Below are 56,552 nucleotides of genomic sequence, written 5' to 3'. Positions count from 1 at the left end.
GATATCAGCCGCAACGATCCGAATTCGGGTTTCCATAAAGGAAGGGACATACTGATGAACAAGGTCTATCCAGGCGCCGCCGAGGCGCTGAAAGACATCGTCAAGGACGGGCAGACGTTTGCCGTCGGCGGCTTCGGGCTGTGCGGCATTCCGGAGGCGCTGATCGGCGCACTGCGCGATTCGAAGGTGCAGGGCATCACCTGCATCAGCAACAATGCGGGCGTCGACGGTTTCGGCCTCGGTCTGCTGCTCGAAACGCGCCAGGTCAAGAAGATGATCTCGTCGTATGTCGGCGAGAACAAGGAGTTCGAACGCCAGTATCTGGCCGGCGAACTCGAACTCGAATTCACGCCGCAAGGCACGCTCGCCGAGAAGCTGCGCGCGGGCGGTTCGGGCATTCCGGCGTTCTTCACCAATACCGGCTACGGAACGCTGATCGCCGAAGGCAAGGAAACCCGCCAGTTCGGCGAAAACCACTACGTGCTGGAACACTCGCTGACGGCCGACGTCGCTTTGGTGAAGGCGTGGAAGGCCGACAAGTCGGGCAACCTGATCTACCGCCGCACCGCGCGCAATTTCAACCCGATGTGCGCGATGGCCGGCAAGATCACCGTCGCGGAAGTCGAAGAGATCGTCGAAGTGGGCGAACTCGATCCGGACGCGATCCATACGCCTGGCATTTTCGTGCAGCGCATTGTGCTCAATGCGAATCCGGAAAAACGCATTGAACAACGCATTGTCCGCGCGAAAGGAGACTGATCATGGCATGGACTCGTGACGAAATGGCCGCACGCGCGGCGAAGGAATTGCAGGACGGTTTCTACGTGAACCTCGGCATCGGCCTGCCGACGCTGGTCGCCAATCACGTGCCGGCGGGCGTCGAAGTGTGGCTGCAGTCGGAAAACGGCCTGCTCGGCATCGGCCCGTCGCCGACCGAAGAAGAAGTGGACGCCGACCTGATCAACGCCGGCAAGCAGACGGTGACCACGCTTCCGGGTTCGTCGATTTTTTCGTCGGCGGATTCGTTCGCGATGATTCGCGGCGGCCACATCAATCTGGCGATTCTCGGCGCGATGCAGATCAGCAAGAAGGGCGATCTGGCCAACTGGATGATCCCGGGCAAGATGATCAAGGGCATGGGCGGCGCGATGGATCTGGTCGCGGGCGTCAAGCGCGTGGTCGTGCTGATGGAGCACGTCGCGAAGGGCGATCAGCACAAGATCCTCGACGAATGCACGCTGCCGCTCACGGGCGTGGGCGTGGTCGACCAGATCATCACCGACCTTGGCGTGATCGAAGTCACGGACAACGGGCTGAAGGTGACCGAACTGGCGCCGGGCGTGAGCGTCGAGGAAATCAAGGCCAAGACGGGCGCGCCGCTCGATGTGAGCGCGGTTAGCTGAATGGCGTGCGGCGAGGCCGTCTGAAGCGGTTTGAGGCTGGTTGAGGCGGGTTGAGGCTTGCGGAGGCCGCTGTGCGGCCGGATGCGGCTGGTATGAGCGGCAGGCGGCCGCGAGGCGGTTCCCAGGCGGGCGAGGCGTGAGTCTCGCCCGTTTTGTTTTGTGCGCCGGACATTCGTTCCGGGCCGTCCTATGCCATCCGGCCGACTCTTGCCGCTCGGCAAAGCGGTTTACAATCATTTGAAGATTGAACGCCTATCTGTCCCTGCCGTGCCCAGGCCGAACCCGCAGCGCTTTTGCAAGGAACCCAGATGACCGCAACCACGTTCGCTTCCACCACCGGACGGCTTGCGCCGCGCCAACGTTATGTGCAGTGCGCGAGCGCCGGTGGCTTGCACCGCATCGCTTATACCGAGTGGGGCGACCCGGCCAATCCGCGCGTGCTGTTGTGCGTGCACGGTTTGACCCGTTCAGGGCGCGATTTCGACCGCCTCGCGCAAGAGTTCGCCAACACTTACCGCGTGGTGTGCCCGGATGTCGCGGGGCGGGGCTTGTCATCGTGGCTTGCCAACCCCAACTTCTATACGGTGCCGCAATACGTCGCCGACATGGTCACGCTGATCGCGCGCCTGAATGTGGAGACGGTCGACTGGTTCGGCACGTCCATGGGCGGCCTGATTGGGCTTGGACTTGCCGGGTTGCCCGAAACGCCGATCCGCAAGATGTTGTTGAACGATGTCGGTCCGCATCTGGAGCCGGCTGCGGTACAACGCATCGGAGAGTATCTCGGCAAGCCCGTGCAGTTTGAAACGCTGCAGCAAGGTATCGACTACGCGGCCTTGCTCGCGCAGACCTTTGGTCCGCTCACACCTGACGACTGGCGCGAAATCAACACCCCGCTTCTGCACGAACAGGACGGCAAGTGGCTGTTCCGTTACGACCCGCGGATCGCGCAGCCCTTTACGGCAACCACCGAGGAAGCGGCCAAACTCGGCGAGGCCGCGCTGTGGCATTCGCTGGCCTCGTTTCAAGGGCCGGTGCTGGTGGTGCGCGGCGAGTTGTCCGATCTGCTCTCGCGTGAAACCGTCGCGAAGATGGTCGAGACCGGGCGTGCGGTGTCGAGCGCGGAAATCGCCGGTGTCGGACACGCGCCGGCGTTTCTGTCAGCCGATCAGATCGACATCGCGAGGCGGTTCTTTATCGGACCGGCCGCCGACGCGTCATAATATGCAGTTGCGCGCGGCGTCCTCGACGGGGCGCGATGCGCAACGCATCTCCGATCAATTTTCAAACCAACTCAGGATTCGCCATGGCAGTCATTCGTCACCACGTCGGCAAGCGCCTCTCGGAAATCGCCGTGCATAACGGCACCGTGTACCTCGCGGGCCAGATCGCCGAAGACGCGGATCAGGACATCACGGGTCAGACGCGCGAAGTGCTCGGCCACATCGACCGTCTGCTGGGCGAAGTGAATAGCGACAAGTCGCACTTGCTGTCGGTGCAGATCTACATCTCGGACATGGTCCACTTCGCCGGCATGAACGCGGTGTGGGACGAGTGGGTTGCGCAAGGCGCCACGCCGCCGCGCGCAACCGTAGAAGCAAAGCTTGCCAATCCGAAGTGCCTGGTCGAAATCTGCGTAGTCGCTGCGCAGCGCGCGTAAGCTGGGCACGTGCAGTTGAAATTCCGTTGAATCGTCTGGCCCGGTGGGCCGTCGCACCATGAATACCGAAACCGTTACGAACGCGCCGAACCCTCTTCCTTCTTTCGATGAAGCGATGGCGTTCGTGCGCGAGCATGCGGGCGAGGTGCGATTGTCGTCGGGCGAAATGCTGGCGGACCATGCGGCGGGCACGGCGTCGATCATGCGCAAGCTCAATGTCGATCCGCCGGCGGTGCTGGCGGCGGCGTTGTTTGCATTGACGCCGCATCTGCAGGACCCGGAGCGCCTGATCGCCGACAACTTCGGCGAAGAAGTCGCGCAACTGGTCGGCGACGTGCGCAAGTTGCTGCGCCTAGGAACGGTGAGCATGCGGGCTGCGCAGAACGCCATGCCTGAAGCCGGGCGCGATGCGCAGGCCGCACGCCGCGCGCAGGTCGAGGCGCTGCGCAAGATGCTGCTCGCGTTCGCGCAGGATATTCGGGTGGTGCTGATCCGGCTCGCATCGCGCCTGCAATCGCTGCGTTACTACGCGGCGGCGAAAATCACGCCTTCACCGGACGTGGCGCGCGAGACGCTCGATATCTATGCGCCGCTCGCCAATCGTCTCGGGATCTGGCAACTGAAGTGGGAGCTCGAGGATCTCGCGCTGCGCTTCGAAGAGCCGGTCACGTATAAGCGCATCGCCAAACTGCTCGACGAAAAACGCGTCGAGCGCGAGAGCTATGTCGCGCAGGCTATCGAACGCCTGCAAAAGGAATTGGCCGCGGCGCATATTCGCGCGGAAGTGAGCGGTAGGCCAAAACACATTTACAGCATCTGGCGCAAGATGCGCGGCAAGGAACTGGATTTCGCCGAGCTGTACGACGTGCGCGCATTTCGTGTGATCGTGCCGGACATCAAGGATTGCTACACGGTGCTCGGCATCGTGCACAACCTGTGGCAACCGGTGCCGAAAGAGTTCGACGACTACATTTCGCGGCCGAAGCCGAACGGCTACAAGTCGCTGCACACGGTGGTGATCGGCGACGACGGCCGCGCGTTCGAAGTGCAGATCCGTACGCACGAAATGCATCAGTTCGCCGAATACGGCGTCGCCGCGCATTGGCGTTACAAGGAAGCCGGCACGCGCGGCTACGGCGGCCAGTTCGCCGCCAACGAGAAGTACGACGAGAAGATCGCGTGGCTGCGTCAGTTGCTCGCATGGAAAGATGAAGTCTCCGAAGGCGAGCACGGTGAGAAGCGCGCGTCGCAGCCGTGGGAACAACTGCGCCAGGCCACGCTCGACGACGACCACATCTATGTGCTGACGCCGCAGGCGCGGGTGATTCCGTTGCCCCACGGCGCCACGCCTGTCGATTTCGCGTACCACTTGCATAGCGAGTTGGGGCACCGTTGCCGCGGCGCGCGCGTCGACGGCGCGATGGTGCCGTTGAACACGCCTTTGCAAAACGGTCAGACGGTGGAGATCGTCGCGGTGAAGGAGGGCGGGCCGTCGCGCGACTGGCTTAACCCGCAACTCGGCTATCTGCAAAGTCCGCGCGCGCGGCAGAAGGTGCGCGCGTGGTTCAATGCGGTCGAAGTGCAGGAACATATCGCGAGCGGCCGCGCGATGGTCGAGAAGACCTTGCAGCGCGAGGGCAAGACGTCGGTCAATCTGGATCAGCTCGCGGCCAAGCTTGGCTTCAAGACTACCGACGACTTGTTCTCCGTGGTGGGCAAGGAAGAATTCAGTTTGCGGCTCGTCGAGCAGGCGCTGCACGATGCGCCGCCGCCGGAACCGGTGGTCGAAGCGCCGGAGCAATTCGAGAAGCGCAGTAGTGGTGCGAGCGTGGCGCGCGGCGCGTCCACGGGCGTGCTGGTGGTTGGTGTGGATGCGTTGCTCACGCAACTCGCGCGCTGCTGCCGGCCCGCGCCGCCTGACGATATCTGCGGCTTCGTTACGCGCGGCAAAGGCATGTCGATTCATCGCAGCGATTGCCCGACGTTCCTGCGCATGGCCGATCGCGCGCCCGAGCGCGTGTTGCAAACGGCGTGGTCGGCGGAGGTGATGAGCGGCCGTGGTCAGTCGGTCTATCCGGTCGATCTCTCGATCGATGCAACGGATCGGCAGGGCTTGCTGCGCGATATTTCCGAAGTGTTCGCGCGCGAGAAGATGAACGTGATCGGCGTGAAAACGCAGACGCGCCGTAACGCTGCGTTCATGCAATTTACCGTCGAGGTCTCGAGCGCGGCGCAGATTCAGCGCGCGTGCACGTTGCTCGGCGAAGTCACGGGCGTGGTGCGCGCTTCACGCAAGAGTTGACGAGTGTGCGGCGCACGCATGGCCGGTCGAGGTTTCTGCTGGACATGCATGAGCGCGTGAGTAGAAATTTAAAGTCGGTGCATAAAAGTACTTGCCAAGCAGTGTGGCGCTCCATATAATCTCGTTTCTTCAGGCTCGTAGCTCAGCTGGTTAGAGCACCACCTTGACATGGTGGGGGTCGTTGGTTCGAGTCCAATCGAGCCTACCAACGAAAGAGAAATTCCGGCTTTGCCGGGGTTTCGCAAGCTGCAGTAAGCGCCTTTGGCGCAAAAGGCGAATACGGTTATGACACCGCGAACGTTGACCGAGACTACTTCGGAGCGACGCTAGTCGAGGACCACTTTCGCCACTGTAGTTAGCAGGAAATGTGAATGCGGCCCCTCGAAAGCGGGGCCGCATTTTTTTTGTTTTTTTGACCTGGTTGTATGTGCCACCGCCGGTCGGCACCTCGGAGAACGCAATGGTTTCGATACGTCTGCCTGACGGTTCTGTTCGACAGTACGAGCATCCGGTGACCGTCGCCGAAGTGGCCGCCTCGATCGGCCCCGGCCTCGCGAAAGCCGCGCTTGGCGGCAAGATCGACGGTGAACTGGTCGATACGTCTGCGCTGATCGATCACGACGTGGCGTTGGCCATCGTCACCGAGAAAGACGCGGACGGTCTCGATATCATCCGTCACTCCACCGCGCACTTGCTCGCATACGCGGTGAAGGATCTGTACCCGGAAGCGCAGGTCACGATCGGCCCGGTCATCGACAACGGTTTCTACTACGACTTCGCGTACAACCGTCCCTTCACGCCGGAAGATCTCGAGAAGATCGAAAAGCGCATGCAGGAACTCGCGAAGAAAGACGAACCCGTTTCGCGCCGCGTGGTATCGCGCGACGAAGCGGTGGACTACTTCAAGAGCATCGGCGAAAAGTACAAGGCCGAGATCATCGAATCGATTCCCGCTACCGACGACATCAAGCTGTACTCGCATGGCGGCTTCACCGATCTGTGCCGCGGTCCGCACGTGCCGTCCACCGGCAAGCTGAAAGTATTCAAGCTGATGAAGGTCGCGGGTGCCTACTGGCGCGGCGATTCGAAGAACGAACAATTGCAGCGCATCTACGGTACGGCCTGGACGAAGAAGGAAGACCAGGAAGCGTATCTGCACATGCTCGAAGAAGCGGAGAAGCGCGATCACCGCAAGCTCGGCAAGCAACTCGATCTGTTCCACATGCAGGACGAGTCGCCGGGCATGGTGTTCTGGCATCCGCGCGGCTGGACGCTGTGGCAGCAGGTCGAGCAGTACATGCGCCGTCGCGTGAACGACGCGGGTTACCTCGAAATCAAGACGCCCATGATCATGGACCGTTCGCTTTGGGAAGCATCGGGCCATTGGCAGAACTATCGTGAAAACATGTTCACGACGGAATCGGAAAAGCGCGACTACGCGATCAAGCCGATGAACTGCCCGGGTCATGTGCAGGTGTTCAATCACGGTTTGCGCTCGTACCGCGATCTGCCGTTGCGTTACGCCGAGTTTGGTTCGTGCCACCGCAATGAATCGTCGGGTGCGTTGCACGGCTTGATGCGCGTGCGCGGTTTCGTGCAAGACGACGCGCACATTTTCTGTACCGAAGACCAGTTCATCAGCGAATCGATCGCGTTCAATACGCTGGCGATGAGCGTCTACAAGGATTTTGGCTTCGACAATGTCGAGATCAAGCTGTCGCTGCGCCCGGACGCGCGTGCCGGCACGGATGAGACGTGGGATCGCGCGGAGCAGGGTCTGCGCGAGGCGCTGACGGCCTGCGGCGTGACGTGGGAAGAGTTGCCGGGCGAGGGCGCGTTCTACGGCCCGAAGGTCGAATACCACATCAAGGACGCGCTTGGCCGCTCGTGGCAATGCGGTACGCTGCAGCTCGATATGGTGCTGCCGGAGCGTCTGGGCGCGGAATACGTTGCCGAAGACAACAGCCGCCGTCGCCCGATCATGCTGCACCGGGCAATCGTCGGATCAATGGAGCGGTTCCTCGGCATTCTGATCGAGCACCATGCTGGTGCAATGCCCGCATGGCTTGCGCCGATGCAGGTCGTAGTGATGAATATCGCGGAAAGTCAGGCGGAATATGCGCGTTCTTTAGCCCAATCGTTGCAAAAACAAGGGGTTAGAGTAGAGGCGGATTTGCGCAACGAGAAGATTAGCTATAAAATACGCGAGCACACGCTGGAAAAGGTGCCGTACCTGCTTGTGGTCGGCGACAAAGAGCGTGAAGCCCAAACGGTAGCCGTGCGTGCCCGTGGTGGTGTCGATCTGGGTGTGATGCCCCCCGACACCTTCATTGAGCGTCTGCGCCAGGATGTGCAGTCGTTCAATTGAGCCACTTGGCAGCCCGGCTCGTTTTTTTAAATTTTAGAGGAAACGTAACATCGCTACTGATAAGTCTGCGCACCGCATCAACGGTGAAATTACGGCACCCGAGGTGCGTCTGGTCGGCGTCGAGAACGAACCGCTCGGCATCGTGAAACTCGCTGATGCGTTCCGCATGTCGGAACAGCAAGACGTGGATCTGGTCGAAATCGCTCCGCAAGCGGTTCCGCCGGTTTGCCGCTTGATGGACTACGGCAAGTTCAAGTACTCGGAAGCGAAGAAGCAACACGAGGCCAAGCTGAAGCAGAAGATCGTCCAGGTCAAGGAAGTCAAATTCCGCCCGGGCACTGATGACGGCGACTACAACGTCAAACTGCGCAACCTCATCCGCTTCCTCGACGACGGCGACAAGACGAAAATCACGTTGCGTTTCCGTGGCCGCGAAATGGCTCACCAGGAAATCGGTATGCGCATGCTCGAGCGCCTGCGCACGGACCTCGACGAAGTCGGTCAGGTCGAGCAGATGCCGAAAATGGAAGGGCGCCAGATGATCATGGTGCTCGCTCCGAAGAAAAAGAAGTAAGCGATCAGCGCTGCGGCGCGCCGTGTGGCGCGCGCTCTGGTTGTGAGTAAAGTTTGAAACGATGCGGCGCCGGGTGTCCGGTGCCGCCTCAGCAGGTTTCGGAACGACGCGTGTACAATGCGCGTCGCTTCCCGAAAAGCGGCTGCCGGCAGTTCAGGCGGTCTGCATACCAAGTGGAGTGGGTTTCGAAGGGCGGGTAATGGCCAATGGCTGACCGCACACCCATATCCATCTAATAATGGAGTTGTCATGCCGAAGATGAAGACCAAGAAGAGTGCTGCAAAGCGCTTCGTGGTGCGTCCGGGCGGTACCGTCAAGCGCGGTCAAGCCTTCAAGCGCCACATTCTTACCAAGAAGACCACCAAGAACAAACGCCATTTGCGCGGTTCGACGGCAGTTCATGATGCAGATATGAACTCCGTGCGCGCAATGCTGCCGTTCGCTTAACCCTTAACCGAAACTCATAGGAGCAAGACATGCCTCGAGTAAAACGTGGGGTTACCGCACGGGCCCGTCACAAGAAGATCATCAAGCTGGCCAAGGGTTACCGCGGCCGTCGCAATAACGTCTATCGCATCGCCAAGCAGGCGGTCATGCGCGCAGGCCAATACGCCTACCGCGATCGCCGCAACAAGAAGCGTGTGTTCCGTGCATTGTGGATCACGCGTATCAACGCGGCGGTGCGTCAGCACGACATGACGTACAGCGTGTTCATCAACGGCCTGAAGAAGGCTTCGATCGAACTCGACCGCAAGGTGCTGGCCGACATGGCTGTGTTCGACAAGGCTGCTTTTGCTGCGATCGTTCAGCAGGTGAAAGCCGCCGTTGCAGCCTGATTGCGCTTCTGGCAATTAATACTGCGTGGTTCGTTGCAGCGAAGATCCGGTAGTCTCGGTGACGCTGCAGCAAAAACGGGGCTCCTCACCGAGCCCCGTTTTTGTTGGTAGAACCAGTTTTGCTTCGATTGAACACTGACGTTGAAATGATGGGATCAATGGATCTGGACCAGATTGTCGCTGACGCGCAAAAAGCCTTCGCAGAAGCCTCCGACGTCACCACCCTCGAGAACGAGAAAGCGCGCTTTCTCGGCAAATCGGGTGCGCTGACCGAGCTGTTGAAGGGCCTTGGCAAACTCGACCCCGAAACGCGCAAGACCGAAGGCGCACGGATCAACCTCGTCAAGCAACAAGTGGAAGCCGCGTTGACAGCCCGCCGTCAGGCGCTGGCCGACGTGCTGCTGAACCAGCGCCTCGCCGCTGAAGCCATCGACGTCACGCTGCCGGGCCGCGGCACCGGCGCAGGCAGTCTGCACCCGGTGATGCGCACGTGGGAGCGCGTCGAACAGATTTTCCGTACGATCGGATTCGACGTGGCCGACGGCCCCGAAATCGAAACCGACTGGTACAACTTCACCTCGCTGAACAGCCCGGAAAATCACCCGGCGCGTTCCATGCAGGACACTTTCTACGTCGACGGCAAAGATGCCGACGGCCGTCAACTGCTGCTGCGCACGCACACCAGCCCGATGCAGGTTCGCTATGCGCGCACCAACACGCCACCCATCAAGGTGATCGTGCCGGGCCGCACGTACCGTGTGGACAGCGACGCGACGCATTCGCCGATGTTCAACCAGGTTGAAGGCCTGTGGATCGACGAGAACATCAGCTTCGCGGATCTGAAGGGCGTCTACACAGACTTTCTCAAGAAATTCTTCGAGCGCGACGACATTCTCGTGCGCTTCCGTCCGTCGTATTTTCCGTTCACCGAACCGTCGGCCGAGATCGACATGTTGTTCGAAACGGGCAAGAACGCCGGCAAATGGCTCGAAATTTCGGGCTCGGGCCAGGTTCACCCCACGGTGATCCGCAACATGGGCCTCGACCCGGAGCGTTACATCGGCTTTGCTTTCGGAAGCGGCCTCGAGCGGCTCACCATGTTGCGTTATGGCGTACAAGACCTGCGTCTGTTCTTCGAAAACGACCTGCGTTTCCTGCGTCAATTCGCCTGAACCGGCGCGTACGAACGCGACAAGCATAGAGCGCGGCAAGGCACACAGTGCTTGCCGCGTGCAGCGTCCCCGGCAGTGTCCGATGAGTGGCATCGCATGAACATCGCGCCGAGTCAAAACATTGCCGGACGTGGACCTAACCTGATCAGAACGTACACAGAACCATGCAATTCCCGGAATCCTGGCTGAGAACCTTTGTCGATCCGCAACTGACGACCGACGAACTGTCGCACGCGTTGACGATGGCCGGTCTCGAAGTCGAAGACCTGCGGCCGGCCGCGCCGCCGACCTCGAAGATCGTCGTCGGCCAGGTGCTGGAAGTCGTCAAGCACCCGGACGCGGACAAGCTCAACGTCTGTCAGGTCGACGCCGGCACGGGCGCGACGCTGAACATCGTGTGCGGTGCGCCGAACGTGGCGCCCGGCATCAAGGTGCCGGTCGCGCTGGTGGGCGGGCAACTGCCGCCCGCTGAAGAAGGCGGCGCGCCGTTCGCGATCAAGCTCTCGAAGCTACGCGGCGTGGAAAGCCAGGGCATGCTGTGCTCGGCACGCGAACTGAAGCTCTCTGAAGATCATAGCGGCCTGCTGATCCTGCCGGAAGATACGCCGATCGGCCAGGACATCCGCGAAACGCTCAATCTCGACGACACCGTGTTCGAGATCAAGCTGACACCGAACAAGGCGGATTGCCTGTCGGTGTTCGGCGTGGCGCGCGAGACCTCGGCCATCACCGGCGCGCCGCTGCGCCCGCTCGAGATCAAGCCGGTCGAAGTGAAGCTCGACGAGACGCTGCCCGTCAAAATCTCGGCGCCGGATCTGTGCGGCCGTTTCTCGGGCCGCGTAATTCGCGGCGTGAACGCGCGCGCCAAGTCGCCGCAGTGGATGGTCGAGCGTCTGGAGCGTTCGGGCCAGCGCAGCATCTCCGCGCTGGTCGATATCTCGAACTATGTGATGCTCGAACTGGGCCGTCCGTCGCACGTGTTCGATCTGGACAAGATCCACGGCGGCATGGACGTGCGCTGGGGCCGCAAGGGCGAAACGCTCAAGCTGCTGAACGGCAATACCGTCGAACTCGATGAAACCGTTGGCGTGATCGCCGACGAGCAACACATCGAAAGTCTCGCGGGCATCATGGGCGGCGACAGCACGGCCGTCACGCTCGACACCACCAACATCTATCTCGAAGCCGCCTTCTGGTGGCCCGACAGCATTCGTGGCCGCTCGCGCAAGTACAACTTCTCGACCGATGCAGGCCATCGCTTCGAACGCGGCGTCGACTATGCGACCACCGTCGATCATATCGAGCGCATCACGCAACTGATCCTCGACATTTGCGGCGGCGCAGCCGGCCCGGTCGACGATCAGATCGTCAACGTGCCGAAGCGCGAGCCCGTGAAGATGCGTGTTTCGCGTGCGAACCGCATCATCGGCATCAAGATCGACGCGGACGAAATCGCGCAGATTTTCACGCGCCTCGGCCTGTCGTTCGAGCGCAGTGAAGACACGTTCTCGGTGATGCCGCCGTCGTATCGCTTCGATATCGAAATCGAAGAAGACCTGATCGAAGAAGTCGCGCGCATCTACGGCTTCGAAAGAATCCCGGCGCGTCCGCCGGTCGCGACCAGCGAGATGCGCGCGACCAATGAGACGCAGCGTTCGATCCACGAGCTCCGTCACGCGTTCGCGGCGCGCGACTACGCGGAGACGGTGAACTTCAGTTTCGTCGACGCCGAGTGGGAACAGGACTTCGCCGGCAACGACAAGCCGGTACGTCTGCTGAATCCGATTGCGAGCCACTTGTCGGTGATGCGCACGACTCTGTTCGGCAGCCTGATTCACGTGCTGCGTACGAATCTGAACCGTCGCACGGCGGATCGCGTACGCGTGTTCGAAGCCGGCCGCGTGTTCCTGCACGATCCGTCGATCAAGGCCGGTGAGCTCACGGTCGAAGGCTTCGCGCAGCCGAAGATGATCGGCGGCCTCGCGTACGGTCCCGCGCTCGAAGAGCAGTGGGGCGCGGCGACGCGCACGGTCGACTACTTCGACGTGAAGGGCGACCTGGAAGCTGTGCTGGCGCCGGCCGTTGCGCGCTTCGTCAAAGCGGAGCATCCGGCGTTGCATCCGGGACGTAGCGCGCGTATCGAACTGAATGGGCGCGCAGTCGGCTGGATTGGCGAATTGCATCCGCGCTGGATGCAAAAATATGATTTACCGCATGCGCCGATTCTGTTTGAAATCGAAGCGGAAGCATTAATGCAGCGCGTATTGCCGATTCCGTCTGAAGTGTCTAAATTTCAGCCGGTGCGTCGTGATATTGCGGTGGTCGTCGATCAGAAAATCGAGGTCCAGGCACTGCTGGACGAGCTCCAGAAGGCCCAGTCCGAACCCGCCTGCAAGACGGTTCAGAAGGTTGTGCTTTTCGACGAATTCCGTCCAAAATCAAACACTTCCGGTGGTCTCGGCGCTCACGAGAAAAGCCTTGCGTTCCGTGTGACCTTGCAAGATACTGGCGGAACCCTTCAGGATGAAACGGTCGATCTGGCTATTCATACTCTGGTGGAACGTCTGGCTCGAGTATATGGCGCACGGTTGCGCGGATAACCCGCATTTAACAATTGCACGGCTGTATCCGCATCCATTGTTTTCCGCTTGGCGCGCCATTTGATAGATATGAATGAAATGAACTCGAGTGATTTCGAAGCCCTTCTTACGGCGCAGCGTAGCGCCATGATTCGCGAAATTCCGACATCACCCGCCGTCGTTTCCACTGAAACGCCGACGCTCACCAAGGCGGAACTTGCTGAGTTGCTGTTCGACAATGTCGGGCTCAACAAGCGGGAAGCGAAAGACATGGTCGAAGCGTTTTTCGAGGTGATCCGCGACGCGCTGGAGAGTGGCGACAGCGTGAAGCTGTCGGGGTTCGGCAACTTCCAGTTGCGCGACAAACCCCAGCGTCCCGGCAGAAACCCGAAGACCGGCGAGGCGATTCCGATCGCCGCGCGTCGCGTTGTGACGTTCCATGCAAGTCAAAAGCTGAAAGCACTGGTTGAGAACGGCGCTGACGCGAGCTTCACGCGCTAATCGACTGGCGCGTTCCTGCGCAACCCACCACGACGGCTAACTGACGATGACAGCGACGATCGAAAAAGTCGTCTTGCCTCCGATTCCGGCGAAGCGTTACTTCACGATTGGTGAGGTCAGCGAACTATGCGGCGTGAAACCGCATGTCTTGCGCTACTGGGAACAGGAGTTCACGCAGTTGAGGCCGGTCAAGCGGCGTGGCAACCGTCGCTACTACCAGCATCACGAGGTGCTGTTGATCCGGCGGATTCGCGAGTTGTTGTACGAACAGGGCTTTACGATCAACGGCGCGCGCAACCGGCTCGATTCACATGGCGGTGGAGCGCACGGTGCGCCGGGCGGTGCGATCGAGGAAGGCGAGGGTGCTGCGGTGCCGGCGGCAACCACAGCCGCCACCACGGTAGACGTCGAGCAGTTGCGTAAGGAATTGCTGCACGTAATCGATTTGTTGGGGCACTAGCCGCCTTTGTTAACAGAAGGCGGTTCTAATCGAATGAAGTGTCTGTTATAATTTTTAGCTGTTCGGGGCGTAGCGCAGCCTGGTAGCGTACCTGCATGGGGTGCAGGTGGTCGGAGGTTCAAATCCTCTCGCCCCGACCAAGATTAAAAAGCCGCACGCCTAAAGGCGTCGCGGCTTTTTCGTTTTTGGCCGCCACCGCGGCAAGGCTGCGATCGTTCGTCGCGCTATCACGATCACATCATTTGAGCCGCGTACCACTCCGGCCCAAGCCTCTCGCACGCGACAACGTGACACTGCTTCACGCCAGGTAGGCTGGACATCAGGGCCTGCACTGAAGCGCGACCGACCCTCTTCTCGCACAGCCGCTCGGCGACGACTATCCTCTTGCCGGCCGCAGACCTAAACGCCGTTATGATGACGCGTGGATCATCCGGCATCTCGCGACCATCTTGATGATCCAGATTGCTTTCGGCGCATTGTTGCCGATGAACGACGGTACGCTGCCGCGATTTCTAACGGAAATTTTTCCGACGCACGTGCGTTACCGTGGCTTTGCGTTCTGCTGCAACGCGGCCAATGAACCATTCGGCGGAAGGGCGCTGAGAGGTCTGGGCTCGGCTCGTTCGATCTCGAGCAAGCCGGTGCGCGAGTCTACGACCAGCGGCTCGATCGCAGCCGCTCGTTTTCGAATAAGCGCTCTACAGATTTGCCCATCACCTGCATGCCGTTCTTGATCCGCGCGTCTACCATGCACGCTTGCCCGCCGCGTGCGGCGCGTCTTGATCAACGGGTTTTCGCATGAGTCTGCTACTTCGTTTGTTGCTTCTGATATTCACCAGCCGGCGCCGCAGCCGGCTGCATGTGCTCGATACGTGCGTCACGCCGTTTCGCGTCTGGTTGAATGACCTAGATGTGTTGCTTCACATGAACAACGGCCGTTATTTCACGATTCTCGATCTGGCACGCGTCGATCTGATGATGCGCAGCGGCTTGTGGCGTCAATTGAAGGCACAGCGCTGGTATCCGGTTGTCACGCTGGAAACGATGCGTTTTCACCGCTCGCTCGAACTCGGCAATCGCTATGACGTCCGGACCCGCGTGATCGGCTGGGACGACAAGTACATCTTCATCGAACAAGGGTTCGTGCGTGACAATGCGCAAGTGGCGCTGGCCATCGTGCGGGCACGCTTTCTGAAGCGAAGCGGCGGTGTCGTGACTACTGCCGAGTTGATGCAACTGTCCGGCGTGACGCAGTCATCGCCGGCGTTGCCCGAATGGGTCGCGCGTTGGAGTGAGGCCGAAGGAGGGATGGTGTTTCCGTCGGGTTCTTCTGTTCCAGGCCAACAGGATGCGAGCGCCGTCACGCGTCGGTAAGCACTCTGTCGTGTGGGTCCAGGCGCGCCCGCATCAAACGGCATCCTGAACGAACTACTGATACCACGCGCCCAATCGATCATTAGGAGCGCCAGCCGCGCTTGCACTTCCGTATGCGCTTGCGGCGAAGTGATGTTCTATTCATAGTTACGAAGCTGCGACGGCATGAGATACGCCGACCGGTCGCCAGCCAGCACTGAAGCCAGAACATGCATATCGATGCCGCCTCCAGTTAGCACAGCGGCAATGCGCTTACCGGCAAAATAAGGGTGGAGGGCCGCGGCAAGCGCAACCGCGCCCGCGCCTTCGACGACAAGATGATTGTGCTTCGCCAGACAGCGGATAGCTTCGGCCGTGTCCTCAAGCGTTGACACAATGACGCCGTCCACCAACGCATTGAGGTATGGCCAATTCGCGTCGAGCACGGTCGAGACGCCGATGCCCGCGATCATGGGCGTCGAGTCGACAGGTACCTCAACGATAGCGCCGGCCGCAAGAGAAGAATAGAACGGTGCCGCCGCTTCGCTTTCGCACGCATACAATTTCGCGCGCGAGTCCCAATGCGCGCACGCCAGCGCAGTACCCATGATCAACCCGCCGCCGCCGAAGGGCACGAGGATCACGTCGACATCCGGCAGGTCTTCCAGTATCTCCTGTCCGATCGACGCGTCGCCGACGATCACATCGCGACACGCACAAGGATGCAGAAATGTGCCGGTTTCGCCGGGCGGTATTTCACCGCACAGTATTGCCCACCATCTTTCGTAGGGCACTTTGATCACCTCAGCGCCCAGCGAGCGAAGCGCCTCGATTTTGCTCCTTGCTGCGGTATCGGTGACATACACTCTGACGTCCGCGCCGCGAACCCTCGTCGCTTCCGTCACGCCAAGCGCGAAGTTGCCGGTGCTCGCCGTATAGACACCGTTCGTCAGTTGAGCGGCCGTAAGGCTCGATACCGCATTCAGCGCGCAGCGTATCTTGAACGATCCTCGTGGCTGAAGGTTCTCCGGTTTGAGAAACACGCTTCGATCCGTGGCAGCGGCGTAGGGCAACAGCGGTGTGCGGACGACGGTTCCCCGGATCGTCTCCGATGCGCGCTCGATATCGGCTCGGGATACCTCGCCGAGATAGCCCGATCCGACACCATTCCCGAAAGACGCGCGCGCATGATGCAGAATGCCAGGAAAGCGCATGATGTCCTCGCTTTCGTATTCACCGGAAGGTTCGACTAGCCACGCCGACGCAATTCGATGCGCAGGTTTCGCGGCACCATCGAAAACGCGAACACTTCCTCCACCTCGGCGGCGTCGTTCACCAGCATCAGATCGAAGTTGCGGCACAGCATGGCGACGGCCGATCTCACTTCCATCAAGGCGAGGCTGCGTCCCGGACACAAACGCGGTCCCGAGCCGAACGGCATGAACCCCGCCCGATGATGGCTGGCGGCACTCTCGCCGGTCAGCCAGCGCTCCGGATCAAAGAGGTCGGCCCTCGAATGGCCACCTTGCTGCAAACCCGCCTCGCGCGTCAATAGCGACAGCACCGCGCCCTTCGGGATGGCAATGTCGCCCACTTGCACGTCGTAATTCGGCTCGACTGCGAGAACGGGCGTAACGGATTTGAGCCGCATGGACTCGCTGATGACCGCGTTCAGATAGAGGAGCGCATCGCCCGCGTCAAAATCTTCGAGCATGGCCGCGGATCCGATAACGGCATCGACTTCTTCCTGCATTTTTCGCTGGACGTCTGGTAAAGACGCCATGAAGTACGCCACCCAGGCGATGGTGTTCGCCGTCGTGTCCTGTCCGGCCAGCAGGATGGTGAACACATTGGCCAGCACTTCGTCGTCTGTCAGCGGCGCTTCTCCTTCCTGTTGCGCCATGAGCAACGCCTCGAGCAGATTCGTGGGCATCGCGTCCGTCTCCGAGCGCTGCGCGAGCCGCGCGCGGTTGGCGGCGATCAGGTCCTTCGTGAGCGCCTGAACCGCAATCAACGCGCGATCGAGCGTCTTGTCGGCGGGCAGCTTGACGTAGTGCCAATAGGGGAAGGGCGCGTTGATGCGCCGGTTGATCATCGGGAACACGACTTCGAGGTGGCGCTGGATCACGTCGCCCTCGCTCTCGATGGTGTCCATGTCGTATCCGAACGCGAGATTGGTGGTGACGTCCACCGTGTATCGCATCAGATCCTTCTGGATATCAATGGATTGCTGATCGCGATTCGCTTTCTCCCAGCGTTGCAGCAACCGACGTGTCATCTCGCAGAGCAGCGGAAAGAAGGCACGCAGATGCAGAGGATCCAGTGCCTTGGCGACGAGTTGCCGTTGCCGTCGCCAGGCCTCGCCTTCCATGGAGAAAACGCCGTTGATACCCAGTTCGCGCGCAACGGTTTCGATCACGTTCCAGCGGCGATAGGCGCCGGGGCGATCGCGCAAGACTTGACTGATGAGAATCGGATCGGCGATCGCAACGAACGGGCGGCCGATCAATCTGAACGTGTACACAGGGCCGAATTCTCTGGACCACTGTTCGAGGACGAGGTGCAGCTTCTCGGGACGTAGTTGCAGCGTATTGCCGAGAAACGGAACGCGCTTTGGGCCGGGAAGCTGGGCAAGCGATCTCACCGGAGATTCGCGGCACGGCATTGTCCCAGCCGGGACAGCGCGCTGCGCATTCCACGCGCGCAGCTCGTTGCGATCGACTTTAACTTCGCCGTCCTCGACGATTGCGTCGAAGCGCTTCAGATTCGAACTGACCGGTCCCTGGTTGCAGCCTGACGAGCAGTCGAACTGCCAACTGTGTGCCCGGCAGGTGAGCACACCGTCTTTGACTGTGCCTTCGGACAGGAGAGTGCCTTGATGCGGGCAGCGTCCCTGAAAAATCGAAATGGCGTGACTGTGGCGAAGAACGATCAGATCGATTCCGTCGACGTTCGCCGCCTTGATGCCGTCGTCTTCAAGTTCTTTCGTGCGCGCTATCACTACCGTGTCCGGGGAACCCGAACGCACTGCCTGAAGACTCGCGTTCATTTTGTCGCTCCTTCGCGCCGGGCAGGCATCGTTTTTCGTCGATCGAGTGAACACAAGAGAGGCTCCGGCGTCTTGTCGACGGCGAACGCTTTTGCGTTGCAACGTGCAACCAGGTTCTTGCGCGGCGTGAGGAAGCGGGCGCATTCATGTCACTGCGCACCGCATTTAATTGGCGTCGTGAGCGGGCATCGGGGCGGATTCTGTGCCGGGTCCGTGCGACAGACAAGTCGCGATCCATGCTGTACTCCCCGAGGTCCGAGGAGGGCGCTCACCCAACCATACTAGTCGTTTATCGATTGGAGCCAAGCACGCTATCTAGTGTCGTGCCGCCTTTTCGGCGCCTCGGCGACCTCGCTTTCGATTGCCAGGTTGCGGGCGTTTGCCAGAGTCGGGAGTCTTTCTGCGCACTACGAACTCTGCAGCGCATTGCGCGGATCGCATCGGCGGCCGCCCTGGTGGCAAGAAACCTGCGCTGCCGGTGGCATGGCGCTTGCCATGCGTCGTCTGTACCGGCGCCAGCCTGCCGTCAGGCGTTGGTAACGATTCTCATTTTTTGTCCCGCCAGTTCGATGCGCTATGCTGGGGTAACGGCCAAAAATACAAGACGCGAGGCAGGTTCGGTGTTGGTGCAATGCCACTGAAGATCCTGCCCGATCCATCGTCCTTCGCCGGCGCCGGGGGCTTCGCACACGAAACACGGAGGTAATATGCAAGGCGACCCGAAGGTCCTGGAATATCTGAACTCGCAACTGAAGAACGAACTCTCCGCGATCAATCAGTATTTCCTGCATGCGCGCATGTACAAGCATTGGGGGTTCGTCAAGCTCGGCAAGCATGAATATGACGAATCCATCGGCGAGATGAAGCATGCCGATCTGCTGATCGAACGCATCTTCCTGTTGAACGGCCTGCCGAATCTGCAAGACCTCCACAAGCTGCTAATCGGCGAAGAAACCAAAGAGATCATGGAGTGCGATCTCAAGCTGGAACAGATTTCGCAGGCCACCTGCAAGGAGGCCATCGTCTATTGCGAATCGGTTCGCGACTTCATCTCGCGGGAGATCCTGACCCATATTCTCGACGACACCGAGGAACATATCGACTGGCTCGAGACGAATCTTGAATTGATCAACAAGGTCGGAATTCAGAACTATCTGCAATCGGGCATGGACTCGCCGGAGTGAGTTCGCTTTGGCAAATGTCCGACAGACAACGAACTGAACGCCGGCGGACCGGGTTGAGCGTCAACCGCCTCATCGAGAGGCGACCGGCTGGAAATGGCCGCTCGGTGGGCGTCTCATTCGCGGCCTAGCGCGACGAATCGTTCGAGATGATGGTCCTCGTCGCCGAGTTGATGATCGATCATCACGAGGCGCTTCGCGTAGTGAGCGAGCGGCAGCTCCCACGTCATGCCGATACCGCCATGCAACTGAATGCATTCTTCCGCGACTAGCGCGCCGATTCGCCCAATGCTGTACTTGGCCGCCGATACCGCGCGCTCCCGCACCTTGCGCTCGGCGCCGAGGGCCGCCGCGGCGTTGATCACAGCCGAGCGGCCCTGCTCGATCTCCAGCAGCAGATCGGCCATGCGATGCTGCAACGCCTGAAAGCTGCCGATCGGCACGCCGAACTGTTTGCGCGTGCGCAGATACTCGAGCGTGTAGTCTTTGGCGACATCCATTGCGCCGACGGCTTCGGAACACAGCGCGAGCACGCCGCAGCTAATCGCGTATTCGAGTGTCGCGAAGCCCGCGTCCATCGTGCCGAGCAATGCGCCGTCGTTCAGCGTGACGTTGTCGAAGGTCACTTCGGCAGCGCGGCCGCCGTCGATCTTGCGATAGCCACGCACGCCGACACCGGGCGTATCGCGCGGCACGAGAAAGAGCGTCACGCCTGCTTCGCTATCGTCATCACCGCTGGTGCGTGCCGAGACCAGAAAAAGCGAAGCGTGCTCGCCGTGCTGAACCACGGCCTTGGCTCCGTTCAGTCGCCACGTAGCGCCGCTTCGCTCCGCGCGCGTCGTCACGCGGGATAGCTCATAGTGGCTGTCCGGTTCGCCGTGCGCGAGCGCGACGATCCGCGAGCCGTGGATCAATTCTGCGAGCGCGACCTTCTGCGCTTCGTTGGCGCTGCGTGCAATGGCGCGGCCGACGATCAACGTATCGAGAAACGGCTCGACCACGAGACCACGGCCCAAGCTCTCGAACACCACCGCGATATCGAAACCGCCGCCGCCGAAACCGCCGTCCGCTTCATCGAACAGTGCGCCGATAATGCCGAGCTCGGCAAAGCGGCTCCACAAGTCGCTGCTATAGCCCTGGTCAGACTGAGCGATCCGGTCGCGCGTCGCGAAACCGTACTGCTCGCTGACAAAACGGTTCAGCGTATCCGCCAGCATGCGGCGGTCTTCGGTGTGCTGGAAATTCATGACGTGCGCCCTTACAGTCCCAGGATCATTTTGGAAATGATGTTCTTCTGGATTTCGTTCGAGCCGCCGAAGATCGACAGCTTGCGATTGTTGAAATACAGCGACGCGGCGCTCGCGGCTTCGTCCGGGCCGACGGGCGTACCGTCGAAGCCGTCATGCAAGGCTTCCTCGATGAACGGCTGCGCGTAGGCACCCATCGCGCGCCGCGTAAGCGACGAGATTTCCTGACGGATCTCCGTGCCGCGAATCTTCAGCATCGAACTTTCAGCGCCGGGCACGCCGCCGCCCGCCACTGCCGCGATCACGCGCAGGTTGGTGGTCTTCATGTTCTCCAGATCGATCTCGACGCGCGCCATGCGCGCGGCGAACGCGGGGTCTTCCGCGAGCGGCCGGCCGTTGCGCCGCTGTTTCGCGGCGATCTTGCGCAGGCGATTGAACGCGGCCACCGAGAAGCCGACGCCCGCGATATTGGTGCGCTCATACGTGAGCAGATACTTGGCGTAGGTCCAACCCTTGTTCTCTTCGCCGACGAGGTTCTCGACCGGCACGCGCACGTCGGTGAAAAACACTTCGTTGACTTCGTGCTCGCCGTCGAGCGTGATGATCGGGCGCACTTCGACGCCCGGCGTCTTCATGTCGATCAGCAGGAAGCTGATGCCTTCCTGTTTGCGCACGTCGGTGGCGCTGCGCACGAGGCAAAAGATCATGTTCGCGTAGTGGCCGAGCGTGGTCCATGTCTTCTGTCCATTGACGATGTAGTGCTCGCCCTGCGCGTCGATGCCGCGCACGGCGGTGGTTTTGACCGACGCGAGATCGGAGCCGGCGCCCGGTTCCGAATAGCCTTGGCACCACCAGTCCGAGCCGTCCAGAATACGCGGCAGCCAATGGCGCTTTTGCGCTTCGCTGCCGTATTTGATCAGCACCGGGCCGAGCATGTTGACGCCGAACGGCACCACGCGCGGCGCGCCGGCCAGCGCGCATTCGTTTTCGAAGATGAATTTTTGCACCGCGTTCCAACCCGGGCCGCCGTACTCTTTAGGCCAGTGATTGGCGAGCCAGCCTTGCGCGTTGAGAATGGCGTGCCACTCGGCCATGTCGTCGCGCGTGAGACGGCGGCCGCCTTGCACCTTGTCGGCGAGACGTTGCGGGAGCTTGTCGCGCAGAAAGGCCTGCACGTCGGCGCGGAAGGCTTCTTCCTCGGGAGTGAAGTTCAGATCCATGGCGGGTGTTCCGAATTGGGTTGAGCGACCGGCGCGCACGCGCGCGTCCGGTCAGCGTGATGCACGTCGATGATGATGCGCCGTTTCAGACGCTCTGGTTCAGGCTCGCGAAATCTGCGCCGCGTTCCACCAGTTCGACCAGTAGCGGCGAGGGCTTCCAAAAGAGGGGGTCTTCTTGGGCGAACTCGCGGATGTCGGCGAGGATTTTCGGCAAGCCAACCATGTCCGCATATTTCATCGGACCGCCGCGATAGCGCGGGAAGCCGTAGCCGTACAGGAACGTCACGTCGACGTCCAACGGCCGCAGCGCGATGCGTTCATGCACGACGTTGGCGCCTTCGTTGATCATCGCGGCCATGTAGCGGCGGATGATCTCATCGTCAGTGAAACTACGCGGCGTGATGCCGGCGCGCACGCGTTCGGCGTCGATGATCGCTTCGACTTCCGGGTCGGGTGTGCCGCTGCGCGATCCTTCGGGGTACAGATAGAAGCCGCGTCCGGTCTTCTGACCGAACCAGCCGCGCTCGCACAGACGGTCGGCGATCTGCACATAACGCGCTGCGGGATTACGCGTGGCCGCGCGCCGTTTGCGTGCCGCCCAGCCGATGTCGCCGCCCGCCAGATCGACCACCTGAAACGGTCCCATCGGAAAGCCGAACGCGCGCACGGCCGCGTCGATCTGATAGGGCGAGGCGCCGTCTTCCATCATGGCGTCCGCGGCGCTGCGATACACAGCGAGCACGCGGTTGCCGATAAAGCCGTCGCACACGCCCGCGCGCACCGGCGTCTTGCGCAACTTTTTCGCCAGCTCGAACGCGGTGGCGACCACGTCGGCGCTGACCTGCTTCGGCACCACCACTTCCAGCAGCTTCATGATGTTGGCGGGCGAGAAGAAGTGCAGGCCGATCACGTCGGCGGGACGCGAAATGCTCGACGCGATCGCGTCGATGTCGAGATACGAGGTATTGGTCGCGAGCACCGCGCCCGCTTTGCAGACGCGATCGAGTTCGGCGAATACGGCCTGTTTGACGGCGAGGTCTTCGAATACGGCTTCGATCACGAGGTCGGCGCCGGCGAGCGCATCGTACGACGTGCTGCCGCTCCAGCGCGCCATGAGCGCCGCTTTCTTTTCCACGCTCAGGCGGCCTTTGGCGATCAGGCCGTCGTAGACTTTTTCGATGTGCGCGCGGCCGCGTGCGAGCGACGCGTCGTCGCGTTCGATCATCGTCACCGGCAAGCCCGCGTCGAGCACCGCGACGGCGATGCCCGCGCCCATCGTGCCGCCGCCCACCACGCCGATCGTGTTCAGCCCGCGTGGTTTGGCGTCGCGCGTTTCCGGCGCCTTGAGCACTTCGCGCTCGGCAAAGAACGCGTGAATCAGACCGGCGCGCTGCGGGCTGTCGATACATTCGAGGAACAGCTTACGTTCGAGCCGCAGACCGTCGTCGAAGGGCTGTTCGATGGCGGCCTCGACTGCGTCGACGATTTTCAGCGGCGAGAACAGGCCGCGCGATTTCTTCGCGGTTTCCGCCCGCGCCGTGGCCACGGCGGCGAGACTCGCGGCGCGCTCGCTGAGTGCCGACGCGTCGCGCGTGCGGCGCACGGACGCGTGGGCGGCCAGCAACTCGTGCACATAGGCGAGCCCTTCGGCGAGGATGTCGTCGCTGTTGCCGAGACGGTCGATCAGACCGAACGCGAGCGCTTCCTTCGCGCTGGCGTGGCGGCCGCTCAGAATCAGATCGAGCGCGGCCTGCGCGCCGATCAAACGCGGGGTGCGCTGCGTGCCGCCCGCGCCCGGCAACAGGCCGAGTTGCACTTCAGGTAAGCCGAGCTTCGCGCCGTCGACGGCAATCCGGTAATGGGCCGCGAGCGCCACTTCCAGACCGCCGCCGAGCGCCGCGCCATGAATCGCAGCGATTACCGGCTTCGTGCACGCCTCGATGCGGTTGCACACGTCCGGCAGCGAGGGTGGCACCGGCGGCTTGCCGAACTCGCGAATGTCCGCGCCGGCGATGAAATTGCGCCCCGCGCCGAGGATCAGCACGGCCTCCACGACCGTGTCGGCATCCGCGGCTTCGACGGCGGCGAGCAGGCCGCGCCGCACGTCGGCGGATAACGCGTTGACGGGCGCGTGGTCGATCGTCACGAGCAGCACCTTGCCGCGCAATTCGCGCGTGACAACATCGGCCGAAGGGTTGGGGGTCATGGCGTCTCCTGATTGTGGTGGGTCGCATGGCAAAGCATGCCGGGTCTGGCGAACCGTCCCGATTGTGAGTCGGTCAAGGTTTATTGACAATTACATGGGCGGTTGACAGACTGTCAAAGTTTCTTTGACAAAGGCGCCGCCATGGACGTCAATTCGCTGGCCCTGCTGGTGGACATTCTGGACGCGGGCAATCTCAGCGAGGCCGCGCGTCGGCTGAAAATGAGCCGCGCGAACGTGAGCTACCACCTGAATCAGCTGGAGCGTTCCATCGGGCTGCAACTGGTGAGGCGCACCACGCGCCGGGTCGAACCGACCGAGATCGGTCTGCAACTCTACGAACATGGCCGCACGATCCAGAACGCGCTGCTCGCCGCGCGCGAATCCGTCACCACGCTCGGGCAAAGTCTGCAAGGGCGCGTGCGGCTGAGCGTGCCGAGCGGTTACGGGCAACTCGTCATGTCGGACTGGCTGATCGCGTTCAAGCGGCTTTATCCGGGCATCGTGCTGGATGTGATGTTCGAGAACCGCGTCGAAGACCTGATGCGCGACGAAGTCGATATCGCCGTGCGCGTGATGTCCGAGCCGCCGCAAAACCTCGTCGCGCGCGACATGGGGCCGGTGCGGTATGTGGCATGCGCGTCGCCGGATTTTGCGGACAGGCACGGCATGCCGCAGCGGCTCGACGATCTGCGTACAGCGCCGCTCATTACCGCGGCGGTGGTCGGCCGGCAGTTGCGGGTAGCCGCTTATTTGCGCGACGAACGGCATGAAGTGCTGCTGGAGCCGAGCATCATCTCCGAGAACTTTCTGTTCTTGCGCCAGGCGGTGCTTGCGGGACTCGGCGTGGGCCTCGTGCCGGATTATGTGGTGCAGGACGATCTGCGCCGCGGCGACGTGCTCACCGCGCTCGACGAGTGGCGCTTAAGCATCTTCGGCACGCACATGTACATGCTGTATATGCCGAACCGGCATCACACGCGCGCGGCGTCGACGTTCATTGATTTCATTTTGCAGCAGGCGCATGGCACGGGCAGAGGTTTGCCCGCGTAAACGACGAGGTTCATCTTGCATCTCGCGCAGGTATGCTACGCAAAAAGAGCGGAGACAAGAGATGAAATGGATCATCGGACTTCTAGCCGTGCTGGCACTCGCCGTAGTCGTTCTGTTGATCTCGCGCCTACCGGGCGAAGATGCGATTCGTCTCGCCGGTTACGTCGCGACTGCCGCCTTTGCCGCGCTCATCAGCTTAGTGCTGCGCTGGCGCGCTAGCCGGGCCCAACAGCGCAATAAGCGGGCAGGGTGAACACACGTCTCGCTATGCGGCCTGTACGCTCTCGCGCAACTCGTCGCCGAGAAAATCAATAAACGTCCTCAGCTTGGCCGACAAACGGTGCCGCTCCAGATAGATGGCGTGAATGTCCGCGTTCGGCAGCGCCCAGTCGGAGAGAAGCGGCACCAGTTCGCCGCGCCGTAGATGGCCCGCGATTTCCCACGCCGAGCGTACGGCCACGCCGCGGCCGTCGAGCGCCCACTTCAGCACGGAGCTGCCGTCGTTGCTGCTCAACGGACCGTCCACCTTTACCGTCTCCGATTTCTTGCCGCGCGAAAAATGCCACGTGCCGTACGCCGATTCGTTTTCGCGTAAGACGAGGCAGGCATGGCGCGTGAGATCGTGCGGCATTTGCGGTGCGCCGTGCCGCTTCACATAAGCCGGCGACGCACACACGACGCGCTGGTTCTTCAGCAGCAAGCGCGCGTTGATGCGCGCATCCGGCACTTCGCCGAAACGAATCCCGAGATCGAAGCCTTCTTCCTGCAAGCTGACCGGCCGGTCCGTCAGATGCAGTTGAATCTTCATCGACGGGAACCGCTCGCTGAAACGCGAAATCGCCGGGGCGATGTGCGCGCGGCCGAAACCGAACGACGCATTCACGCGCAACAGACCGGTCGGCTCAGCGCGACTCTGCGTGACCAGCTGCTCGAGTTCGGCGAGGTCGTCGAGGATGCGCGAGCCATTCGCCAGATAAATCTCGCCCTCCGCCGTCAGGCTCACGCGCCGCGTGGTGCGGTTCACGAGGCGCACGCCGAGACGCTGTTCGAGTTGCGCGAGCCGCTTGCTGATGGACGGCGGCGTGACGCCGAGTTCGCGCGCGGCCGCGGCGAGATTGCGATGGCGCGCCACCAGCGCGAACAGATTGAGGTCGGAAAAGCCGTCCATCGATTCGTTCCTAAAAGTTAATTCCGGATTGCCCTGATAGAAACCATATCGTTGCAGGCATCAATTAGACTTCATTCAAACATGGGAGGCAATGATGTTTGCAGGTTTCACAGACGCGTCGGCCGAGGTCGATGGCATCCGCATCAACGCGATACGCGGCGGCAACGGGCCGGCTTTGCTGCTGCTGCATGGGCATCCACAAACTCACGCGATCTGGCACAAGGTCGCACCGAGGTTGGCGCAGCACTTCACGCTGATCGCCGCGGATTTGCGCGGCTACGGCGACAGCGGCAAACCGCAGGGCACACACGACCACGCCAACTATTCGAAACGGCGCATGGCCGCCGATCAGGTCGCGCTGATGCGTGCGCAAGGTTTCGACCGCTTCGCCGTGATCGGCCACGATCGCGGCGGACGGGTGGCCGCCCGCATGGCGCTCGATCATCCGCAAACCGTGACCCGGCTTGTGACGCTCGACGTCGCGCCGACCCTTGCGATGTACGAACAGACCTCGTTCGATTTCGCGCGCGCTTACTGGCACTGGTTCTTTCTCGTGCGTCCCGCGCCGTTTCCCGAGACGTTGATTCGCGCGGATCCCGACCTCTATCTGAAGCAGACCATCGGCGCGCGCAGCGCCGGCCTCGCGCCATTCACCGACGCGGCCTACGCCGAATATCTGCGCTGCCTGAGCGACCCCGGCACCGCGCACGGCATCTGCGAGGACTACCGCGCGAGCATCACGATCGACCTCGAACACGACCGCGCGTCGCTCGCTGAAGGGCGGAAGATCGAATGCGATTTCCTGGCGCTGTGGGGCGCGCAAGGCGTCATCGAACAATGCTTCGAGCCCCTCGCCGAATGGCGGAAGTGGTCGGCCAATGTGAGCGGCGAAGCGCTGCCGTGCGGCCACTACATTCCCGAGGAAGCGCCCGGGTTATTGCTCGAACGCGTCCTTCCGTTTCTGCAGTTCTAGTCGCGCGGGCCTTCATCATGTCAACACGAACCCTTTACCAGAAGCCGGTCGATTCGCATGTCGTGACGCGTGTGGATGAACAGAACGTGCTGCTGTACGTCGATCTGCATCTGATGAACGAATACACCAGCCCGCAAGCGTTCAGCGCGCTGGCCGCGAAAACGCGGCGCGTGCGCCGGCCGAAGCAGCAACTCGCAGTGGTCAGTCACATCATTCCGACGCACGCGGAATCGCCGCGTGTGATTCGCGATGCCGCGTCGTTGCTGCTCGCGAACAACCTGGCGCGCAATTGCGCGGAGGCCGGCATCGCGTTGCATGCGGCGAACGATCCGCTGCAAGGCATCGAACATATCGTCGCGCCCGAGCGTGGGCTGGTTCGGCCGGGCATGGTCGTGCTGTGCGGTGATAGTCATACAACGACGTATGGCGCGCTTGGCGCTTTGGGATTCGGCATCGGCACGTCCGAGGTCGAGCATGTGCTCGCCACGCAGACGCTGGTCTATCGCGTCGCGCAGACCATGCGCATCACGATCGAGGGCGCGATGCCGTATGGCACGTCGTCGAAGGATCTGATTCTGTGGATCATCAGCCGCATCGGCGCGCAGGGCGCGCGCGGCTATGCGGTGGAATTCGCTGGATCGACCATCGCGTCGCTGTCGGCGGAAGCACGCATGACCTTGTGCAACATGACCGTCGAAGCGGGCGCGCGCGCCGCGCTGATCGCACCCGATGCCACCACGTTCGACTACATCCGCGCACACGCAACGTCGCTCGATGAAACCGCGTGGCAAGCGGCGATGAGCGACTGGCGCGAACTGAAATCGGACCCGGGCGCGCGCTTCGATAGCGAGCATCGTTTCGATGCGCGCGATATCGCGCCGTTCGTCACGTGGGGCACGAGTCCCGACCAGGCCATCGCCGTCGACGAACTGATTCCCGCCGCGGCCACGCAAAAGACACCGGAAGCCGCCGCCGCGTTGCGCCGCGCGCTTGACTATATCGGCCTCGAAGCGGATCAGCCGATTGCGGGCACACCGATCGATCGCGTGTTCATCGGCTCCTGCACCAATGGACGCATTGAAGACCTGCGCATCGTCGCGTCGATCGTCGCGGGGCGCCACGTAGCGCAGGGCGTGCGCGCGATGGTCGTGCCCGGCTCGGGCAGCGTGCGCCGCCAGGCGGAAACCGAAGGCATCGCGGCGACATTGCGCGAGGCCGGCTTCGAATGGCGCGAGCCGGGCTGCTCGATGTGTCTGGCGATGAACGACGATTTTCTGACGCTCGACGAACGGTGTGCCTCGACCACCAACCGCAACTTCGAAGGACGCCAGGGCCGTGGCGGCCGTACTCACCTGATGAGCCCCGCGATGGCCGCGGCGGCCGCATTGACCGGACGCATCACCGACGTCCGCACGCTGGAGACGCAGTCATGAGACTTACCGAAATCTACGGCGCCGCCGCGCCTTTGCCAATCGAAAACCTGGATACCGATCAGATCATGCCGAAGCAGTTTCTGCGCATTATCGACAAGGCGGGGCTCAAGGAAGGCTTGCGGTATGACTTGCGTTTCGACGCGCAAGGCGAGCCGCGTAGCGACTGCGTGTTGAATCTGGCGGAGTATCGTGGCGCGCGCATTCTGATCGGCGGCTCGAACTTCGGCTGCGGGTCGAGCCGCGAGCACGCGGTGTGGGGACTTCAGCAAGCCGATTTCGAGGCGGTCATCGCGCCGAGCTTCGCGGAGATCTTCTATTCGAACGCGATGAACAACCGTCTGCTGCTCGTGCAACTTGAACGCGATGACATCGACGTCCTGTTGCATGACGCGGCAACGCAACCCGCAGCGCCGCTGCATATCGACATCCAACGGCAAACGGTGACGTCAGCCACGGGACGCGTGTTTGCGTTTCCACTAGGCGCTCGCCATAAACAGATGGTGGTCGAAGGCATGGACACCATCGATCTGACGCTCGCTTCGTTGCATGACATCGAAGCATTCGAGCGAGACCATTTCGCGCGGCATAGCTGGGCCGCCGTGTTGTAACACCCTTGGCGACATCCAGGTCGCCACTCAACGCTAACCGCGCGTGACCCATTCCCCGACAGAAGGGAAGGGACACGCTTTGCCTGTCAAAACGGAGGAGACATGAAACGCAAACCGCTCTACAAAGTGCTGTATGTGCAGGTGATCGTGGCGATCATCATCGGCGTGGCGCTGGGGCATTTTCTGCCAGCGGACGCCGTGGCGATGAAACCGCTCGGCGATGCCTTCATCAAACTCGTGCGCATGATCATCAGCCCGGTGATTTTCTGCACGGTCGTGACCGGTATTGCCAGCATGCACGACATGCGCAAAGTCGGGCGCGTGGGCGGCAAGGCCTTGCTGTATTTCGAGGTGGTGTCGACGCTCGCACTGGCGATCGGTCTGCTCGCCGCGCATGTGCTGAAACCGGGCATCGGCTTCAACGTCGATCGCGCCACGCTCGATGCCGGCGCGATCGCGAGTTATGCCGCGCAAGCCGCACACGGCGAAGGGCTCGCGGGCTTCTTCATGCACATCATTCCCGATACGTTCGCCGGCGCTTTCACGCAGGGCGATATTCTGCCGGTGCTGCTGATCGCAATGTTGTTCGGCACCGCGCTCGCGGTGCTGGGCGAACCCGCCAAACCGCTGATCGGTCTGATCGACCTGCTGTCTAAAACGTTCTTCCGCATCGTGCGGATGATCACCAGCCTCGCGCCGATCGGCGCGTTCGGTGCGATCGCGTTCACGATCGGCAAATACGGCATCGTCTCCTTGCTGCCGATGGTGAAACTGATCGGCACGTTCTATCTGACCGCGTTTCTGTTCGTCTCGTGCGGCCTTGGTCTGATTGCGCGAGCATGCGGTTTCAGCTTGTGGCGCTTCGTCGTCTATATCAAGGATGAGTTGCTGATCGTGCTCGGCACTTCCACGTCGGAAGCCGCGCTGCCGCAACTGATGGAGAAGCTGGAGCGGCTCGGCTGCTCGCGCGGCATTGTCGGTCTCGTGGTGCCGACCGGCTACTCGTTCAATCTCGACGGCACCAATATCTACATGACGCTCGCGGTGCTGTTTCTCGCGCAGGCCACCAACACGCATTTGACGATCGCTCAGGAAATCACGCTGCTGGCGGTGACGATGCTGACGTCCAAGGGTTCGACGGGCGTCACGGGGGCAGGGTTCATCACGCTGGCTGCGAGTCTTTCCGTGGTGCCGACTGTGCCGGTGACGGCGATGGTGCTGATTCTCGGCATCGACAGGTTCATGTCCGAGTGCCGGGCGCTGACCAATACGATGGGCAACGGCGTGGCGTCGATTGTGATTGCGGCGTGGGAGAAGGAACTGGATCGGGACAAGCTGAGGGCGGCGTTGGCGCGGCCACGTTCGCGGCCGGTCGCCGATCCGGCCGGCGCGCTCGATGAACGCACGACGGTGGCTGCCGCGCGGGAAGTCGAGTGGGCCGGAGTTGAGTCTCGCTCAAAAATTAATGAAATATCAAGCACGAAATGAGGGAAATAAATTTGAGGACGGCAACAACGCGCGAACAAAACTTGAGCTAAACTCAGAAAACATCGAAAGCGCAGTTCGTGAAGGAGACACCCGAATGCCCGCAGCTTCGTCGAGTACCTCGCCGCCATCCAGCGGCTATCGTTCAGTTTTCCGCGAAGGTCTTTTCTCCGGCAAGGTGGTGATCGTCACCGGCGCGGGCAGCGGACTTGGCCGATGCACCGCTCACGAACTGGCGTCCTTGGGGGCGACCCTGGCGCTGGTCGGCCGAAGCGAAGACAAGCTGAAAGCGGTGCAGGCCGAACTGGCCACGGATCATCCGTCCTCCGGCAACGGCCACAAGGTTTACTCCTGCGACATCCGCAACGAGCAGCAGGTTCGTGAGACGATCACTTCGATCATCACGGATCTGGGCCACGTGGACGGCCTCTTCAACTGTGCAGGCGGCCAATTCCCCGCGAGGCTCGAAAAGATCTCCCTCAACGGTTGGGACGCGGTCGTGCGCAACAATCTGCACGGCACGTTTCTGATGTCCCGCGAGTGCTATACCCAATGGATGCAGCATCACGGCGGCGCGATCGTGAACATGCTGGCGGACATCTGGGGCGGCATGCCTGGCATGGGGCACTCGGGCGCGGCTCGTGCGGGCGTATGGAACTTCACCGAAACGGCCGCCTGCGAATGGGGCCACGCCGGCGTTAGAGTCAATGCGGTCGCGCCCGGCTGGATTGCGTCGGCGGGCATGGACAGCTACAACGAAGAGTACCAGGCGCTGCTGCGCACGCTGAAGCACAAGGTGCCGTTGCAGCGTTTCGGCACGGAATCGGAACTCGCCGGCGCGGCGGTCTTTCTGTTGTCGGAGGCGTCGGCGTTTATCAACGGCACGGTGATCCGTGTCGACGGCGGCGTGCCGAACGCGCGCCATTCTTGGCCGCTCGCTAAAGCGCAGCGTACGATCGAATATAACGGCTTCCCGCGCTATCAACCGCCGACGGGCTTGCAGGAGCAAACAGGATGAATCTCGACGGCCAGACCTACGAGTCGCTCGCGGCAAACTTCGCCTGGGATATCCCGGCGCGCTACAACATCGGTGTCGATGTATGCGACAAATGGGCCGACGGTTCGGGCCGCCTCGCGCTGATCTACGAGGACGCCGAGGGCAACGCCACCCGGTATACGTTCGACCAGTTGAAGGCGCTGTCCGATCGCTTTGCCAATGCGCTGCTGGCGGCGGGCGCGCAACGCGGCGACCGCATCGGCATCTTTCTGTCGCAATCGATCGAAACGGCGCTCGCGCATCTCGCCGCCTACAAGGCCGGCATGGTGGCCGTGCCGCTCTTCGCGCTGTTCGGCGTCGACGCGATCGAACACCGGCTCGGCGACAGTGGTGCGGTGGCATTGATCACCGACTACGCCGGCGCGCGGAAGGTCGACGAAATCCGCGCGGCGCTGCCGGCATTGCGCCATGTCTTCAGCGTGGATATCGATCAGGACAACGGCGATCCGCAAGCGCCCGTGCATTCATTCTGGCAGGCGCTGAACAGCGCGCCCGCGAGCTTCACTCCCGCCGACACGGGCGCCGACGATCCCGCGGTGATCATCTACACGTCGGGCACGACCGGCAAGCCGAAGGGCGCGCTGCATGGGCATCGCGTGTTGCTGGGTCATCTGCCGGGCGTCGAGATGTCGCAGCAGGGCTTTCCCGCGCACGCCACGCTCATGTGGACGCCCGCGGACTGGGCGTGGATCGGCGGCCTGTTCGACGTGCTGTTGCCGTCGTGGCATCACGGCGTCGCGGTGCTGGCGCGCCGCTTTGCGAAATTCGACGGCGAGGCCGCGTTCGATCTGATGGCACGTCACGCGGTCTCGCATACATTCTTGCCGCCGACCGCTCTGAAGATGATGCGCGGCGTCGAGCATCCCGAACGCTGGAGCCTCGCATTGCGCTCGGTGGCAAGCGGCGGCGAATCGCTCGGCGAGGAATTGATCGGCTGGGGCCGCAAGGCGCTGCGCGTGACGATCAACGAGTTCTACGGGCAGACGGAGTGCAACGTGGTGGTGTCCTCGTGCGCGGCGCTGTTCGAGCCGCGCTTCGGCGCGATCGGCCGCGCGGTGCCCGGGCATCATGTCGCGATCGTCGACATGGACGGCAATGAACTGCCTCAAGGCGCAATCGGCGCAATCGGCGATATCGCGGTGGCCGCGCCCGATCCCGTCATGTTCCTCGGCTACTGGGGCAACGAGGCGGCCACGCGCGAAAAATTCCGCGGCAAGTTTCTGCTGACTGGCGACCTCGGCACGCGCGACGCGGACGGTTTCATCCGCTTCGTCGGCCGTGGCGACGACGTGATCACGAGCGCCGGTTATCGAATCGGACCGGCTTCGATCGAAGATTCGCTGCTGCGTCATCCGGCAGTTTCGATGGCGGCCGTGATCGGCGCGCCGGATCCCGAGCGCACCGAGATCGTGATGGCGTTCGTGGTGCTCAAGGCCGGTTTTGTCGGCGACGAGGCGCTCGTGCGCGAGATCCAGCATCACGTCAAAACGCGCCTTGCCGCGCACGAATATCCGCGCGAGATCCGCTTTGTCGACAGCCTGCCGTTGACGCCGACCGGCAAGGTGATCCGCAAAGCCTTGCGCGAGGGACTCGCACAAGAAGGTAACGATTCCGCCGCAAAACCATGAGCATGGGTCCGCGCTCACCTTCCACGCGCAGCGGCAGGGCGCTCCGGACGCCGGGCAGTCAACCGGGCCCGGCCTCGCTCGACGATACCGACCGCAAGCTGCTCGCACTGCTCGCCGAAGACGCCACGCGCACTTATGCGGAACTCGGCAAGCTGCTGTTCCTGTCGGCGCCCGCGGTCCACGAACGTACCCGGCGTTTGAAGAAGGAAGGCGTGATCAAGGCCACGGTTGCCGCGCTCGACGGCGCGAGGCTGAATCGCCCGTTGCTTGCGTTCGTGCATGTCGATACGACGAGCTGGGCGGTGACGCGGCAACTGCTGGCGCTGCAGGAACTGCCCGACGTCGAGGAGATTCATACCGTGACGGGCGAGAGCGCAATGTTGCTCAAGGTCCGCACGCGCGACACGCAATCGCTCGAACAACTGCTCGCGCGTATTCACGCGATCGAAGGCTTTACCGGCACGCGCAGCTATATCGCGCTGACCACTTATCTGGAGCGCGGCCCAAGTCCTGAACTCTGAACGCGCTAGCCGCGCGGCGTGTCACGCATGCAGTGAGAGACCTTTCACGGCTTTATCGACCGCCTTCTTCGGCCCGCGCACGGCAATGCCGACGAGGTCGGGCGCATCGGCGGGTTCGGCACGGAATACTTCACGGTTCGCCTGATCGTGGCCGGTCGCGAACATCGCGCGCACATACACCGCGCGCGTCAATTCGCGTTCAATGCCCTGGCGAAACGCGCGCAGCAAACCCGCGTTGTCCGCCTGATACACCATCATCGGCTGGCCGAGCAGCGGCGCGTGCCGGCGGCCCGCCGCGTCCTCGTACGGCTCGCCCATCGCTTCCGGTGCGGCGCCGGCGATCCCCGTCGCGAGAAACGCGGTCACATTGAGTTTTTGCCAGACAGCGAGATCGTCCAGCACGATGATCGCGACTTTCGTATCGAATTCCATAACGCACTACGCTCCACGGCATTTAGAAAGACATCCGAACCCGACCTTATGGAAACTCGGCGCATCTGTGTATGGCCGTGAGGCAAAAACGAATGCGCTTCAGTGGATGGGCGTGGGCGTTACGTCGACGTCGGGTTTTGCCTAATGCCATTCGGCCATGCTCGCTTGAACGGGCCGGCGTGCTGCAATGCAACCTGAGTGGGCGCCACGTCCATCAATGTTCGCGCCGTCGACGCGCGAGCGAAATCCCTGCAAGCGACGCTGCTGCAACATAGGGCAAGTCCCTGGCGCGATTTAGCCGTGCATTACCACTCGCACGTGCGTCCTCCTAAACTTGATTCAAACAGGAGGGGACACCGATGGCCAAACTCATCCACACGATGATCCGTGTGCAGGATCTGCCGCGCTCGCTCGCGTTCTATCAAAAGGCTTTCAATTTCGACGTATCGCACCGGCTCGATTTTCCGGACTTCACGCTCGCTTATTTGCGCAACGCCGAAGCCGACGCCGAAATAGAACTGACCTGGAACAAAGGCCGCGAGGAACCGTATTCGCATGGCGACGGCTACGGCCACGTCGCTTTCGTAGTCGACGATGCGAAACACGAACGGCAGCGTCTACTCGATCTCGGCATGACGCCCAACGATCTGCGCGAGTTTCACAACGACGACGGCGAGTTGCTGGCACGATATTTTTTCATTCAGGACCCTGACGGCTACAAGATCGAAGTGTTGGAACGCCACGGCCACTATCAATAGCCAAAGTAATCCGGCGGCCGCCGCGTAGTTGCAATACCCCACAAGCAACCATCTTGGATGGGACCGGGATAAGGCGCTGAAGCGCCGACTCTGGTCGACAGGAGACAACCATGAAGACAACGGTCATACCGATCGTCGCGTCCGATCACGCACGGCATGAGCATCCTCACGAACACGCGCACGAATACACGCATGAGCACGGCGGCGAGCATCGCGCGGCGAAGGCTGCCGCGGCGGCGTTGCGGCTTCCGCTCACGCGTCGCGAGCTTTTGAGAGGCACGGGTGTGCTGATGGGCACGCTGGCGTTCTCGTCGGTACTGTCGACGCTCGCGCCGAGCCGCGCGTGGGCCCTCGAACTGCAAGGTCTCGACACGCACCAGGGTGAAGTGATTCTGGCCTTCACGCGGCAGATCTATCAGCACCCCACGCTCGACAACGCGGTCTACGCGCTGGTGGTGAAGGACCTCGACGCGAAAGCGAAAGCCGATCCGGCGGTGCGTCAGCAACTCGCGGACGGCGTCAGACAACTCGACACGCAAGCGGGTTCCGACTGGCTCAAGCGTGCGCCCGCGGAGCAGGCCAAGGATGTCGCCGCGCTCGCGGGCACGCCATTCTTCAACACGATACGCAGCACCGCGGTGGTTTCGCTGTACGCCAACACCATGGCGTATGCGCACTTCGGCTACGGCGCTTCGGAAGGCGATGGCGGCTACCTGACCAAAGGGTTCAACAGCCTTTCGTGGCTGCCTAATCCGCCGGCAGCCGCCAGCGGACCGATCCCTACGGATAGCTAATCGTGACGACAACGTTGCATGGGGCAGGAGTAAGCGCTAAAGCGCTAACTCCCGTCGACCGCTTTTCATGGGACGGGAGTAAGCGCTTTAGCGCTAACTCTCGTCGACCGCTTTGCATGGGACGGGAGTAAGCGCTGAAGCGCTAACTCCCGTCGACCGCTTTGCATGGGATCAGAGTAAGCGCTAAAGCGCCAACTCTGATCGACAGGAGGTAAGACATGGATCAAGACAACAACAAGGTGCGTTTTTCGCACAACGACGACAAGGTCGTCGTGATCATCGGCTCCGGTGCGGGCGGCGGCACGCTCGCCAACGAACTCGCGCAGAAGGGCATCAACGTCGTCGTGCTGGAAGCGGGCAAGCTGCATACGCAGGCCGATTTCACGACGGACGAATGGGGCGCGTTCCAGATGCTGTCGTGGCTCGACAAGCGCACCACGTCGGGCAGCTGGCGCATCGCCAAGGACTTTCCGAATCTGCCCGCGTGGATCTGCAAGACGGTGGGCGGCACGACCACGCACTGGGCCGGCGCGAGTCTGCGCATCCAGCCGTACGAGTTCAAGGCGAAGACGACCTACGGCGATATCAAGGACGCCAATCTGCTCGACTGGCCGCTCACGCGTGAAGAGCTCGATCCATATTACGACCGCGCGTCGCAGAAAATGGGCGTGACGCGCACCAACGGTCTGCCGGGCCTGCCGGGCAACAACAACTTCAAGGTAATGTCGGCCGGCGCGATGAAAGTCGGCTACAAGGAATGCAATACCGGCCACATGGCGATCAATAGCGTGGTGCGCGACGACCGCGCGCATTGCTTCCAGCGCGGCTTCTGCTTTCAGGGTTGCCGCACGGGCGCCAAGTGGTCGACGCTCTACACCGAATTGCCGCGCGCTCAGGCAACCGGCCATATGGAGTTGCGCACGCAGGCCCACGTGGTGCGCATTGAAACGGATGCGCGCGGCAAGGCGAAGGAGGTGGTCTACTACGACGGCAACGGCAAATTGCAGCGGCAGAAGGCGCGCGTCGTCGCGGTGGCCGGCAACTCGATCGAGACGCCGCGGCTGTTGCTGAACTCGCATTCGAGCAAATTCCCGCAGGGGCTCGCGAACGGCTCGGGCCAGGTGGGTCGCAACTATATGCGTCACACCACGGGCTCGGTGTATGCGGTGTTCAACGACAAGGTGGAGATGTTCAAGGGCACGACGATGGCCGGCATCATCGAGGACGAAGCGGTGTTCAATCCGCAACGCGGCTTCGCGGGCGGATATCACATGGAGACCGTGTCGCTCGGCCTGCCGTTTTACGCGGCTTTTCTCGATCCGGGCGCATGGGGGCCGAACTTCAGCCAGGCGATGGATCAATACGCATACACGGCGGGCATGTGGATCGTCGGTGAGGATATGCCGCGCGAGAGCAATCGCGTGACCTTGAACACGGACGTGAAGGATCAATACGGCCAGCCGGTCGCCAACGTGCATTTCGACGATCATCCGAACGACGAAGCGATGCGTGAGCACGCGTTCAGGCAGGGTACGGCGGTGTACGAAGCGGCAGGCGCGAAGACGGTGTATCGCGTGCCACCGTATCCGTCCACGCACAACCTCGGCACCGCCCGCATGAGTGCGCGAGCCGAAGACGGCGTGTGCAACCGCTTCGGCCAGACGCATGAAGTGTCGAACCTGTTCATTTCGGATGGCAGCCAGTTCACCACCGGCGCGGCGGAAAATCCGACCTTGACGATCGTCACACTGGCGATCCGTCAGGCGGATCACATCGCGGGGCAGATGAATAAACGCGCGGTGTAACGCGGCTGGACGGGGGCAGGGGCGGCGTTCGGGTTCGATGCGATTGTCGGGCGGCGAATGCCGGCGTATGTTGACGAAGGCGGGCGGCGTGCCGTGGCTGCATGAAACGCCACGGCGCGCGCGCCCGGAAAAAAGGAGCAAACGTTATGTGTGGGATATACACCAACGCCGATCCGATCCTGTATGAGTCGCGCACGCGCTCGTTGCGCATTCACGGCGTGATCACCACGGTTCGGCTGGAGAATCTGTTCTGGGACGTGCTGCACGAAATCGCGGCGCGCGAGAGCATGACGACCAGCCAGTTCGCCGTGAAGCTCTACGACGAACTGATCGCGCTGCGCGGCGAGATGCCGACCAACTTCGCCTCGTTTTTGCGGGTGTGCTGTTTGCGCTATCTGTCGATGCGCACGGAAAAGGGTGACAGTGCGCCCGATGCGGTGGCCGAACTGGCAGCAGCGGTGAACGAAGCGAAGCCGCGAATTCTGAAGACGGTTTGATGCGGGATGCCGACGCGCAGCTACCGCCGCGGTTGCGCGTGACCACGAGGCAGACATGCCGTGACGCAACCGGCGCGCGCTCGTCCGCGTGCTAGGATAGCCGGCTCATCACGCATAAAGCTGGAGACCTGGATGAGTCCGGAGAGTGCCGCCCGTTTCGATGAAGAGTTTGCGCCTCGCATTGCCGAGGCGATTGCCGCCTGTTTCGCGACAACCGTGCAGACCAAAGTGCTGCCGTATGGCGGCCATGGGCATCCCACTCGCGTGCGGATTCACGCAGCGCCCATCGAAGACGTGGGGCACTACACCTATCCGCTGAATCTGTATCTGACCTGGGACAGCGACGAAATCGAGCGACTGATGGGCGCGGACGGGCCCTCGCGTTTTGCCGGCTATCTGGCCGCGCTGCCGCGCAAGCTCGCGGCCTGGAATCATGCGCGCGAACTGGATTTTCTCTCGCATACACAGGCCGATCCTCTGGTGTTGATCGGCGGACTCGATTTCGAATCGTAAGCGGCGCATTGCGCGCCGCTTCACGCTTGCATAACAGCGGGCGCCACACGGCGCCAAGCCTTAAGCCGCGGCTCCCAGCCGGAAGAAACTCACGCTTTGCACGAGCCCCGATGCCTTGCTTTGCACCGCATCGGCCGCGGCAGCCGCCTGCTCGACGAGCGCCGCGTTGCTTTGCGTCACCTGATCCATCTGCGTGACGGCATCGTTCACTTCCGCGATACCCGCTGCCTGATCGACGCTTGCCGTCGCGATGGATTCGACGATGCGCGTCACGCTGCCCGCGCTCGCCACCACACCGTCCATCGTATTGCTCGCGTGATTGATCAACTGCGTGCCGGCGTCGATCGTGGCGACCGACTCGCGAATCAGCGTCTTGATCTCCTGCGCGGCATCGGCGGAACGTTGCGCGAGACTGCGCACTTCGCTTGCGACCACCGCGAAGCCGCGCCCTTGCGTGCCGGCACGGGCCGCTTCCACCGCGGCGTTGAGCGCGAGGATATTGGTCTGCGCCGCGATGGCTTCCACCACCGCGATGATATCGACAATGCGCCTGGACGCCGCTTCGATCTGGCCCATCGTGCGCACCGCGTCGCTCATCACGGCGCCGCCATCGCGTGCAGCCTGCGCCGCGGTTTGCGCGAGCGTGGTGGCCTCGCGCGCATTGGCGGCGTTGCGCTGAACCGAGTCGGTGAAATGCTGCATCGACGCGGCGGTTTCTTCGAGCGAGGCCGCTTGCTGTTCAGTGCGTGCGGACAGGTCGAGGTTGCCTGCGGCGATCTCCTGCGTGGCCGACGAAATCGTCGTCGCGCCTTCGCGAATCTCGCTGACGATCTGCCGCAAACGCTGGTTCATGTCGTTGAGCGCGATGAGCAACTGGCCGGTTTCATCGCGGCTCACCACCGCCACGTCCGCGCGCAGATCGCCTGCCGCCACCGCTTGCGCGACGCCCACGGCCTGCCTGACCGGCAGTGTGATGCTGCGGCTGAGAAACCACACCGCAAATGCGCCGACGCCGAGCGAGCCGATCACGACCGACAGCAACAGCACCGTGGCGATCGTGTAGGCGCGTTCCGCCGCTTCGCTCGTGCGCACGCTGGAATCCTGCGCCTGTTGCATGACGGAGGCGACGATGTCGTCGATCGCGGCGGTCGGCGCGCGGTCGATGCCCTTCACGAGCGCGTCGACCACGTGCGCGGTGTTCGGATCGGCGGCGTCGTAATGCTTGAGCGCATCGAGGTAAGTGTCCTGCAACGAAGCGTGCGTGGCGAGCGCCTTGTCGACGCCGTCCACGTTTGCGCCCAATGCATCCAACTGATCCTTCAGACGCAGCAGGGCGGCGTGCGTCGTGCCGCTTTCCTTGCTGAAGGCATCACGGTATTTGGCGAACGCGGCCGGATCGGCGCCGCGCAACAACAGGTCCTTCCATTCCTGCACCTGCTTCTTGAACTCGACCTGCGCGACGCGCGCCGTGTCGGCGGCTCGCGCATAGTGAGCGAGCGATTGCGCCGACTCGATTTGCAGCGCATGCGTTTTCGCCAGCGCATGCCAGCCTTCCAGGCCCACGATCATCGTCGCGGCCAGCAACACCGCGCCGAGCAAGGCCAATTTAACGGCGATCTTCAGATTTCTATAGAACGTCACTGCAATGTCCCAGGTAAGGCGTTTAATCGAGTTTGAATTGCGTCACCGCGCCTGCCAGGCTGACGGCCTGGTTTTGCAGTGCGGCGGCCGCCGCCGTGGATTGCTCGACCAGCGCGGCGTTCTGTTGAACCATCTCGTCGAGCTGGCTGACCGCGCGGTTCACTTCCTGAATGCCACGCGTCTGCTCGTTGGCGGCCTGGGTGATTTCGGAAATGATGGTCGTCACGTTGGCGACGTTGCTGACGATCTCCGTCATCGTCTCGCCGGCCTGGCGCACCTGGCCCGAACCGGACGTCACGCTCGCCACGGTCGATTCGATCAGCGCCTTGATTTCCTTCGCGGCCTGCGCGCTGCGTTGCGCGAGGCTGCGCACTTCGCCGGCCACGACCGCGAAACCGCGGCCCTGTTCGCCCGCACGCGCGGCTTCCACCGCGGCGTTCAACGCGAGGATGTTGGTCTGAAACGCAATGCCGTCGATCACGCCGATGATGTCGGAGATCTTGACCGACGCATGCTGGATCTCGCCCATCGTCGCAATCACTTCGGAGATCACGACACCGCCGCGCGAGGCGACCTGCGAGGCGGACACGGCGGTATCGTCGGCCTGCTTCGCCGCGCTTGCCGACTGCGTGACGGTCGAGGTGATTTCTTCCATCGACGCGGCGGTTTGCTGCAAACTCGCCGCGGCGGACTCCGTGCGGCCCGACAGATCGACGTTGCCCGCGGCGATTTCATTCGCGGCCACACGCACCGATTCGCTGGCGTCGCGAATCTGACGCATCACGTGGCTGAGTTTGTCGATGAAGGTGTTGAACGAACGCGCGATCTGCGCGACTTCGTCGTTGCCGACGGCGGGCAGGCGTTGCGTGAGGTCGCCCTCACCGGAGCCGATGGCATCCATCGCGTCGCGCACTTTCGACAGACGCTGGAACGACACGGCAGTGACCGCCGCCACGACCGCGGCGGCGATGCCCGCGATCACGATCAACGCGATCACCGAAGCGGTCAGCAGCGAACGCATGCCGGCGGTCGCTTCGGCTTTGTCGAGCGCGACGACCGCGTACCAGTCGGTGCCGGGAATCGCTTGCGCGCGCAGCAGCTTCGTGCTGCCGTTCACGTCCATTTCGAGCGGACGCCCGGCGCTGAAGAGGGCAGCGAGCTTGTCGCCGGTCAGGCCTGGCGCCACATCGGAGACCGGCTTCAAAGTCAGTTTCGCATCGGGATGCGCGACGATATGGCCGCTCGCATCGATCAACATGCCGAAGCTCGCCGGCGTCGGATGAATCGCTTTGACGTTGGCGATCACGCTGTCCATCGCGACGTCGCCTGACACCACGCCTTTCACCGCGCCGTCGCGCACCACCGGCGCGGCGAACGCCACCACCAGCTTGCCCGTGCCCACGTCCACGTAAGGCGGCGTGACCACCGGCTTGCCCGCTTCCGCGGCCTGCCTGTACCAGGGACGGCCGGTCGGATCGTAGTCGGGCGGAATGCCGGTCGGATCGGAGAACTTCGCCGTCTTGTCCGCATAGCCGACGTACACGTTGGTGAACTTGCCGGCCGCAGCGATCTGCTTCAGCGCGGCGGACGGATCCGCTTGCAGCACCGCGTCCTGCAGCGAGTTGATCATCTGGCTGTTGGTGGCGACCCAGTCGCCGATGCCGTCCGCGTGACCGCTTTCGACCGCGGTCAGACTGCTGTCGATGGCATCGGCGTTATACGAGTTGGCGACGACATAGTTGAGAACCGCGTTGGCGGCGAGCGCGACCACAACGATAGCGACGCACAGGGCGACGATGCGCGCGCGAATGGAGGTGAACATGTCGGGAGTCTTTCGGAGTGAGCGGTGAACCGGAGTCGGAGTCGGTGAGGCGGGGGCCTCACACGGTGTATACGGCTCCAATTAGTGGGACTTGAGCGGGGAATGCTTTCAATTGCTCACCAACGGCGGGTGAGCGGTGCGGGGCGGCGTGTCGAGTTCGCGCGAAATTTTTCTTGCGCGTTGGCTTTTTCAATGCGCACGGAAACAGCGCGTCGTTGCGCGCTTATCGATCGCTAGCGACGCGCTGTATTCGTATGACAATAACGCTGATCAGCATCGCCCAAGGATCGCTTCACATCACCGGAGAGTGCAGATGATGCGGATGATCGAGTGTCTCCGCAACGATGCGCAGCGCCTCTTCGCATTCATCGCGCGTTTTCGATCCGCCGAGGCAGACGCGCATGGCGTTGGGCGGATTGCCATCCGTCGAAAACGCGGCGCCCGCCACGGCGGCGATGCCCTGATTGCGCAACTGCAACGCGAGTTCAGATGCGCTCCAGCCGCTTTCCACCGGCACCGGCAACCACAAATGAAAGCCATCTTGATGCGCTTCGAAAGGCCACGCTTCGAGCATGCGCGAAGCAATGGCCTGGCGGGCGCGCGACTCGTTGCGGATCGCGTTGAGCATGTCAGCCGCGGTGCCGTCCACGATCCACTGCGTCGCGAGCATGACCGTGAACGGGCTCGCCATCACGGTGGTGGCGCGCAGTGCGCCGGCTAGCCGCTGCGTTTGCCGCGGCGTCGGCGCATGCAGATGCGCGACGCGCAAACCGGCGCCGAAGCTCTTCGACAAACCGGTGACGTAATAGGTCAGTTCGGGCGCGAGACTCGCGAGCGCGTCGGGCGCGTTCTGCGGCAGCATCGCGTAGGCATCGTCTTCTATGATCGGCACGCTGTAGCGCAGCGCGACGTCGGCGAGCGCCTCGCGCCGTTTGTGCGTGAGCGTGAGCGTGCTCGGATTCTGCAGCGTCGGATTGCAATAGAACGCGCTGGGCTTGTCGGTCTTGCAGAGCGCCTCGAAGGCGTGCGCGAGCGGCCCTTCGTCATCGCGCGGCAACGCTTGCAGACGCACACCGAGTTGCGCGGCGATTGCCTTGATGCCGGGGTAGGCGAGTGCATCGAGGCAAATGGTGCCGCCCGGCCGCGCCAACTGCGAGACGAGCGCCACCAGCGCGCTATGGATGCCCGGGCACACCAGCACGTTTTGCGCGTCGCAATGCGGCACGCGGCGTCTCAACCATTCGGCGCCCGCGTCCTTGTCGGCGGCCGATCCGCCGAAGTCCTGATAGCGCAGCAATTGATAGGGATCGCTATCGGCCATTTGCCGCGCGGCGGATTCGCGCAGGCGTATCGCGAAGTCGGGCGGCTCGGGCGGCGTGTTCATCGACATCTCGATGCTGCTGCCGCCCGCGAGCGGCAACGTGGCTGTACGGCCGCGCACGAACGTGCCGCTGCCCGCGCGCGAATCGAGCAGGCCACGTTTGCGCGCTTCGGCGTAAGCGCGCGCCACCGTCGTGTAGTTCAGCGCGAGTTCCAGAGCGAGATCGCGCAGCCCCGGTAAGCGGTCGCGTGGACGCAGCCGCCCAGTGGCGAGATCTTCTTCGATCAGATCCGGAATCGCCAGATAGGCGGGTTTGCGAATGTCGGCGAGACGTTTGATCCAGTGATGTGTCGGGCTGCTCATTGGTTTCGGGTCTCTATTCACGTTGAGAGAACTTGATCGCATCCGCATGCGATCAATGATCGGATTGATCGACTGTGGTGAATGACTGCACCACGCCGACACGTCGGTATGCGTGAATCGCACATGGCTGGTGCGGTAATGCGTTGCCGACAGCGTTTGCACGACATGCCTCGGCTATATGCAACCTTCGCGCCAAAATTTTTTTGAGTCGCACTTCGAATCGAGACGGAATTGATTGCTGATTGATCGCATTCGCGTGCCCGATCAATGGCACGGCCGTTGCATTGGAAGAAGCGCGCACAGCTTGAACGCGCGTCCTCTTTTACTTAGCAAACCTGATCGGAGAGTGTCATGCCAGCCGTCAACAAACCGCTGCATCAGAAAGGCGATTACCTTGTCGACTACGAGGAGAAAGTCTTCGAAGACGTGAAAGCCGAGCCGGGCGAGAAGGCGCTCGTCACGTTTCATACGGTCGCGTTCGAAGGTTCGATCGGTTTCGTCAATATGCTGCAGGCCACGCGCCTGCAACGTAAGGGCTTTGAAACATCGGTGCTGCTGTATGGGCCGGGCGTGACGCTCGGCTTGCAACGCGGCTTTCCGACGCTCGGCGACGAAGCGTTTCCCGGCCATCTGAACTTCAACAAACAACTGACGAAGTTCATGGAAGAGGGCGGCAAGGTCTACGCATGCCGCTTCGCGCTGCAAGCACTGTATGGCCATGGCGAAGCTTCGCTGATCGAAGGCATCCGGCCGATCAGCCCGCTCGACGTGCTCGACATCCAGTTGCTTCACCGCAAGGACAATGCGTTGGTCATCCACACATGGACGGTCTGACGGCAGTTTGACGAGAGGCAAGTGACCACCATGTCCGACAAACGTATCGTGCGCGCCGCAGCGGTTCAGATCGCACCCGACTTCGAGCGCAGCGGCGGCACGCTCGAGAAGGTTTGCGAGGCCATCGGGAAAGCCGCACGCGAGGGCGTGCAGCTGATCGTGTTCCCCGAAACTTTCGTGCCGTATTACCCGTACTTTTCTTTCGTGCGGCCGCCGGTCGTGTCCGGCGCCGATCACATGAAACTCTACGAAGAGGCCGTGATCGTGCCGGGCCCGGTGACACAGGCGGTGGCCGAGCAGGCGCGTTTGCACCGGATGGTGGTGGTGCTCGGCGTCAACGAACGCGATCACGGCAGCCTCTACAACACGCAGTTGATCTTCGACGTGGATGGCCGGATCGTCCTCAAGCGCCGCAAGATCACCCCGACGTTTCATGAACGGATGATCTGGGGGCAGGGCGACGCCGCGGGTTTGACGGTGGCGAATACGGCGGTGGGGCGTGTCGGCGCGCTGGCCTGTTGGGAGCATTACAACCCGCTCGCGCGTTATGCGTTGATGACGCAGCACGAAGAGATTCATTGCAGCCAGTTTCCCGGTTCGCTCGTGGGGCCGATTTTCGCCGAGCAGATTGAGGTGACGATCCGGCATCACGCGCTGGAGTCGGGCTGCTTCGTCGTCAATGCAACGGGATGGCTTACCGAAGCGCAGATCGCGTCAGTGACGCCGGACACGAATTTGCAAAAGGCGCTGCGCGGTGGCTGCAATACCGCGATCGTCTCGCCGGAAGGACAGCATCTCGCCGAACCGCTGCGCGAGGGCGAAGGCATGGTGATCGCCGATCTCGACATGGCCTTGATCACCAAGCGCAAACGCATGATGGATTCGGTCGGCCATTACGCGCGGCCCGAATTGCTGAGCCTCGCGATCAACCGGCGGCCCGCGGAAACCGTCGCGCCGATGCCGGCGTGGTCGGCCACATCGAGCGTGGATTTCAATTCAACCGAAGGAGGATGCGATGAACGCCAGCGAGTCGCTGTCGGCGCAGAGCCGGCAATTGATGACTGAATTGCAGTCGACCGGTTTGCGGCTCGTGTCGCCGGATGCGGGCGCAGCGAGCCGGCGCGGCGGCGCGGGTCCGTCGGATCACAAGGCGGTGACGGTGGATGGCGTGACGATCATGGTGCCCGTGCATACGAGCACCGCGTGGCATTCGCCCTTCGTCGCGCAGACGCCGGATGCGAGCGGTTCGAGCGCGCTGTTGCGCGGCACGATCCCAATCGCCAACATCAGCTTTCCGAAAGCGCCGCGTTTTTACGGCATGCAGACGCTCGACGGCGTGCCGTACTCGCATATCGCCGCATTGCATAGCGCGGACGTGCTCGCCACCACCGTCTTGCAAACCTGCATTCGCTACGAGAGCCGGCGCAAGAGTTGCAAGTTCTGCGCGATCGGGCAGTCGCTCGCGGCGGGCCGCACGATTGCGCGCAAGACACCGGAGCAACTCGCGGAAGTGGCGCGCGCGGCGGTGTTGCTCGACGGCGTGAAGCATATGGTGCTGACCACGGGCACACCGCCCACGCCGGATCGCGGCGCGCAGATTTTGTGCGAGAGCGCGTTCGCGATCAAGGCCGCGGTCGATCTGCCGATCCAGGCGCAATGCGAGCCACCCGACGACGACCGCTGGTTCGCGCGCATGAAAGCGAGCGGCATCGACACGCTCGGCATGCATCTCGAAGTGGTGACGCCCGCTTTGCGCGAACGCATCATGCCGGGCAAGGCGAGCGTGCCGCTGTCGCGCTACATGGAAGCGTTCAAGTCCGCCGTGGCCGTATTCGGGCGCGGCCAGGTCAGTACCTACATTCTCGCGGGGCTCGGCGATAGCGCGGCGGCGATTCTGGCGATGTCGCGCGAACTGATCGAGCTGGGTGTCTATCCGTTCGTCGTGCCGTTCGTGCCGATTAGCGGCACGCCGCTCGAAGATCATCCGGCGCCCACGCCTGAATTCATGAAGTCGGTGTTGCAGCCGCTGGGCGGCATGCTCAATGCCGCGGCCATGCGTTCGAGCGATATCAAGGCGGGCTGTGGGAAATGCGGCGCGTGTTCGTCGTTGTCGTCGTACGAGGAGTGATCATGTTCGGTGAAGCGATTGCGGGCGAGACGCTGGACGGTGACATCGATTCCGCACCGTATGCGCCGAATGAATTCCGCATCAAGTGGACCACGTTGAATTGGGAAGCTGAAGAGGCATTCAAATTGCGGCGCGCGGTGTTCTGCATCGAGCAAGGCATTTTCGTCGCGGACGATCGTGACGACATCGATCGGCACGCGCAGCAACTGGTGGCCGTCAGTTGTCTTGGCGGCATGCCGGAGCAGGTGGTCGGCACCGTGCGGATTCACCGCGATCACGACAACGTGTGGTTCGGTTCGCGCCTCGCCGTGCACGCGGCGTTTCGTCGGCATGGAAAGATCGGCGCGACGTTGATTCGTCTCGCGGTGAGCAGCGCGCATGCGTTGGGCTGCGAGACGTTTTTGGCCCATGTGCAGAGCCAGAATGTGCCGCTCTTTCGCGCAATGCATTGGGACGTGCTTGCAGAGGAGACCTTGCTCGGCAGGCCGCACCATCTGATGCAGGCGCAATTGGACCGCTATCCACCGTGCGTCACGCCCTTTGGCGGTTTCGTCACGCGTACGCAAGCGCAAGTGTATTCGCGCCGTGTCGAGCCCGCGCGGAGTGCGGCATGAGCGTTGCCGATCTCGTCGCGAGCTTGCGCGAAAGCCGTGGGTTCCGTCACAAGACCGATATCGTCGACGTGATCGGCGCGCTGGCGAAGCGTTTGCCTCGCGGCACGCACGATCTCGCGCAAGCCGTGGCGCTCGGCGACGACTGCGCCGCGCTCGCCGATGGCGACGGCTATCTGCTCTTTGCGATCGAAGGCATGGTCAGCGATTTTGTCGGCGCCATGCCGTGGTTTGCCGGCTACAGCGGCGTGATGGTCAACGTCAGCGATATCTATGCGATGGGCGGACGGCCGCTGGCGGTGGTGGACGCGCTGTGGAGTCCGGGCATCGGTGCGGCCGACGAGGTGCTGGCGGGCATGGTGGCGGCGTCGGTCGCGTACGGCGTGCCGATTGTCGGCGGCCACACGAATACGCGCAGCGACGCGGCGCAACTGGCGGTATCGATTATCGGTCGCGCCAAGGCGTTGCTATCGAGCTTCAACGCCAAACCAGGCGACAGCCTGATGATGGCGGTCGATCTGCGTGGCCGTTTTGAAGAACCGTATCCGTTCTGGAATGCGTCGGCGGGTGCGCCGGCCGAGCGTCTGCGCGGCGATCTCGAACTGCTGCCGCAATTGGCGGAAAGCGGCCTGTGCGACGCCGCGAAAGATATCAGCATGGCAGGCACGCTCGGCACGGCGTTGATGTTGCTCGAATGCTCGCGAGTAGGGGCGCGGATCGACCTCGCTCGCATTCCCAAACCCGAAGGCGTGGCGCTGGAACGCTGGGTGACCGCGTTTCCGAGCTTCGGCTATCTGCTATCCGTGCGACCTGAGCATGTCGATGCCGTGCAGGCGCTATTCGATGCGCGCGCTCTCTCGTGTGCGGTGATCGGATCCGTCGATGCGGCGAGTCAGGTCGTCGTGCATCACAGAGATGACGCTGCAACGCTGTGGGATTTTCAGCGCGAGCCTTTCATTGTCGGGAAGGGTGACGTGACATGAACGCGCTGTGCACAGTCAACCCGCGTGGCGGCGTTCTGCACACGCTCGAACTGCCGACGCCTTTGACGACACGTGGGCACGACGCGACCGTGTTCGTGCCCACTCATTGATTCGAGGATCAGCAATGCCCGTCATGCACTTTCGCATTCAATGGCCCGATGGCGACGAAGCGAACTGTTACTCGCCCTCGCACGTGATCGGCGATTTTTTCATCCCGGGCGAGGCGTACGCGCTGGAGGATTTCGTCGCGCGCTCACGGCAGGCGCTGGGCATCGCGTCCGAGCGGGTGCGCGAGAAATATGGCTTTGCCTGCTCGGCGGCAATGGACCAGCTTGCGCAGATCGAGCGCGACGCGGCGCGCTTTCGCGATCGGCCGGACGCGACCGTCAAGGTTATCGAATTCAGCTAGGCGCTTATTCTTTCAGAGGACGCATCATGTCGAATCCAGCACATCACGCGCGTGCCGAAGGCCATTACAGCGTGCTCGTCGTCGGCGGCGGGCAGGCGGGTCTGTCGGTCAGCTATTACCTCAAAGAGGCCGGCATCGACCATCTGGTCGTGGAAAAGAACACCGTGACGCACACGTGGCGCGAGCAGCGCTGGGACGCTTTCTGTCTGGTCACGCCGAACTGGCAATGCGCGCTGCCCGGTTATCCGTATCGCGGCGACGATCCGCACGGCTTCATGAAGAAGGACGAGATCGTAGCTTACCTCGACGGTTTCATCGAACATGTCGATGCGCCGTTGATGGAGCGCACGGAGGTCAAACGCGTCAAGCGGCGCGACGACGGCGTCTACGCGATCACGACGACGCGGGGCGATTTCAGCGCGGATCAGGTGGTGGTGGCCTCGGGCGGCTATCACACGCCGATCGTGCCGCGCCTGGCAGAGCGCTTGCCCGCGCGAATCGTGCAACTGCAGTCGTCGGCGTATCGCAACCCGCAGGCGCTGCCTGACGGCGCGGTGATGGTGGTCGGCACAGGGCAGTCCGGCGCGCAGATCGCGGAAGACTTGCATCTGGCCGGCCGCAAGGTGGTGCTGGCGGTCGGCGAGGCGCCGCGTTGCGCGCGCTTCTATCGTGGCCGCGACGTGGTGGATTGGCTGGCCGACATGCAGTACTACGACATGCCGGTGGAAAAACATCCGTTGCGCGAAGGCGTGCGCGACAACACCAATCACTACGTGACGGGCCGCGACGGTGGCCGCGATATCGATCTGCGCAAGTTCGCCGCCGAAGGCATGGAGCTGTACGGCCGCCTCGACGATCTGCGCGACGGCCAGTTTCATTTCTCGCCCACGCTCGCGGCCAATCTCGACGCGGCGGACGATACGTATAACCGGATCAACGTGAGCATCGACAACTTCATCGAGAAGCGGGGTATCGACGCGCCGAAGGGCGGTGTGTACGAACCTGTCTGGCGTCCGTCACAGGAGCGCACCACCCTTGATCTGGAAGCAAGCGGCATTGCCGCGATCATCTGGTGCATCGGTTTTACGCCGGACTTCAGCTGGCTCGATGCACCCGTGTTCAACGGTCGCGGTTATCCGGCGCATACGCGCGGCATTACGCCGATCGACGGCTTGTATTTCGTCGGCTTGCCGTGGCTGCATACGTGGGGCTCGGGGCGATTCTCCGGCGTCGCGCGCGATGCGGAGTTCATCGTGCAGGCGATTCGGGAGAAGGCAAGCGAGCGCGCGTCGTTATCGTCCGCTGTCGCCGCGTGACGTTGCTCGATGTAGTGACCAGGCATGGTGCATGAAAAAACGGCCGCTGCGGTTTTCATCGCAGCGGCCGCTGTATTTCACCGATACGTTCGGCTAAGGCTTAGCTGCCCAACGCCGGATCGCTCATGCTGCTCTTGCCGGTTTCCACGTGTCCGGCAAATCGCCGCGCGAACAGCGGATCCGTATTGACCGTAATCGCCAGATCGTACCAGCCGTGAGCGTTGCGCAGATCGAGGTAGATCTGGTCGGTATCGCCGCCGCGCACCGTATGCCGGATCACGTTGTTCGGGTCGTACGCGTTGACGATCTTGAACTGGGCAGGCGCGCTGCCCACGTTTTCCAGCCGCAGTTGCAGATTGCCGTTCGCGACGTCATAACCTTCCTCGACTTCAGGACGCGCGATGTCGGAGCCGTTCCACCAGCTGCGCGCGACCGGCTTGCCCGCGAAGCGGCGCAGAAAGCCATTCGGGCCGTACACGGTGAAGTCGTAACTGCCGTCCGCATTCAGCGGCAATACGTCCTGCAGGCGCTTGCCGGCTTCGACCGTATAGGTGCGCGGCGCGTCGAGACTATGAGCGGCGTAGACGAGAAACACCGCGCCGGTACGGCCCGTGTTGACGAAGCGCATCGTGAGCTGGTTGGCCGAACCTTCGCCATGCACACGCACGAACAACTCGTACGGCAACGCGCGCGCGGGGCGCACGCCGGGTTCCTGCTTCGGCACGGCCTGCAACGCGGGCGGCAGCGGCACGTAATCCGGATGGCGTTTCTGATCCGGCGGCACGTAGCCGCTCGTGCCCGGCAGCGTCGGGAAAGCGTCGTTCGGATTGCTGAAGTTGAACGCCGACATCAGATCGCCGCACACCGCGCGGCGCCACGGCGTGATGTTCGACTCGCCGAGGTTGTGCTCGTGGCCGAAACGCTTTTCGATGAAACGGATCACCGACGTGTGGTCGAACAGCTCCGAGCACACGTAGCCGCCTTTGGACCACGGCGACACCACCAGCATCGGCACACGCGGTCCGAGCCCATACGGAGCGGCGGGAATCTTCGCGTCGCCCGGATAGATTTCGTTGCTGGTGTCGACAGTGGACAGACCGTTCGCGCTCGACGACGGTGCGAACGGCGGCACCATGTGATCGAAGAAGCCGTCGTTCTCGTCGTAATTGATCAGCAGCACCGTCTTGCTCCACACCTCGGGATTCGACGTGAGAATCTGCAACACCTGGTCGATGTACCAGGCGCCGTAGTTCGTCGGCCAGTTCGGGTGTTCGGAGTAGGCTTCGGGCGCGACGATCCACGAGACTTGCGGCAAGGCGTTGCTCTGCACGTCGCGCTTGAGGATGTCGAAGTAGCCGTCGCCTTTCGCCGCGTTCGTGCCGGTGCGCGCGTTGTCGTAGAGCGGATTGCCGGGCTGCGCGTTGCGGTACTGATTGAAATAGAGCAGCGAGTTGTCGCCGTAGTTGCCGATGTACGGATTCTGCGTCCAGCCCCAAGAGCCGTTCGCGTCGAGACCGGTGCCGATGTCCTGATAGATCTTCCACGAAATGCCCGCGTTCTGCAGCACTTCGGGGTACGTGGACCAGCCATAGCCGAGTTCGGAGTTGTCGATCACCGGGCCGCCGCCGCTGCCGTCGTTGCCGACCCAGCCGCTCCACATGTAATAGCGGTTCGGGTCCGTCGGTCCCATCAGCGAGCAGTGGTACGCGTCGCAGATGGTGAAGGCGTCGGCGAGTTGGTAGTGAAACGGAATGTCCTCGCGCGTGAAATAGGCCATCGTCGTGGCGCTTTTGGCGGGCACCCATTGATCGTAGCGGCCGCCGTTCCATGCCGCGTGCGTGCTGGTCCAGTCGTGCGCGAGATCCTGCAGGAATTGCAGACCCAGATTCGGCGCGCTCGGGCGGAACGGCAGCACGTAACCGGCGTCCGCCGCGAGCGGCTGATACCACACGGGCTTGCCGTTGGGCAGATTGATCGCGCGCGTGTCGCCAAAACCGCGCACGCCCTTGAGCGTGCCGAAGTAGTGGTCGAACGAACGGTTTTCCTGCATCAGCACGACGATGTGCTCGACGTCGCGAATGGTGCCGGTCTTGTTGTTGGCGGGAATGGCGAGGGCGTTGCGAATGCCCAGCGGCAGCATGCTCAGCGCGGTGGCGGAACCGGCTGCATGCGCGACGGAGCGCAGAAAATCACGGCGATTTTTTGAGGTCATGGTATTGGCTTTCGATCTTCGGTGGAGGAACGATGCACGCAACGCACGAGACTCGCCCGCGCGCCGCGTGACGCGCGAAACTCAGTCGACGGTATGGATCACGGGTGTGGCGAGCGGCGTCGACGCGGCGGCGGACAATGCCGGGTCGGCGCTTGATGCGGGTAGTGCGGGGGTTTGAATCGTAACGTCAGCGGACGCGGGTGAAGCGAAGGACGGATTCGCCGACAGCACGGCGCCGGCGTTACTGTCGCCGGCCGGACTCCCGGTAGACGTCACCGCGTGCGTGTCCGGGGTTTTGTCGTCGTCGTTGCCGCATGCGCCGAGCAGCATGCACAGCGACACGGCGACCAGTGCGGCCGCCAAACGTTTGCAATGCAAGGCAATCGACGGGTTCGACACAACAGACATGGCAATGTCTCCGGCACGGGGAAGATGAGCCAGGGCGTCCATGTGCCCAGGTCAGCGATGCGCAAGAATAGTCGCTTACCTGTGTAACTTTTGTGAAGATGTGGAAATTTGGGTATTTGTTGAGAATTGCGCGACCGTTAATCCTGGATGGCGACGATGGCCTCGATCTCGACGGTAATATTGCCCGGCAGCGAACCCGCGCCGACCGCGGAGCGCGAGATTGTCCCGCGTGTGCAGTGCGTGAAGTTAATCTGAGGCGTTTGCCGGCAATAGCGTTATGACCCGGCGCGTCGTCGGAAAGACGCGCCGCGCTCATGACCTCAATGGTCCAAATGCGTCGCGCTCGAAACGAATGCCGCAATGGCTTCGTTCAGCGGCCCCGGCGCGTCGCGATGCGGCGAGTGTCCGCAAGCGTCGAGCTTGACCAGTTGCGCATGCGGCAGGTGTGCGGCGATCGTTTCGATCTGCGCCATCGTGCCGTAGTTGTCGTCGTGGCCTTGCACGGCGAGCAACGGCTTGCGGATCGACGCCAATTCTTCTGCAATCGACCACTGCCTGAAAGCCGGATTCAGCCAGATATCGTTCCAGCCATAAAACGCGGAATCGACGTCCGCGTGATAGCGGCCAAGCTTGCCGCGCAGATCCGTTGTCTCGTAGAGTTGTCTGGTCTGCGCGATACTCTCCACCGAAATATCTTCGACGAAGACATGCGGCGCAATTGCCACCGCACCGGCCAATTCTTCGGGATGGAGCGCTGCATACAGCAGCGTGATCGAGCCTCCGTCGCTATGGCCGATCACCCACATGCGCCGGCGTTCGCGCATGTCGATATCGAGCGCGTCGAGCAAGGCGGGCAGAATGTCACGCGCCTGCGCCGTCATGAAATCGACGGGCCACTTCACCTCATGCGGACGCGGCGTGGAAAGTCCGTAGCCGGGCCGCGAATAAATGAGCCCACGCATGCCGAGCCGCTCGCACAGCGCTTGCGGCCAGTCGCGCCACATCGCGATCGAACCGAGGCCTTCATGCAGGAAGACGGCGATCGGCGCGTCGCCGGCCGCTTCATTCAGCCAACGATACTCGATGCGCAAGGGCCCATGCGACGCGCAAGCGGGCAAGTCAGCGAATTCGCTGGCGCTCGTCGCTGCAACGTTGCCAATGGCGGGGTTCTGCATAGATCACCTTATGACTGCTCGCGCAGTTTGAAGCGTTGAATTTTTCCGGTGGCAGTCTTCGGCAAATCGTCGACGAACACGATATCGCGCGGATATTTATGCGGCGCGAGCCGGTCCTTCACGAAAGCCTTCAACTCATCCGCGAGTATCTCAGAGGCCGCGAATTCACGCTTCAACACCACGAAAGCACGCGTCTTGACGAGGCCGCCGTGATCGACGCCGACCACCGCCGCTTCGAGCACCGCGCCGTGCTGGACCAGCACCATTTCCACTTCGACCGGCGAGACATATTGGCCGCTGACTTTGAGCATGTCGTCGCTGCGGCCGGCGTAGACATAGCAGCCGTTCGCCAGCCGGCAGTACTTGTCGCCGCTGCGGATCCATTCGCCGAGAAACGTGGCGCGCGTTTTCTCGCGGTTGTTCCAGTACATCACGGCAGCGCTCGGCCCTTTGATATACAGATCGCCGATTTCGCCATCGGCCACGGCATGACCGGCATCGTCGCGCAACTCGACTTCGTATCCCGGCACTGGACGGCCCGTCGTCCCGTACTCGACCGCGCCCGCGCGATTGGACAGGAAGATATGCAGCATTTCAGTCGAGCCGATGCCGTCGAGAATCTCGCAGCCGAAATGGGCGGTGAAACGCTCGCCGATTTCACGCGGCAACGCTTCGCCCGCCGACGTGCAGATGCGCATCGCGACATCGGCGCGGGCGGGCAAGTTGGGCGAGACCAGCATGTTGGCGTAGAGCGTGGGCACGCCGTAGAACACAGTCGGGCGATGTTTGACGAGACGCGTGAAGATCGCGTCGGCGGTGGGACGCTCCGCCATCAGGATCGCCGTGGCGCCAACCGACAGCGGAAACGTCAAGCCGTTGCCGAGACCGTACGCAAAGAACAGCTTGGCCGCGGAGAACACCACGTCGCTTTCGGCAATGCCGAGGATCGGCTTGGCATAAAGCTCAGCGGTCCAGTACAGATTCGCATGCGTGTGGACGGTCCCTTTCGGTTTGCCGGTCGAGCCTGACGAATACAGCCAGAAGGCGATGTCGTCGCAACCGGTTGCCGCGGCTTTGGCGGCGGGCGGGGCGGCGTCGATCAATTCTTCGAGCAGCGGCGCAATGAGCGGCTCTAGAAGCGGCTCGATAAGCGGCTCGCCCTCACACGGCTGCGAGACGATCAACTGACAACCATCATGTTCGACGGACTCCAGCGCCTGCGTCACGTTCTGCACCAGCGCACCCGAGGCGATCACCGCGCGCGCGTGGCTGTGCGTGAGCATGTACACATAGTCGGCGGGCGTGAGCAGCGTGTTTGCGACGACCGGCACGACGCCCGCGTAGAGCGCGCCGAGAAAGGCAACCGGCAGGGCGATGGTATCGAGCATCACGAGCAGCACGCGCTCTTCTGGATGCACGCCGAGCGTGCGCAGCGCGCTCGCAAAGCGCCGCGCGCGCTCTTCGAGTTCACCGTACGTGGCGCTGCCGGTGTCGTCGATATAGGCGGTCTTGGCGGCGCGGGCTTCGTTCAGTCGAAACAGGTAGGCCGCGAAGTTGAATAGCGCGGGCGGCGCTTCGACTGTCGCGGCGGGCTGATTCGCTGCCTTTTCCAACAGGGCTTCCATGTGTCTCCTCCATCGGGTGGGTGCGGTCCGGCTGTTCTGTGCTCATGATCCGCTCGATGCTGTCAGGCTAATGTGCTCGCCCGGTCCACGAGCGCAACGCCCGTCACCGGATCGGTGAGTGTGACGCCCGCGCCGCCGCCGGCGATCCGCTCGCGGGCGACATGGTTCTTCAGGAGTTCGGTCATGGCGGTGCTCAGGCGGAAGTGAATTCGATGGCGCCTTGCGGCAGGAGATACAGCACCAGCGCCTCGCCGTTCGCCACCGTCGGACGATGCGCGGAGCCTGGCCTGTACACGCACCAGCCGGCCGGGTGGGCGTCGAAGGTGGCGCCTTCGTTGAGCGGCATGATCAGGTCGATCTCGCCGTTCGGGTGAACATGATGCGATCCCGCAATATCCTTCATATCGACGACGTCGACGGAAAAGCCGTGGGTCTCGGGCAGCGCCTTGAAGATGCGACCGTAACGAATGCCGCCGCCTTCGCGGTTGCACAGCCAGCCTTCGGCGACGCCGCTTTTGCACGCCTCTGCAAGCTCGCGGAACGCGTCGCCGCCGGCAGGGTAGGTCTCGTTCAGCCAGTCCGCCAGCTTGCCGCCGAGCGGCCGGCCGACGAGTTGCTCAGTGACGCCCGCGATCAGGCGCTGGAATTCATGTGGGGACATGCGAGCCTCCAGATCGGCGCCTCCGCCCGGCACACGCACGTTAATGCATGCGAGTCGTCGCGCCATCTCCGTGACGCCGCCGAAAATCTCGACAGCGTTTGTTATTGGATCAATATTTGGCGAAAATTAACCGTTCACTCGGGGTCTGTCAAGCACTATAGTACATGTATCGCAGTTATGAGGCAGCAAAACATGAACCAACATTACTCT

General features: G+C 62.4%; 53 protein-coding genes and 2 tRNA genes (1 of these 55 cut by a window edge). 39 read left to right on the top strand and 16 right to left on the bottom strand.

Annotated elements, in window-relative coordinates; all coding sequences use genetic code 11:
• The first annotated feature begins 54 nt into the window (after positions 1-54).
• From B0G80_RS09485 to B0G80_RS09395, 16 genes are all read left to right on the top strand, one after another.
• Positions 55-759: a CoA transferase subunit A gene (locus tag B0G80_RS09485; protein ID WP_106279196.1), complete on the top strand. Its 705-nt coding sequence runs from the start codon at positions 55-57 to the stop codon at positions 757-759.
• 2 nt (positions 760-761) lie between these two features.
• Positions 762-1,403, top strand: a complete 642-nt coding sequence (locus B0G80_RS09480; RefSeq protein ID WP_106279198.1) for a CoA transferase subunit B — start codon at positions 762-764, stop codon at positions 1,401-1,403.
• Between the two features lie 308 nt (positions 1,404-1,711).
• Entirely contained in the window at positions 1,712-2,626 is a 915-nt protein-coding gene (locus B0G80_RS09475) for an alpha/beta fold hydrolase (protein ID WP_116117818.1), read from the top strand.
• An 83-nt stretch (positions 2,627-2,709) separates the two neighbouring features.
• Positions 2,710-3,063: a RidA family protein gene (locus tag B0G80_RS09470; protein ID WP_106279733.1), complete on the top strand. Its 354-nt coding sequence runs from the start codon at positions 2,710-2,712 to the stop codon at positions 3,061-3,063.
• Positions 3,064-3,121: 58 nt separating this feature from the next.
• Positions 3,122-5,365, top strand: coding sequence for a bifunctional (p)ppGpp synthetase/guanosine-3',5'-bis(diphosphate) 3'-pyrophosphohydrolase (locus B0G80_RS09465; protein WP_116117817.1), 2,244 nt, complete (start codon positions 3,122-3,124; stop codon positions 5,363-5,365).
• A 131-nt stretch (positions 5,366-5,496) separates the two neighbouring features.
• Positions 5,497-5,573 (top strand) — tRNA-Val (locus B0G80_RS09460).
• 252 nt (positions 5,574-5,825) lie between these two features.
• Positions 5,826-7,733 (top strand): threonine--tRNA ligase, encoded by a 1,908-nt coding sequence (gene thrS / locus B0G80_RS09450; protein WP_116117816.1) that lies wholly within the window; start codon positions 5,826-5,828, stop codon positions 7,731-7,733.
• A 49-nt stretch (positions 7,734-7,782) separates the two neighbouring features.
• The gene (infC, locus tag B0G80_RS09445; RefSeq protein WP_074263967.1) at positions 7,783-8,307 is read left to right on the top strand and encodes a translation initiation factor IF-3; all 525 of its coding nucleotides are present in this window, start codon (positions 7,783-7,785) and stop codon (positions 8,305-8,307) included.
• Between the two features lie 249 nt (positions 8,308-8,556).
• The gene (gene rpmI / locus B0G80_RS09440; protein ID WP_012433738.1) at positions 8,557-8,754 is read left to right on the top strand and encodes a 50S ribosomal protein L35; all 198 of its coding nucleotides are present in this window, start codon (positions 8,557-8,559) and stop codon (positions 8,752-8,754) included.
• A gap of 29 nt (positions 8,755-8,783) precedes the next feature.
• Entirely contained in the window at positions 8,784-9,143 is a 360-nt protein-coding gene (rplT, locus tag B0G80_RS09435) for a 50S ribosomal protein L20 (RefSeq protein ID WP_006052502.1), read from the top strand.
• Between the two features lie 158 nt (positions 9,144-9,301).
• A complete protein-coding gene (pheS, locus tag B0G80_RS09430; RefSeq protein WP_181196504.1) occupies positions 9,302-10,315 on the top strand; it encodes a phenylalanine--tRNA ligase subunit alpha in 1,014 nt (337 codons plus the stop codon).
• 164 nt (positions 10,316-10,479) lie between these two features.
• Positions 10,480-12,915 carry a phenylalanine--tRNA ligase subunit beta gene (pheT, locus tag B0G80_RS09425; protein ID WP_116117815.1) on the top strand — a complete coding sequence of 812 codons (2,436 nt, stop codon included), beginning with the start codon at positions 10,480-10,482 and terminating at the stop codon, positions 12,913-12,915.
• A 69-nt stretch (positions 12,916-12,984) separates the two neighbouring features.
• Positions 12,985-13,395: an integration host factor subunit alpha gene (locus tag B0G80_RS09420; protein WP_106279208.1), complete on the top strand. Its 411-nt coding sequence runs from the start codon at positions 12,985-12,987 to the stop codon at positions 13,393-13,395.
• Between the two features lie 46 nt (positions 13,396-13,441).
• On the top strand, positions 13,442-13,855 hold the full coding sequence (locus B0G80_RS09415) for a MerR family transcriptional regulator (RefSeq protein ID WP_116117814.1): 414 nt from the start codon (positions 13,442-13,444) through the stop codon (positions 13,853-13,855).
• Between the two features lie 63 nt (positions 13,856-13,918).
• Positions 13,919-13,995, top strand: a tRNA-Pro gene (locus B0G80_RS09410).
• Between the two features lie 658 nt (positions 13,996-14,653).
• The gene (locus B0G80_RS09395; RefSeq protein WP_116117812.1) at positions 14,654-15,229 is read left to right on the top strand and encodes a thioesterase family protein; all 576 of its coding nucleotides are present in this window, start codon (positions 14,654-14,656) and stop codon (positions 15,227-15,229) included.
• A 137-nt stretch (positions 15,230-15,366) separates the two neighbouring features.
• Here the strand turns inward: B0G80_RS09395 and B0G80_RS09390 are convergent, their stop codons facing one another.
• Both B0G80_RS09390 and B0G80_RS09385 read right to left on the bottom strand, forming a co-directional pair.
• Positions 15,367-16,422, bottom strand: a complete 1,056-nt coding sequence (locus B0G80_RS09390) for a threonine/serine dehydratase (protein WP_116117811.1) — start codon at positions 16,420-16,422, stop codon at positions 15,367-15,369.
• A gap of 35 nt (positions 16,423-16,457) precedes the next feature.
• Entirely contained in the window at positions 16,458-18,257 is a 1,800-nt protein-coding gene (locus B0G80_RS09385; RefSeq protein WP_116117810.1) for a cytochrome P450, read from the bottom strand.
• A 707-nt stretch (positions 18,258-18,964) separates the two neighbouring features.
• Between B0G80_RS09385 and bfr the strand changes: the two genes are divergently transcribed.
• A complete protein-coding gene (bfr, locus tag B0G80_RS09380; protein ID WP_116117809.1) occupies positions 18,965-19,441 on the top strand; it encodes a bacterioferritin in 477 nt (158 codons plus the stop codon).
• Positions 19,442-19,554: 113 nt separating this feature from the next.
• On the opposite strand, the gene B0G80_RS09375 is transcribed toward bfr, so the two are convergent.
• From B0G80_RS09375 to B0G80_RS09365, 3 genes are all read right to left on the bottom strand, one after another.
• Positions 19,555-20,685, bottom strand: coding sequence for an acyl-CoA dehydrogenase family protein (locus B0G80_RS09375; protein ID WP_116117808.1), 1,131 nt, complete (start codon positions 20,683-20,685; stop codon positions 19,555-19,557).
• Between the two features lie 11 nt (positions 20,686-20,696).
• Complete coding sequence (locus B0G80_RS09370) at positions 20,697-21,905, bottom strand: acyl-CoA dehydrogenase family protein (RefSeq protein ID WP_116117807.1); 1,209 nt, start codon at positions 21,903-21,905, stop codon at positions 20,697-20,699.
• Between the two features lie 85 nt (positions 21,906-21,990).
• Positions 21,991-24,111 (bottom strand): 3-hydroxyacyl-CoA dehydrogenase NAD-binding domain-containing protein, encoded by a 2,121-nt coding sequence (locus B0G80_RS09365; RefSeq protein ID WP_116117806.1) that lies wholly within the window; start codon positions 24,109-24,111, stop codon positions 21,991-21,993.
• 141 nt (positions 24,112-24,252) lie between these two features.
• Here B0G80_RS09365 and B0G80_RS09360 point away from each other — a divergent pair, with 141 nt between their 5' ends.
• Together B0G80_RS09360 and B0G80_RS09355 are read left to right on the top strand one after the other, a co-directional pair.
• On the top strand, positions 24,253-25,161 hold the full coding sequence (locus tag B0G80_RS09360; protein ID WP_116117805.1) for a LysR family transcriptional regulator: 909 nt from the start codon (positions 24,253-24,255) through the stop codon (positions 25,159-25,161).
• A gap of 61 nt (positions 25,162-25,222) precedes the next feature.
• Positions 25,223-25,414, top strand: coding sequence for a hypothetical protein (locus B0G80_RS09355; RefSeq protein ID WP_106279230.1), 192 nt, complete (start codon positions 25,223-25,225; stop codon positions 25,412-25,414).
• Between the two features lie 12 nt (positions 25,415-25,426).
• On the opposite strand, the gene B0G80_RS09350 is transcribed toward B0G80_RS09355, so the two are convergent.
• Positions 25,427-26,329 (bottom strand): LysR family transcriptional regulator, encoded by a 903-nt coding sequence (locus B0G80_RS09350; protein ID WP_116117804.1) that lies wholly within the window; start codon positions 26,327-26,329, stop codon positions 25,427-25,429.
• 94 nt (positions 26,330-26,423) lie between these two features.
• Here B0G80_RS09350 and B0G80_RS09345 point away from each other — a divergent pair, with 94 nt between their 5' ends.
• The 7 genes from B0G80_RS09345 to B0G80_RS09315 all read left to right on the top strand — a co-directional run bounded on the left by B0G80_RS09345 (position 26,424) and on the right by B0G80_RS09315 (position 34,034).
• Positions 26,424-27,302, top strand: a complete 879-nt coding sequence (locus B0G80_RS09345; RefSeq protein WP_116119593.1) for an alpha/beta fold hydrolase — start codon at positions 26,424-26,426, stop codon at positions 27,300-27,302.
• Between the two features lie 17 nt (positions 27,303-27,319).
• Positions 27,320-28,735, top strand: coding sequence for a 3-isopropylmalate dehydratase large subunit (gene leuC / locus B0G80_RS09340; protein ID WP_116117803.1), 1,416 nt, complete (start codon positions 27,320-27,322; stop codon positions 28,733-28,735).
• Positions 28,732-29,343 (top strand): 3-isopropylmalate dehydratase small subunit, encoded by a 612-nt coding sequence (gene leuD, locus B0G80_RS09335; protein ID WP_116117802.1) that lies wholly within the window; start codon positions 28,732-28,734, stop codon positions 29,341-29,343. The genes leuC and leuD overlap by 4 nt, the downstream gene beginning before the upstream one ends.
• A gap of 102 nt (positions 29,344-29,445) precedes the next feature.
• Positions 29,446-30,831, top strand: a complete 1,386-nt coding sequence (locus B0G80_RS09330) for a dicarboxylate/amino acid:cation symporter (RefSeq protein ID WP_116117801.1) — start codon at positions 29,446-29,448, stop codon at positions 30,829-30,831.
• A 94-nt stretch (positions 30,832-30,925) separates the two neighbouring features.
• Positions 30,926-31,846: an SDR family oxidoreductase gene (locus B0G80_RS09325; protein WP_116117800.1), complete on the top strand. Its 921-nt coding sequence runs from the start codon at positions 30,926-30,928 to the stop codon at positions 31,844-31,846.
• On the top strand, positions 31,843-33,513 hold the full coding sequence (locus tag B0G80_RS09320; RefSeq protein WP_116117799.1) for an acyl-CoA synthetase: 1,671 nt from the start codon (positions 31,843-31,845) through the stop codon (positions 33,511-33,513). The genes B0G80_RS09325 and B0G80_RS09320 overlap by 4 nt, the downstream gene beginning before the upstream one ends.
• The gene (locus B0G80_RS09315) at positions 33,510-34,034 is read left to right on the top strand and encodes an Lrp/AsnC family transcriptional regulator (RefSeq protein ID WP_116117798.1); all 525 of its coding nucleotides are present in this window, start codon (positions 33,510-33,512) and stop codon (positions 34,032-34,034) included. Before B0G80_RS09320 ends, B0G80_RS09315 begins: the two co-directional genes overlap by 4 nt.
• Positions 34,035-34,055: 21 nt before the next feature.
• Here the strand turns inward: B0G80_RS09315 and B0G80_RS09310 are convergent, their stop codons facing one another.
• A complete protein-coding gene (locus B0G80_RS09310) occupies positions 34,056-34,466 on the bottom strand; it encodes a DUF2000 domain-containing protein (protein WP_106279245.1) in 411 nt (136 codons plus the stop codon).
• A gap of 359 nt (positions 34,467-34,825) precedes the next feature.
• Between B0G80_RS09310 and B0G80_RS09305 the strand changes: the two genes are divergently transcribed.
• The 5 genes from B0G80_RS09305 (at position 34,826) to B0G80_RS09285 (ending at position 38,833) form a co-directional block, all read left to right on the top strand.
• Positions 34,826-35,224, top strand: coding sequence for a VOC family protein (locus B0G80_RS09305; RefSeq protein WP_116117797.1), 399 nt, complete (start codon positions 34,826-34,828; stop codon positions 35,222-35,224).
• Positions 35,225-35,334: 110 nt separating this feature from the next.
• Positions 35,335-36,018 carry a tat (twin-arginine translocation) pathway signal sequence gene (locus B0G80_RS09300; protein WP_116117796.1) on the top strand — a complete coding sequence of 228 codons (684 nt, stop codon included), beginning with the start codon at positions 35,335-35,337 and terminating at the stop codon, positions 36,016-36,018.
• A gap of 218 nt (positions 36,019-36,236) precedes the next feature.
• On the top strand, positions 36,237-37,823 hold the full coding sequence (locus B0G80_RS09295) for a GMC family oxidoreductase (protein ID WP_116117795.1): 1,587 nt from the start codon (positions 36,237-36,239) through the stop codon (positions 37,821-37,823).
• A 146-nt stretch (positions 37,824-37,969) separates the two neighbouring features.
• Positions 37,970-38,320, top strand: coding sequence for a ribbon-helix-helix domain-containing protein (locus B0G80_RS09290; protein WP_116117794.1), 351 nt, complete (start codon positions 37,970-37,972; stop codon positions 38,318-38,320).
• A 132-nt stretch (positions 38,321-38,452) separates the two neighbouring features.
• Positions 38,453-38,833 (top strand): DUF5594 family protein, encoded by a 381-nt coding sequence (locus B0G80_RS09285; RefSeq protein WP_116117793.1) that lies wholly within the window; start codon positions 38,453-38,455, stop codon positions 38,831-38,833.
• Positions 38,834-38,893: 60 nt separating this feature from the next.
• Here B0G80_RS09285 and B0G80_RS09280 read toward each other — a convergent pair whose 3' ends face one another.
• The 3 genes from B0G80_RS09280 to B0G80_RS09270 all read right to left on the bottom strand — a co-directional run bounded on the left by B0G80_RS09280 (position 38,894) and on the right by B0G80_RS09270 (position 43,980).
• Entirely contained in the window at positions 38,894-40,474 is a 1,581-nt protein-coding gene (locus B0G80_RS09280) for a methyl-accepting chemotaxis protein (protein WP_116117792.1), read from the bottom strand.
• Positions 40,475-40,496: 22 nt separating this feature from the next.
• On the bottom strand, positions 40,497-42,296 hold the full coding sequence (locus B0G80_RS09275) for a methyl-accepting chemotaxis protein (protein WP_116117791.1): 1,800 nt from the start codon (positions 42,294-42,296) through the stop codon (positions 40,497-40,499).
• 292 nt (positions 42,297-42,588) lie between these two features.
• Positions 42,589-43,980 (bottom strand): PLP-dependent aminotransferase family protein, encoded by a 1,392-nt coding sequence (locus B0G80_RS09270; protein WP_116117790.1) that lies wholly within the window; start codon positions 43,978-43,980, stop codon positions 42,589-42,591.
• 351 nt (positions 43,981-44,331) lie between these two features.
• Between B0G80_RS09270 and B0G80_RS09265 the strand changes: the two genes are divergently transcribed.
• The 7 genes from B0G80_RS09265 to B0G80_RS09235 all read left to right on the top strand — a co-directional run bounded on the left by B0G80_RS09265 (position 44,332) and on the right by B0G80_RS09235 (position 50,261).
• Positions 44,332-44,814 carry an MSMEG_0572/Sll0783 family nitrogen starvation response protein gene (locus tag B0G80_RS09265; protein WP_012433701.1) on the top strand — a complete coding sequence of 161 codons (483 nt, stop codon included), beginning with the start codon at positions 44,332-44,334 and terminating at the stop codon, positions 44,812-44,814.
• Positions 44,815-44,844: 30 nt separating this feature from the next.
• Positions 44,845-45,879, top strand: a complete 1,035-nt coding sequence (locus tag B0G80_RS09260) for a Nit6803 family nitrilase (RefSeq protein WP_116117789.1) — start codon at positions 44,845-44,847, stop codon at positions 45,877-45,879.
• On the top strand, positions 45,872-46,942 hold the full coding sequence (locus B0G80_RS09255; RefSeq protein WP_116119592.1) for an MSMEG_0568 family radical SAM protein: 1,071 nt from the start codon (positions 45,872-45,874) through the stop codon (positions 46,940-46,942). Before B0G80_RS09260 ends, B0G80_RS09255 begins: the two co-directional genes overlap by 8 nt.
• 2 nt (positions 46,943-46,944) lie before the next feature.
• On the top strand, positions 46,945-47,556 hold the full coding sequence (locus tag B0G80_RS09250; RefSeq protein ID WP_116117788.1) for an MSMEG_0567/Sll0786 family nitrogen starvation N-acetyltransferase: 612 nt from the start codon (positions 46,945-46,947) through the stop codon (positions 47,554-47,556).
• Positions 47,553-48,536 carry a sll0787 family AIR synthase-like protein gene (locus B0G80_RS09245; protein WP_116117787.1) on the top strand — a complete coding sequence of 328 codons (984 nt, stop codon included), beginning with the start codon at positions 47,553-47,555 and terminating at the stop codon, positions 48,534-48,536. The genes B0G80_RS09250 and B0G80_RS09245 overlap by 4 nt, the downstream gene beginning before the upstream one ends.
• A 124-nt stretch (positions 48,537-48,660) precedes the next feature.
• Entirely contained in the window at positions 48,661-48,945 is a 285-nt protein-coding gene (locus tag B0G80_RS09240) for an MSMEG_0570 family nitrogen starvation response protein (RefSeq protein ID WP_116117786.1), read from the top strand.
• A 26-nt stretch (positions 48,946-48,971) separates the two neighbouring features.
• Positions 48,972-50,261 (top strand): MSMEG_0569 family flavin-dependent oxidoreductase, encoded by a 1,290-nt coding sequence (locus B0G80_RS09235; RefSeq protein WP_116117785.1) that lies wholly within the window; start codon positions 48,972-48,974, stop codon positions 50,259-50,261.
• Between the two features lie 100 nt (positions 50,262-50,361).
• On the opposite strand, the gene B0G80_RS09230 is transcribed toward B0G80_RS09235, so the two are convergent.
• The 6 genes from B0G80_RS09230 to B0G80_RS09205 form a co-directional block, all read right to left on the bottom strand.
• Positions 50,362-52,473, bottom strand: coding sequence for a phosphocholine-specific phospholipase C (locus tag B0G80_RS09230; protein WP_116117784.1), 2,112 nt, complete (start codon positions 52,471-52,473; stop codon positions 50,362-50,364).
• Positions 52,474-52,554: 81 nt separating this feature from the next.
• On the bottom strand, positions 52,555-52,881 hold the full coding sequence (locus B0G80_RS09225; protein WP_116117783.1) for a hypothetical protein: 327 nt from the start codon (positions 52,879-52,881) through the stop codon (positions 52,555-52,557).
• A 320-nt stretch (positions 52,882-53,201) separates the two neighbouring features.
• Complete coding sequence (locus B0G80_RS09215) at positions 53,202-54,056, bottom strand: alpha/beta fold hydrolase (RefSeq protein ID WP_116117782.1); 855 nt, start codon at positions 54,054-54,056, stop codon at positions 53,202-53,204.
• Between the two features lie 8 nt (positions 54,057-54,064).
• Complete coding sequence (locus tag B0G80_RS09210; RefSeq protein ID WP_116117781.1) at positions 54,065-55,681, bottom strand: benzoate-CoA ligase family protein; 1,617 nt, start codon at positions 55,679-55,681, stop codon at positions 54,065-54,067.
• A gap of 62 nt (positions 55,682-55,743) precedes the next feature.
• The gene (locus B0G80_RS46765; RefSeq protein ID WP_258878977.1) at positions 55,744-55,866 is read right to left on the bottom strand and encodes a hypothetical protein; all 123 of its coding nucleotides are present in this window, start codon (positions 55,864-55,866) and stop codon (positions 55,744-55,746) included.
• An 8-nt stretch (positions 55,867-55,874) separates the two neighbouring features.
• Positions 55,875-56,342 carry a DUF4863 family protein gene (locus tag B0G80_RS09205; RefSeq protein WP_116117780.1) on the bottom strand — a complete coding sequence of 156 codons (468 nt, stop codon included), beginning with the start codon at positions 56,340-56,342 and terminating at the stop codon, positions 55,875-55,877.
• Between the two features lie 192 nt (positions 56,343-56,534).
• Between B0G80_RS09205 and B0G80_RS09200 the strand changes: the two genes are divergently transcribed.
• Positions 56,535-56,552, top strand: partial view of a helix-turn-helix transcriptional regulator gene (locus B0G80_RS09200; protein WP_116117779.1) — the start only. The gene runs 957 nt beyond the window's last position; the window shows 18 of its 975 coding nt (coding positions 1-18); the start codon lies at positions 56,535-56,537; its stop codon lies beyond the right edge, outside the window.

Source organism: Paraburkholderia sp. BL6669N2 (genome assembly GCF_003387275.1).
GTDB lineage: Bacteria > Pseudomonadota > Gammaproteobacteria > Burkholderiales > Burkholderiaceae > Paraburkholderia.
Note: the sequence above shows the minus strand (reverse complement) of the source record. Positions and strands in the feature narration are given on the sequence as shown.

Excerpts from the sequence above, each read along its gene's own strand:
- B0G80_RS09245 (WP_116117787.1), top strand. The coding sequence starts at position 47,553 with ATGAGCGTTGCCGATCTCGTCGCGAGCTTGCGCGAAAGCCGTGGGTTC.
- rpmI (WP_012433738.1), top strand. The coding sequence starts at position 8,557 with ATGCCGAAGATGAAGACCAAGAAGAGTGCTGCAAAGCGCTTCGTGGTG.
- B0G80_RS09375 (WP_116117808.1), bottom strand. The coding sequence starts at position 20,685 with ATGAATTTCCAGCACACCGAAGACCGCCGCATGCTGGCGGATACGCTG.
- B0G80_RS09295 (WP_116117795.1), top strand. The coding sequence starts at position 36,237 with ATGGATCAAGACAACAACAAGGTGCGTTTTTCGCACAACGACGACAAG.
- B0G80_RS09235 (WP_116117785.1), top strand. The coding sequence starts at position 48,972 with ATGTCGAATCCAGCACATCACGCGCGTGCCGAAGGCCATTACAGCGTG.
- rplT (WP_006052502.1), top strand. The coding sequence starts at position 8,784 with ATGCCTCGAGTAAAACGTGGGGTTACCGCACGGGCCCGTCACAAGAAG.
- pheT (WP_116117815.1), top strand. The coding sequence starts at position 10,480 with ATGCAATTCCCGGAATCCTGGCTGAGAACCTTTGTCGATCCGCAACTG.
- B0G80_RS09205 (WP_116117780.1), bottom strand. The coding sequence starts at position 56,342 with ATGTCCCCACATGAATTCCAGCGCCTGATCGCGGGCGTCACTGAGCAA.
- B0G80_RS09350 (WP_116117804.1), bottom strand. The coding sequence starts at position 26,329 with ATGGACGGCTTTTCCGACCTCAATCTGTTCGCGCTGGTGGCGCGCCAT.
- B0G80_RS46765 (WP_258878977.1), bottom strand. The coding sequence starts at position 55,866 with ATGACCGAACTCCTGAAGAACCATGTCGCCCGCGAGCGGATCGCCGGC.
- B0G80_RS09395 (WP_116117812.1), top strand. The coding sequence starts at position 14,654 with ATGAGTCTGCTACTTCGTTTGTTGCTTCTGATATTCACCAGCCGGCGC.
- B0G80_RS09310 (WP_106279245.1), bottom strand. The coding sequence starts at position 34,466 with ATGGAATTCGATACGAAAGTCGCGATCATCGTGCTGGACGATCTCGCT.
- B0G80_RS09230 (WP_116117784.1), bottom strand. The coding sequence starts at position 52,473 with ATGACCTCAAAAAATCGCCGTGATTTTCTGCGCTCCGTCGCGCATGCA.
- B0G80_RS09475 (WP_116117818.1), top strand. The coding sequence starts at position 1,712 with ATGACCGCAACCACGTTCGCTTCCACCACCGGACGGCTTGCGCCGCGC.
- B0G80_RS09260 (WP_116117789.1), top strand. The coding sequence starts at position 44,845 with ATGTCCGACAAACGTATCGTGCGCGCCGCAGCGGTTCAGATCGCACCC.
- B0G80_RS09210 (WP_116117781.1), bottom strand. The coding sequence starts at position 55,681 with ATGGAAGCCCTGTTGGAAAAGGCAGCGAATCAGCCCGCCGCGACAGTC.
- B0G80_RS09420 (WP_106279208.1), top strand. The coding sequence starts at position 12,985 with ATGAATGAAATGAACTCGAGTGATTTCGAAGCCCTTCTTACGGCGCAG.
- B0G80_RS09225 (WP_116117783.1), bottom strand. The coding sequence starts at position 52,881 with ATGTCTGTTGTGTCGAACCCGTCGATTGCCTTGCATTGCAAACGTTTG.
- B0G80_RS09300 (WP_116117796.1), top strand. The coding sequence starts at position 35,335 with ATGAAGACAACGGTCATACCGATCGTCGCGTCCGATCACGCACGGCAT.
- B0G80_RS09465 (WP_116117817.1), top strand. The coding sequence starts at position 3,122 with ATGAATACCGAAACCGTTACGAACGCGCCGAACCCTCTTCCTTCTTTC.
- B0G80_RS09305 (WP_116117797.1), top strand. The coding sequence starts at position 34,826 with ATGGCCAAACTCATCCACACGATGATCCGTGTGCAGGATCTGCCGCGC.
- B0G80_RS09215 (WP_116117782.1), bottom strand. The coding sequence starts at position 54,056 with ATGCAGAACCCCGCCATTGGCAACGTTGCAGCGACGAGCGCCAGCGAA.
- B0G80_RS09415 (WP_116117814.1), top strand. The coding sequence starts at position 13,442 with ATGACAGCGACGATCGAAAAAGTCGTCTTGCCTCCGATTCCGGCGAAG.
- B0G80_RS09360 (WP_116117805.1), top strand. The coding sequence starts at position 24,253 with ATGGACGTCAATTCGCTGGCCCTGCTGGTGGACATTCTGGACGCGGGC.
- B0G80_RS09480 (WP_106279198.1), top strand. The coding sequence starts at position 762 with ATGGCATGGACTCGTGACGAAATGGCCGCACGCGCGGCGAAGGAATTG.
- thrS (WP_116117816.1), top strand. The coding sequence starts at position 5,826 with ATGGTTTCGATACGTCTGCCTGACGGTTCTGTTCGACAGTACGAGCAT.
- B0G80_RS09320 (WP_116117799.1), top strand. The coding sequence starts at position 31,843 with ATGAATCTCGACGGCCAGACCTACGAGTCGCTCGCGGCAAACTTCGCC.
- B0G80_RS09255 (WP_116119592.1), top strand. The coding sequence starts at position 45,872 with ATGACTGAATTGCAGTCGACCGGTTTGCGGCTCGTGTCGCCGGATGCG.
- B0G80_RS09240 (WP_116117786.1), top strand. The coding sequence starts at position 48,661 with ATGCCCGTCATGCACTTTCGCATTCAATGGCCCGATGGCGACGAAGCG.
- leuC (WP_116117803.1), top strand. The coding sequence starts at position 27,320 with ATGTCAACACGAACCCTTTACCAGAAGCCGGTCGATTCGCATGTCGTG.
- B0G80_RS09325 (WP_116117800.1), top strand. The coding sequence starts at position 30,926 with ATGCCCGCAGCTTCGTCGAGTACCTCGCCGCCATCCAGCGGCTATCGT.
- B0G80_RS09285 (WP_116117793.1), top strand. The coding sequence starts at position 38,453 with ATGAGTCCGGAGAGTGCCGCCCGTTTCGATGAAGAGTTTGCGCCTCGC.
- B0G80_RS09275 (WP_116117791.1), bottom strand. The coding sequence starts at position 42,296 with ATGTTCACCTCCATTCGCGCGCGCATCGTCGCCCTGTGCGTCGCTATC.
- pheS (WP_181196504.1), top strand. The coding sequence starts at position 9,302 with ATGGATCTGGACCAGATTGTCGCTGACGCGCAAAAAGCCTTCGCAGAA.
- B0G80_RS09370 (WP_116117807.1), bottom strand. The coding sequence starts at position 21,905 with ATGGATCTGAACTTCACTCCCGAGGAAGAAGCCTTCCGCGCCGACGTG.
- bfr (WP_116117809.1), top strand. The coding sequence starts at position 18,965 with ATGCAAGGCGACCCGAAGGTCCTGGAATATCTGAACTCGCAACTGAAG.
- B0G80_RS09470 (WP_106279733.1), top strand. The coding sequence starts at position 2,710 with ATGGCAGTCATTCGTCACCACGTCGGCAAGCGCCTCTCGGAAATCGCC.
- B0G80_RS09315 (WP_116117798.1), top strand. The coding sequence starts at position 33,510 with ATGAGCATGGGTCCGCGCTCACCTTCCACGCGCAGCGGCAGGGCGCTC.
- B0G80_RS09265 (WP_012433701.1), top strand. The coding sequence starts at position 44,332 with ATGCCAGCCGTCAACAAACCGCTGCATCAGAAAGGCGATTACCTTGTC.
- B0G80_RS09345 (WP_116119593.1), top strand. The coding sequence starts at position 26,424 with ATGTTTGCAGGTTTCACAGACGCGTCGGCCGAGGTCGATGGCATCCGC.
- B0G80_RS09290 (WP_116117794.1), top strand. The coding sequence starts at position 37,970 with ATGTGTGGGATATACACCAACGCCGATCCGATCCTGTATGAGTCGCGC.
- B0G80_RS09355 (WP_106279230.1), top strand. The coding sequence starts at position 25,223 with ATGAAATGGATCATCGGACTTCTAGCCGTGCTGGCACTCGCCGTAGTC.
- B0G80_RS09250 (WP_116117788.1), top strand. The coding sequence starts at position 46,945 with ATGTTCGGTGAAGCGATTGCGGGCGAGACGCTGGACGGTGACATCGAT.
- B0G80_RS09385 (WP_116117810.1), bottom strand. The coding sequence starts at position 18,257 with ATGAACGCGAGTCTTCAGGCAGTGCGTTCGGGTTCCCCGGACACGGTA.
- B0G80_RS09365 (WP_116117806.1), bottom strand. The coding sequence starts at position 24,111 with ATGACCCCCAACCCTTCGGCCGATGTTGTCACGCGCGAATTGCGCGGC.
- B0G80_RS09330 (WP_116117801.1), top strand. The coding sequence starts at position 29,446 with ATGAAACGCAAACCGCTCTACAAAGTGCTGTATGTGCAGGTGATCGTG.
- B0G80_RS09270 (WP_116117790.1), bottom strand. The coding sequence starts at position 43,980 with ATGAGCAGCCCGACACATCACTGGATCAAACGTCTCGCCGACATTCGC.
- leuD (WP_116117802.1), top strand. The coding sequence starts at position 28,732 with ATGAGACTTACCGAAATCTACGGCGCCGCCGCGCCTTTGCCAATCGAA.
- B0G80_RS09485 (WP_106279196.1), top strand. The coding sequence starts at position 55 with ATGAACAAGGTCTATCCAGGCGCCGCCGAGGCGCTGAAAGACATCGTC.
- B0G80_RS09390 (WP_116117811.1), bottom strand. The coding sequence starts at position 16,422 with ATGCGCTTTCCTGGCATTCTGCATCATGCGCGCGCGTCTTTCGGGAAT.